Annotated in this window: 40 protein-coding genes; 21 read left to right on the top strand and 19 right to left on the bottom strand. The window is 68.1% G+C overall.

Going from position 1 to position 45,711, the window contains the following annotated elements:
• A partial coding sequence (locus BMZ82_RS36085; protein WP_107487716.1) for an ISAs1 family transposase occupies window positions 1-654 on the top strand: 654 nt, incomplete at its 5' end.
• On the opposite strand, the gene BMZ82_RS36080 is transcribed toward BMZ82_RS36085, so the two are convergent.
• From BMZ82_RS36080 to BMZ82_RS36060, 6 genes are all read right to left on the bottom strand, one after another.
• Window positions 655-969 (bottom strand): hypothetical protein, encoded by a 315-nt coding sequence (locus BMZ82_RS36080; RefSeq protein ID WP_093781622.1) that lies wholly within the window; start codon window positions 967-969, stop codon window positions 655-657.
• Between the two features lie 83 nt (window positions 970-1,052).
• On the bottom strand, window positions 1,053-1,250 hold the full coding sequence (locus BMZ82_RS40440; RefSeq protein ID WP_143098977.1) for a hypothetical protein: 198 nt from the start codon (window positions 1,248-1,250) through the stop codon (window positions 1,053-1,055).
• A 70-nt stretch (window positions 1,251-1,320) separates the two neighbouring features.
• Window positions 1,321-2,526: a cytochrome P450 family protein gene (locus BMZ82_RS36075; protein ID WP_093781621.1), complete on the bottom strand. Its 1,206-nt coding sequence runs from the start codon at window positions 2,524-2,526 to the stop codon at window positions 1,321-1,323.
• Entirely contained in the window at window positions 2,523-3,743 is a 1,221-nt protein-coding gene (locus BMZ82_RS36070; RefSeq protein ID WP_093781620.1) for an MAB_1171c family putative transporter, read from the bottom strand. Before BMZ82_RS36070 ends, BMZ82_RS36075 begins: the two co-directional genes overlap by 4 nt.
• 4 nt (window positions 3,744-3,747) lie before the next feature.
• A complete protein-coding gene (locus tag BMZ82_RS36065; RefSeq protein WP_143098976.1) occupies window positions 3,748-4,284 on the bottom strand; it encodes a hypothetical protein in 537 nt (178 codons plus the stop codon).
• Window positions 4,285-4,476: 192 nt separating this feature from the next.
• Complete coding sequence (locus tag BMZ82_RS36060; protein ID WP_093781618.1) at window positions 4,477-5,298, bottom strand: hypothetical protein; 822 nt, start codon at window positions 5,296-5,298, stop codon at window positions 4,477-4,479.
• 752 nt (window positions 5,299-6,050) lie between these two features.
• Between BMZ82_RS36060 and BMZ82_RS36055 the strand changes: the two genes are divergently transcribed.
• The 13 genes from BMZ82_RS36055 (at window position 6,051) to BMZ82_RS36000 (ending at window position 20,465) form a co-directional block, all read left to right on the top strand.
• Window positions 6,051-6,497, top strand: a complete 447-nt coding sequence (locus tag BMZ82_RS36055) for a GntR family transcriptional regulator (RefSeq protein WP_093781617.1) — start codon at window positions 6,051-6,053, stop codon at window positions 6,495-6,497.
• 311 nt (window positions 6,498-6,808) lie between these two features.
• On the top strand, window positions 6,809-6,928 hold the full coding sequence (locus BMZ82_RS40020) for a keywimysin-related RiPP (protein WP_107487720.1): 120 nt from the start codon (window positions 6,809-6,811) through the stop codon (window positions 6,926-6,928).
• Between the two features lie 4 nt (window positions 6,929-6,932).
• A complete protein-coding gene (locus tag BMZ82_RS36050) occupies window positions 6,933-8,726 on the top strand; it encodes an asparagine synthase-related protein (protein ID WP_093781616.1) in 1,794 nt (597 codons plus the stop codon).
• 14 nt (window positions 8,727-8,740) lie between these two features.
• Complete coding sequence (locus BMZ82_RS36045) at window positions 8,741-8,992, top strand: lasso peptide biosynthesis PqqD family chaperone (protein WP_093781615.1); 252 nt, start codon at window positions 8,741-8,743, stop codon at window positions 8,990-8,992.
• On the top strand, window positions 8,989-9,429 hold the full coding sequence (locus tag BMZ82_RS36040; protein WP_177244825.1) for a lasso peptide biosynthesis B2 protein: 441 nt from the start codon (window positions 8,989-8,991) through the stop codon (window positions 9,427-9,429). Before BMZ82_RS36045 ends, BMZ82_RS36040 begins: the two co-directional genes overlap by 4 nt.
• On the top strand, window positions 9,426-11,246 hold the full coding sequence (locus BMZ82_RS36035; RefSeq protein ID WP_093781614.1) for an ABC transporter ATP-binding protein: 1,821 nt from the start codon (window positions 9,426-9,428) through the stop codon (window positions 11,244-11,246). Before BMZ82_RS36040 ends, BMZ82_RS36035 begins: the two co-directional genes overlap by 4 nt.
• Window positions 11,243-11,554, top strand: coding sequence for a response regulator transcription factor (locus BMZ82_RS36030; protein ID WP_371271349.1), 312 nt, complete (start codon window positions 11,243-11,245; stop codon window positions 11,552-11,554). Before BMZ82_RS36035 ends, BMZ82_RS36030 begins: the two co-directional genes overlap by 4 nt.
• A gap of 132 nt (window positions 11,555-11,686) precedes the next feature.
• Complete coding sequence (locus BMZ82_RS36025) at window positions 11,687-11,875, top strand: FDLD family class I lanthipeptide (RefSeq protein ID WP_093781612.1); 189 nt, start codon at window positions 11,687-11,689, stop codon at window positions 11,873-11,875.
• Window positions 11,876-11,973: 98 nt separating this feature from the next.
• Entirely contained in the window at window positions 11,974-13,311 is a 1,338-nt protein-coding gene (locus tag BMZ82_RS36020) for a lanthionine synthetase C family protein (protein WP_093781611.1), read from the top strand.
• Between the two features lie 5 nt (window positions 13,312-13,316).
• The gene (locus BMZ82_RS36015; protein WP_093781624.1) at window positions 13,317-16,373 is read left to right on the top strand and encodes a lantibiotic dehydratase; all 3,057 of its coding nucleotides are present in this window, start codon (window positions 13,317-13,319) and stop codon (window positions 16,371-16,373) included.
• Window positions 16,370-18,154, top strand: a complete 1,785-nt coding sequence (locus BMZ82_RS36010) for an ABC transporter ATP-binding protein (protein WP_093781610.1) — start codon at window positions 16,370-16,372, stop codon at window positions 18,152-18,154. The genes BMZ82_RS36015 and BMZ82_RS36010 overlap by 4 nt, the downstream gene beginning before the upstream one ends.
• A gap of 58 nt (window positions 18,155-18,212) precedes the next feature.
• Complete coding sequence (locus tag BMZ82_RS36005) at window positions 18,213-19,145, top strand: LLM class flavin-dependent oxidoreductase (RefSeq protein WP_256252290.1); 933 nt, start codon at window positions 18,213-18,215, stop codon at window positions 19,143-19,145.
• A 54-nt stretch (window positions 19,146-19,199) separates the two neighbouring features.
• Window positions 19,200-20,465: an erythromycin esterase family protein gene (locus tag BMZ82_RS36000; RefSeq protein WP_093781608.1), complete on the top strand. Its 1,266-nt coding sequence runs from the start codon at window positions 19,200-19,202 to the stop codon at window positions 20,463-20,465.
• 15 nt (window positions 20,466-20,480) lie between these two features.
• On the opposite strand, the gene BMZ82_RS35995 is transcribed toward BMZ82_RS36000, so the two are convergent.
• Window positions 20,481-21,002 (bottom strand): hypothetical protein, encoded by a 522-nt coding sequence (locus BMZ82_RS35995; protein WP_093781607.1) that lies wholly within the window; start codon window positions 21,000-21,002, stop codon window positions 20,481-20,483.
• A gap of 1,130 nt (window positions 21,003-22,132) precedes the next feature.
• On the bottom strand, window positions 22,133-22,312 hold the full coding sequence (locus BMZ82_RS40435; RefSeq protein WP_143098975.1) for a hypothetical protein: 180 nt from the start codon (window positions 22,310-22,312) through the stop codon (window positions 22,133-22,135).
• Window positions 22,313-22,448: 136 nt separating this feature from the next.
• Here BMZ82_RS40435 and BMZ82_RS35990 point away from each other — a divergent pair, with 136 nt between their 5' ends.
• From BMZ82_RS35990 to BMZ82_RS42345, 7 genes are all read left to right on the top strand, one after another.
• Window positions 22,449-22,781: an SseB family protein gene (locus BMZ82_RS35990; protein ID WP_371271348.1), complete on the top strand. Its 333-nt coding sequence runs from the start codon at window positions 22,449-22,451 to the stop codon at window positions 22,779-22,781.
• Window positions 22,774-23,430: a hypothetical protein gene (locus tag BMZ82_RS35985; protein WP_093781605.1), complete on the top strand. Its 657-nt coding sequence runs from the start codon at window positions 22,774-22,776 to the stop codon at window positions 23,428-23,430. The genes BMZ82_RS35990 and BMZ82_RS35985 overlap by 8 nt, the downstream gene beginning before the upstream one ends.
• A 2-nt stretch (window positions 23,431-23,432) precedes the next feature.
• Window positions 23,433-28,199, top strand: a complete 4,767-nt coding sequence (locus BMZ82_RS35980; protein ID WP_093781604.1) for a putative T7SS-secreted protein — start codon at window positions 23,433-23,435, stop codon at window positions 28,197-28,199.
• 7 nt (window positions 28,200-28,206) lie between these two features.
• Complete coding sequence (locus BMZ82_RS35975) at window positions 28,207-28,965, top strand: hypothetical protein (protein ID WP_256252289.1); 759 nt, start codon at window positions 28,207-28,209, stop codon at window positions 28,963-28,965.
• A gap of 61 nt (window positions 28,966-29,026) precedes the next feature.
• Window positions 29,027-29,380 (top strand): hypothetical protein, encoded by a 354-nt coding sequence (locus BMZ82_RS42355; protein ID WP_256252288.1) that lies wholly within the window; start codon window positions 29,027-29,029, stop codon window positions 29,378-29,380.
• A gap of 63 nt (window positions 29,381-29,443) precedes the next feature.
• Window positions 29,444-29,629: a hypothetical protein gene (locus BMZ82_RS42350; RefSeq protein WP_256252287.1), complete on the top strand. Its 186-nt coding sequence runs from the start codon at window positions 29,444-29,446 to the stop codon at window positions 29,627-29,629.
• 359 nt (window positions 29,630-29,988) lie between these two features.
• Entirely contained in the window at window positions 29,989-30,111 is a 123-nt protein-coding gene (locus tag BMZ82_RS42345; RefSeq protein WP_256252286.1) for a hypothetical protein, read from the top strand.
• 972 nt (window positions 30,112-31,083) lie between these two features.
• Here BMZ82_RS42345 and BMZ82_RS35965 read toward each other — a convergent pair.
• The 11 genes from BMZ82_RS35965 to BMZ82_RS35915 form a co-directional block, all read right to left on the bottom strand.
• Complete coding sequence (locus BMZ82_RS35965; RefSeq protein ID WP_093781603.1) at window positions 31,084-32,103, bottom strand: methyltransferase; 1,020 nt, start codon at window positions 32,101-32,103, stop codon at window positions 31,084-31,086.
• A gap of 47 nt (window positions 32,104-32,150) precedes the next feature.
• The gene (locus BMZ82_RS35960) at window positions 32,151-33,344 is read right to left on the bottom strand and encodes a cytochrome P450 (protein ID WP_093781602.1); all 1,194 of its coding nucleotides are present in this window, start codon (window positions 33,342-33,344) and stop codon (window positions 32,151-32,153) included.
• A gap of 44 nt (window positions 33,345-33,388) precedes the next feature.
• The gene (locus BMZ82_RS35955; protein WP_093781601.1) at window positions 33,389-34,582 is read right to left on the bottom strand and encodes a cytochrome P450; all 1,194 of its coding nucleotides are present in this window, start codon (window positions 34,580-34,582) and stop codon (window positions 33,389-33,391) included.
• Window positions 34,583-34,913: 331 nt separating this feature from the next.
• Complete coding sequence (locus tag BMZ82_RS35950; protein ID WP_093781600.1) at window positions 34,914-35,756, bottom strand: ABC transporter permease; 843 nt, start codon at window positions 35,754-35,756, stop codon at window positions 34,914-34,916.
• Complete coding sequence (locus BMZ82_RS35945) at window positions 35,753-36,643, bottom strand: ABC transporter ATP-binding protein (RefSeq protein WP_305729232.1); 891 nt, start codon at window positions 36,641-36,643, stop codon at window positions 35,753-35,755. The genes BMZ82_RS35950 and BMZ82_RS35945 overlap by 4 nt, the downstream gene beginning before the upstream one ends.
• Before the next feature lie 236 nt (window positions 36,644-36,879).
• Window positions 36,880-37,731 carry a DUF4097 family beta strand repeat-containing protein gene (locus BMZ82_RS35940; protein ID WP_093781598.1) on the bottom strand — a complete coding sequence of 284 codons (852 nt, stop codon included), beginning with the start codon at window positions 37,729-37,731 and terminating at the stop codon, window positions 36,880-36,882.
• Between the two features lie 34 nt (window positions 37,732-37,765).
• Window positions 37,766-38,281 (bottom strand): toxin-antitoxin system HicB family antitoxin, encoded by a 516-nt coding sequence (locus BMZ82_RS35935; RefSeq protein WP_093781597.1) that lies wholly within the window; start codon window positions 38,279-38,281, stop codon window positions 37,766-37,768.
• Between the two features lie 167 nt (window positions 38,282-38,448).
• On the bottom strand, window positions 38,449-39,648 hold the full coding sequence (locus tag BMZ82_RS35930; RefSeq protein WP_093781596.1) for a cytochrome P450: 1,200 nt from the start codon (window positions 39,646-39,648) through the stop codon (window positions 38,449-38,451).
• Between the two features lie 25 nt (window positions 39,649-39,673).
• Window positions 39,674-39,889, bottom strand: coding sequence for an MbtH family protein (locus tag BMZ82_RS35925; RefSeq protein ID WP_093781595.1), 216 nt, complete (start codon window positions 39,887-39,889; stop codon window positions 39,674-39,676).
• Window positions 39,886-41,190: a lysine N(6)-hydroxylase/L-ornithine N(5)-oxygenase family protein gene (locus tag BMZ82_RS35920; protein ID WP_093781594.1), complete on the bottom strand. Its 1,305-nt coding sequence runs from the start codon at window positions 41,188-41,190 to the stop codon at window positions 39,886-39,888. Before BMZ82_RS35920 ends, BMZ82_RS35925 begins: the two co-directional genes overlap by 4 nt.
• A 60-nt stretch (window positions 41,191-41,250) precedes the next feature.
• Window positions 41,251-45,711, bottom strand: a 4,461-nt coding sequence (locus tag BMZ82_RS35915; RefSeq protein WP_093781593.1) for a non-ribosomal peptide synthetase, incomplete at its 5' end; no start/stop codon positions are given.

Below are 45,711 nucleotides of genomic sequence, written 5' to 3'. Positions count from 1 at the left end.
GAGAAGACCAACGAGATCACGCGTTTCCAGCCCCTCCTGGACACGCTGCCCGACCTGTCCGGCATCGTCGTGACCAGCGATGCCATGCACACCCAGTACGACCACGCCACCTATCTGCGTGGGCGGGACGCCCACTACATCGTGATCGTCAAGCGCAACACGAACAGGCTCCGCCAGCAGTTGAAGGTCCTTCCCTGGAAGCAGATACCGCTCCAGGACCGGACACGCACGACTGGTCACGGACGCTCCGAGATCCGCAGGCTGAAGGTCTGCACGGTCAACAGCCTGCTCTTCCCCGGCGCCCGTCAGGCTGTCCAGATCGTCCGGCGCCGTGTCCATCGCACGACTGGGAAGATCAGCCTCAAGACCGTCTACGCGGTCACCAGCCTCGCCGCGGAGCAGGCCCCACCCGCCCGGCTGGCCCAACTGGTCCGCGGGCACTGGACGGTCGAGGCCCTGCACCACGTCAGAGACGTCACCTTCACCGAGGACGCCTCCCAGCTGCGGACCGGGAACGCACCCCGGGCGATGGCGACCTGCAGAAACCTCGCGATCGGAGCCCTCCGCCTCGCCGGCGTCCGCAACATCGCCGCCAGCCTCCGCCGGACAGCCCGGGACCAAACTCGCGCCCTCACCCTTCTCGGCCTCACGTGATCAAAAAAGACGAGGCCCGACTACGCCGAAGCCCTGGCCGGGATCCTCTGCCAGAATCGCGTCTCGAATTACTTCGAAACTGGACTCCGCTTCTGGGTCACGTTCCATCATGCGCTCCCAGTAGTCGCCTGAAATCCATTCCCTCGGCCCGAGGCTCAAACCACCTCGCCGGTTGATCTCCACACTCCACTGGGAAGGGATAACGTCCGACACTTGATCGAAGTACTTCCCACTGTACAGGCCAGCGAGTTCACCCGGCGAGTCCTCGATTCGCAGCGAGGAAGAACCGTCGCTACTCACATGCAGTTCGAGCACGACGTACTCCTGGCCGGGGGTGAGGTGGTACCTGCCGTCAACGGGATTGGGCGGTGAATCCGGAGAGCCCAAATAGCGGACTCTCACTTTCTCGCCCCTCCACCCAGCTTGATCTTGTAGTCGTAGTAGTAGATTTCTTCGGTCACTTCATTCTTGTAGAAATGAACGTCGATCGTTCCCTCTCGGGCCGGAGTGTTGAGCCGCGGAGGGCCGTACTTACCCCACTGCTGCGCACCGCCGTGCGCCTCGAAGTATTTCTGTGGCACTAATTGCCGCCGCATCAGCCTCGTACTCTAGTTGTTGCGCCAACCGGACTCCATTGGCAGTGGTTTAGTACACGAGAAGGGCGAGCTACCAAACGACAGGCAATCTCTGTAAACCGCGCTTATGGAACGATGGCCACCAGTTCAATTGGTCGGCTGGAACAGCCAGTTTCAGGCCCGGGAAGCGGTGAATCAGGCTGGTGATAGCGATCTCGGCTTCAAGGCGTGCAAGCGGCGCCCCGAGGCAATAGTGGATCCCGTGCCCGAAGGCCAGATGTGCAGGTCTACGGGCCGGGTCGAATCGGCGAGGGGACGGGAACTCTCGCTCGTCGCGGTTCGCCGAGGCGATTGAAACCCAGACGCGGCTTCCCGCTGGTATGTCGACTCCCCCGATGTCGAGATCTTCAAGAGCGAATCGTCGTACGCCCAGCGGGAAGGGGGAATTCCATCGCAGAGTCTCCTCGACGAGCGCGTGGACGGAGGTCCTGCCGTCGCGGACGGCGCTGATCTGGTCCGGGTGAAGCAGTAGTCCGAGGATCGCGTTGCCGATGAGGTGGACGGCGTTGTCGTAGCCGGCGAAGAGGATGAGGAAGGCCATCGATACGAGTTCGGACTCGGTGAGGCTGTCACTTTCGTACCGGGCCTGGATCATCGCGGTCAGCAGGTCGTCCGTCGGGTGACTGCGCTTGTCGGCGATGACACCGAGGAGGAAGCGATGCATCCTCCGCATTGCTGCTCGTGAATCCTCGGCTGCACCGGGTTCGGGTGAGAGCAGCGTGTCGGTCCATGCCCGGAAGTCTCGGCGGGCTTCGGCGTGGATCCCGAGCAATTCGCAGATGACGTCCATCGGCAGCGGGTTCGCCAACGCTTGCACGAGGTCGGAGGATGAAGCCCCGGCCACAGCTTCGAGGAGGTCGTCCGTCGTGGCCTGTATTTTCCCACGAAGGATTTCCGTTCGGCGGGGTGTGAAGGCTTTGGAGACGAGGCGGCGTAAGCGTGTGTGGTCGGGCGCATCCAAGTTGAGCAGATGCGCGTCGAGTTCGGGCGGCATGGAGGGCTTGTACGCTCCACTCGTTTGCGCGTTGGCCTTGTTCAGTGACAGTCGGGGGTCGGTGAGGGCCGCCCGGACATCCGGGTAACGGGTGACCAGCCACACTGGCTCACCACTGGGGGTTGAGGTGCGGTGGACGGGCGCAGCAGCGCGCAGCCTCGCATAGCCGGTGTGCGGGTCTGCGACAAGGGTGCTGTCGAACAGGGAGGGCGCGGCGGAGGCGATGTCGCCCTCGTTGCTCATGCGTCGATTGCTTTCCGCTTGAGGCGTTCCAGAACGGCGGGGACAATGGGTGAAGCATGAAAGGCCGTTGCCACCTCGGTGAGCCAGGCCTCCTCGTCTTCGAAACGGCCGTCCGGGCCGTGCGGCTCCTCGTTCCCATCGGCCGGAGCCTCCTGTCCGGATGCGCGGGCCCGCAGGGCGACCGCGATCTGCGTGGCCTCGCTGACCGCCTCGATCGCGTCTTGTGTGTGTCCCCGCGCCGACGCCAGGTCCTGGACGATGTCGGTGATCGTGGGATCGTAGTAGGGCCGCAGCCTCATCGTGCCGTCGAGTATCTCGATCGCTTGCCTGCCGAGGAAGAAATCAAGCTCCTTGGCGAGCCCTTTCTGTGAGGCCGGCGGTGGTTCGAGCACGATTCCCGGAAACTCCCGGGTCACGGCCTCCCATAGGGGGGAGCGGCGACGGAAGGTTCGGTAGCCGGAAACCCATGCCCTGGTTCTGCTGAGCCCAACCCCCCAAGCCGGCATGGTGAATCCGATGGCGAACAGCGAGGCGGCGAGGCTGGCGGACATGGGGGCGACGGCGGTGTTGACGACGTCAAGGGGCGAGGTGCCGACCAGATCCCATATGTGGGAGATGCCCTTGGGCAGGGAGTAGCCCAAGCCGAAGACAGCGCCGACGGTGACGACACGCAGCCCACGGCGCAGCCATGGCTTCCCCACGACCTTGGAGTACTGCCAGCACAAGCGGATGAGACCGATCATGCTGACCGTGAAAAGGAGCTGATAGACAATCAGGAACTGGGAGATGTACGGGGTCTCCGCGTAGTACACGTCGAAGTCGATCGGGTGCTCGGCATCGTCGACGGTGCCCAGGAAGAACAGGACAGCCATGGCAACGATCGTGGCCACCGCGTACCCGACGAGCAGCCGGTGGCGCAGCCGTGTCCGGGATTCGGCGGACGACCAGTTGACGAGGAGCGCGAGAAACGAGCTGGTGCAGATGGCCACAGAGATGTAGATGATCAGCGTGGCGAGGTTGGGGAAACCGAGCAGGGCATCGACGCGTACGTACACCGCCGGCGAGGCGAATCCGAATGGGGCGGCGAACGCGGCGATGGCCAGACACAGCAGCTGGAGCTCTCTGTTGCGCCAGTCCCGGGCGAGGTCCTTGAGCTTGAAGAAGAAGGCGGACCAGGTAATCACCGAGAGTACGCCGTAGACGATGTTGAACAGCATGCGGCTACGCCCTTCGCGGGGCGCCGCGCGCCAACGAGCGCTCCAGGTGGCTGACAAGAGCAGTGACTTCCGAGGGCTTTCGGTCCGCCGACGGCTGGGGCGCCGCGCTTGATGCCTGTAAGGGGATCAGCGACGCGATGAGTTCGGCGGCCCGCTCCTCGTCCCGATCGTATTCGGTACGGCCGAGGACCAGGCGCACGAGTTCGGGATCAAGACTGGGCATGAGGAGCCGTGCGACCTCGTCCTGGTTCGCCGGCGTGGATTCGTGCCCGCACAGCATGTGTCCGATCTCGTGCAGCACGATATGCCGCTGATGCCGCGCAGTGGTGCTCTGGTGGTACAGGACGTAATCGACTTCGCCGGTCGCCACCCATAAACCGCTCGGCCCCCCAGTGGCGTTGAGCGGCACCGGGAGAAGAGAGATCGGCTTCTGGCGCTGTCGCTCAAGCCTGTCGACCAGGACGTTGATGTCGAACGGGTCGGGGACATCGAGCTGGCGAACCACTTCGGCGCAGTAGCGACGCAGCTCTGCTTCGCCCATCCCCACTCCCATCACATGGCAAGCAGACCACTGCCACCGAGCGAAAACCATTCTCCCCGGCCCCTCTCCCTGGTGGTCCGAGCGACGACCTCAGCCAAGGAAGGGGCGGTTCCGGTTCAGCGACACAACGCACCCCAGACCGCTCCCACGGCACATCCAACACCACGCAACGACCACGCGTCCACAGGATCTTCACAAGGGTCGGCGCTCCGCGCCTCCCTCGCCCGTCGAGCCACCCGGCCGACGCTCCGTGGCACGGCCCGACAGCGGCTCGGCAGGCATCCGCTGACGCCTCCCGGCACTCTGCAGATGCTTGACGACGGGGAGGAGAGCGTTGAGCGAAGGCTCGTCCAGGTCGGCCACCATACGCAGGGTCAGCGAGCGCGTCCCTATACCCTGCAACATGCTCAGCATGGCAAGGTCCGCGGCGGTCTGGGGCGGGACCTCCTTGTCGACGAGGTAGGCCACGGGCACGCGAAAGAAGGCGGCGAGCGCGCCGAAGACCTCTTGCCCCACCGGATTACCGGTGCCATGACGGAGTCCTTCGATCTGCTGCTCCGTGACCGCGCCCCCCTGGGCGGTGATGAGGTCGGCCACCTCCTGGTTGCTGTACTCCGCGCGCCCCTTCGGGTGTACCAACCCGAACAGGTGATTGAGTCTCGCGGCTACCTGGGGCGCCGCGAGGCTGGGGGGCTCCGGCGCGGCCGGCTCACCACTTTCGCACCGGGCCACGGACCGTTCCTCGTCCAGGAAGTAACTCACCTTGCACGCGTAGACGTTGGCCAGGGCTCGGAGACTGTTGACGCTGGGGTTGGTCACCCTGCCCGTATGGATGCTGCGCGCGGTCTCGTGGTTCACCGTAGGGGCACCAGGGTGATCGGCAGCGTACTCCCGGCTGCGCTTGGAGATCTCGTGATACGCGGAAGGCCCGCGCCCGCCCGGGTACCGGTTGCGGATCAGCCAGTCCAAGCGCTCTGCGATCGTCCCCTCGCCTGCGGGCGGGTTGTCCAGCATCTATCCGGATCACTACTCCTGCACATGGACCGACGTCACCAAAGTCTAGCTGAGTAGACATTCCGCCATAGCGGGCACATACACCTATCACGCTTGACAGGATTCGGACTATTGGCTTCCATAGGCGAGCACATCGCGTCTACTGAACTAGACGACCGCTCATGGGAGTTACTCACCCTGTGCGCCACGGGGCCAGGGCCGGAACCAACACGCAAGAGGCAGCGCTGCCCGACCGAAGGAGCGGAGATCAGCCATTCCATCAAGTGAGACGTTAGCGGACGCTCGGGCGCAGTGAACCGTTCGATCCGGAGCGACCGTTGAGGCAGCCGCTCGGCGGCCGCAGTCGGAGCAGCGGTACGCCACCGATCCGCCGGGTCGTTCACAGCAGGTGCACGCGGTCCCGACCATCACCATCTCCGTGATCGCCATACCAGTCGACGACGCGCCCACCGATGACTGACACACGCCCGTCCGATTCCGGGCCCTGATCACGTTCGCCCCTCCCTCACTGTTCCGGACGACACGGCGCTCGTACGGACAGGGCCCCATGACAGCGCGTGTCACGACTCCGCGCGCTCCCACAGCCCACCGGTCCATCGAGGACCGCGATACCGCCAGGCAGATTCCGGTCCCGCGCCGACCACGCGGAGACCGGGCCCACGGGACTGCCTCGGTCACGACCGCGCGCCGGTAAGTCGACGATCTGGCGCGCGATTTTTTCGCACATCTGAACCATAGGGGGGAACAGCAGGATGTTATCTGTGTCTGGTGTCGCGAACGTCCACCGGCAGAGCGGAGAGACCACGAAACCGCTCTATGTCCAGATCAAGGTGAGACTCAGCGCAGACATAGCGTCCGGTCTGTATGCCCGGGGAGAGCAACTTCCCCCGGCGGACCGGCTCGGCAAGACATACGGGGCCAACAAGAACACCGTTCTACGGGCACTGCGGATGCTGCGGAGCGAGGGAATCATCGATTTCGGCCGTGGCCGCGGCCCCGTCGTCCTCCATTCCTCACACCCGATGAACATGGACGACATCTCCGTACAACTCCAGCAGGTCGTCAACCTGGCGGATGTCTCCGGGATTTCACGCACCGCCATCATCTCCGCCATCGAGCGGATGCCCCGTGTGGTGGCGCGCCACGGGCGGACGCACCGCGGTCCACTCCGCTCGCCGCAGGCCCGGCCAGCCCTGTGACACCAATGACGGATCAGCGTGGAGCCAATGAAGCTCATACGGAGAGTGAAGAAGAGCCTAGGAAAGCTAGGTCGATCCACTGCGCCGGATGCACCTGCCCCAGGGGGTAACGGCACTTCTTCACGCTGGTGACAGCCGTATCCGTGAACGCCGAGCGGCAGGCCGGCCGCGGCCACCCAAAGTGGTGGGACCGGACTGCTTCTTGATCGGTTCTCGGAGCGGGACGAGGATTCTCTCCGTGGGCGGCACTCGATTTCTCGAAATCGGATGCCGCCCTGTCAAGAATTCCTGTGAGAGAAGGGACAAGGATAATGACCAAGAAGGTCTACGAGGTTCCGGCGCTGTCCAAGGCCGGCGACTTCCGCAAGGACACCGGATTCCTGAAGCGCGGGCCGCACGAGCCCAAGGTCCGTCTGCCTCTGGGCCTGTAGTCCGATGACAGACCACGGCGAGGGATGGTTCACGCTGTTCCCGGACTGTGAGGCCGCCCTCGCCGTGGCCTCCCGCATGGTGACACGTGCTGCTCGAACCATCGCCCACCCCTCCGGAAACCCGTTTATTTTGGGCGACTGGCTCACCTCCGTCCAAGCCCGCAACGGACACGGCCTGTTCGTGGCGCTGATCGGGCACACGCCCGTCGGTCAACGCGAACTCGAAGCCCACATCGCCGACGTGAGGGACATCGACGCACTCGACCGCCTGACTGCGCGCCTGCCCGGCGACTTCCACGCCGTCGTGGAGGCACACGGCGAGATCCACGCCCGCGGCACGGCCGGCGGGCTGCGCCGCCTGTTCCACACCACCGTCGGCGAGGTCACCGTGTCCGCCAACCGCGCCGACACTCTGGCGCGGTTGCTCGACGCACCGCTGGACGAGGAGACGCTCGCCCTTCGTCTCCTGGATTTCGTACCCCATCCGCTGGGTGACGTGCCGCTGTGGCGCGGTGTGCACGCCGTCGTTCCCGGCGACCTCCTCCGGTTCGGCCGGGGCAGGACCGGGACGGTCCGCTGGTGGGAACCCCCTCATACCCATGTCCCGCTCGTCGAAGGTGCCGAGGCGCTGCGCGAGGCACTCGACGACGCCGTACGTTTCCGGGTAGCCGCAGCCGAAACGGTCAGCTGCGACCTGTCCGGCGGCCTGGACTCCACCACTGTCTGCGCCCTCGCCGCCCGAGCGAGCGGCAAGCCGCTGCCCGCACTCACCATGCCCAGCCGGGACATCGGTGACGACGACGTGCACTGGGCCCGGCTGGCCGCGTCCGAGATCGACGGCCTGGAACACATCCTGCTGGACATCGACGAGATCCCGCTGTTCTACAGCGGTCTGCTCGACGTCACCGGCCCCGTCGACGAACCGCTGCCCACGATCATCGACCAGCCCCGCCAACTGGTCGGCCACGACGCGCTCCTCGCCCGTGGCTCGCGGATGCACTTCACCGGCATGGGCGGCGACCACGTCCTGTGGGGGCACCCCGCTCACCACCGGGATCTGCTGACCGCCCGTCCGCTCAAGGCGCTGCGCAGCATCCGGGGTTACCGTGCCCAGAACCGCTGGTCGTTGCGGGAAACGCTGTCGGTGCTCACCGACCGGCGGCCGTACGGCCAGTGGCTGGCGGACGCCGCCGACCAGATCACCGCCCCCCGGCCGGCGCCGCACAGTCCGGACGTCTTCGCCTGGGACATCCCGCCGCGGTTGCCGACGTGGGTCACGCCCGACGCCGCCGACTCCGTACGCAGGAAGCTACGGGAGGCCGCGGCGGCGACCGAGCCTCGTGGCGCCACCCACGCACTGCACAACGAACTCCACACGCTTCACCACGGGACGCGCGCCACCCGCATCCTGCACCAGGTGGCAGAGCACAGCGGACTGCCGCTGGCCAGCCCGTTCCTGGACGACCGAGTCATCACGGCGTGCTGGTCCGTACGTTCCGAGGAACGCGCCACCCCTTGGGAGTTCAAGCCGCTGCTGAAGACCGCGATGCGCGGTCATGTGCCCGACGCCCTGCTGCGGCGTACCACCAAGGGCGAGGCATCGGTCGACGCGGCCAACGGCCTGCGGGAGAACCGGGTGCGGTTGGCCGAACTGTGGCGGGAGTCGCACCTCGCCAAGGCCGGCCTCGTCGATGCCGAACGCCTCGTGGACATCACCCTCCGGCCCTCGTCGCCCGAACTGCGGCACGGCGGCCTCGACGCCACGCTCGCCTGCGAGATCTGGCTCCGCACCATCTGAAGGGGAACATCTCCATGCAATTGCGCGAGGACGTGTCCTTGGTCGACACGGACTACGGCAAGGTCCTGCTGAACGGCGGTACGGGCGAGTACTGGGAACTCAACCCGACCGGTGGTCTGATCCTGGCGGCCCTACTCGAAGGCAGTCCGACCGAGGAGATCATCGGCACACTGTGCGCCGAGTTCGAGGTTGACGAGGACCGCGCGGCGACCGACGTGGCCGCGCTGCTGTCCGCCCTGCGCGAGGCCCGGCTGGTGAGGGCATGAGCTTCCACCCGGTGCCGGAGACGCATACGGGAACGTCGTTCGGGCAACGCGCCCAGGCCCGTGTCGCCGTCGCCGTGGCGCGGCCGCTCCTGCTTCTCCCGCCAGCCCGCCTGGGCCGGCTGCTCCGCCGCATGGCGCGCGGAGCCCGCCCGGCCGGTCACGACAGAGCCCTTCGCGCCCGCCGAGCGGTCACCACCGTCAGCGCGGTGTGCGCCGGACGGGAGGGCTGTCTGCCTCGTTCCGTCGCCACGGCCCTGCTGTGCCGGGCCAGGGGAGAGTGGCCCACCTGGTGCGTCGGCGTCCGCAGCGCGCCGCCGTTCGGCGCCCACGCCTGGGTCGAGGCGGATGGCCGACTGGTGGGCGAGGAGCTGCCCCAGGGCTACTTCCAGGTGCTGATCGGTGTGAGCGCCGGGGCAGGGAAGAGGGGTCGCTCATGAGCGGCGACGTCAAGGCGACCGCTGCCGGGGGCACCGGGGCGGTCCAGGACCAGGCGGGGTCGGCCCAGGAGACCGACGGCCCACGCATCGGCGATCTGCTGCGCCTGCTGCGGGGCAGCGGCCGTACCGTTGTCGCGGCGCTCATGCTGACGGTCACGGGTACGGTGGTCGGCCTGTTCCAGCCGCTGCTGACCATGCGTCTGATCGACCGGGTCTCGGCCCACGAAGCCGTCGCTTCGCTCGTCGTGGCCCTGACCGCTCTCTTCCTCGCCCAGGCGGCGCTGGAGGCCGGCGGTCAGTACCTGCTGGACGTGACCGGCGAAAGCGTGGTCCGGCGGCTGCGGCGCCGGCTCGTCGAGCGACTGATGTTCGTCCGGATCCAGGAACTCGACGGCCGGCGGACCGGCGATCTGCTGTCACGGGTCGGGACCGACACCACCGTGCTGCGCGACATGGTGGCCGGCAGCTTCGTCCAACTCGTCACCGTAGGCGTCACCGGCGTCGGTGCCGCGGGGCTGATGCTCTGGATCGACCCGGTGATGTTTCTCATGGTCGCCGCGACACTTGTGGTCGCCGCCGTCCTCGTCGCCGGTGTGATGGCCGGCATCCGCAGCAGCACCGAGCAGGCCCTCGCCGGCGTCGGAGCGATGACCGCCGACCTCGAACGCGCGCTCGGCGGCATCAGGACAGTCCGTGCCGCCCGTGCCGAGCGCCGGGAGGCCGAACGCATCGGAGCGGACGTCGACACCGCCTACACCGCGGGACTGCGCTCCGCGCGGCTTGGCTCCGTCGTGGGACCGGCCATGGAGATCGCGGTCAACGGTTCGTTCCTCCTCGTCCTGTTGATCGGCGCGGTCCGTGTGTCGAACGGATCGATGAGCGTCAGCGAGCTTGTGGCGTTTCTCCTGTTCGCCACCTACCTCGTCATGCCGCTCGCGGGACTCTTCAACGCGCTCAGCCTCATCCAGCGCGGCCTGGGATCGCTCGGCCGGATCGAGGATGTCCTGGGATTGCCCGTGGAAGAGGTCACGCAGGCGCCGGCGACGCCACCCGCGGCTTCCTCATCGACGCTGCTCGATCTGCGGAACGTCACCTTCTCGTACGGTGAACGGCCCGTGCTGCGCGACGTCTCCTTCACGGTGCCGCGGACCGGCATCGTCGCGCTCGTGGGACGCTCCGGTGCCGGGAAGACCACCATCGTGTCGCTCGTGGAGAAGTTCTACAAGCCCGACGGCGGACACATCGCCTTCGACGGCACGGACATCCGCGATGTCGACCCGCGCGCACACCGTGCCCGGATCGGTCTCGTCGAGCAACACGCGCCCCTGCTGCACGGAACCCTGCGCGACAACCTGGTGTACGCGACTCCGGCGGCGGACGAGGAAATCATTCGCGAAACGCTGCGAATGGTCAACCTCGAAGAACTCGTCGAACGCCTTCCGGACGGGCTGCGGACAGAAGTCGGTGACCGCGGTTTCAATCTCTCCGGCGGAGAACGCCAACGAGTCGCCATTGCTCGCGCATTGCTGGGCCGACCGCATCTCCTACTGCTGGACGAACCCACATCGCAACTCGACCTCATCAACGAACGGGAAATCACCGAGATGTTACGGAAAATATCCCGGAAACACGCTCTGCTGGTGGTGGCCCATCGAATGTCGACGGTACGCGCGGCCGACCGGATCGTCGTCCTGGACGACGGCCGGGTCAGCGCCATGGGCACGCACGAACAATTGCTCACCGACGACCCGTTCTACCGACGGCTGACCACCGACCATTTCAACCCTGACGCGGACAGGAGCATGGCAGCACCGTGAGTGGCACCGGCGCACCCCCTTCCGGCTCCGCATGCGCGGAGCCGCACTGGAGACCGGCCCTGGACCGAGTGGGCCGGCTCACCCCCCGAGAGCAGGAGACCTTTCTTCTACTCGCCGAAGGACTGTCCAACGAGGCGATGGCGCAGCGCCTCCACGTGAGCGAGCGGACCGTACGTGCCCATGTGGCAGCCGTCATGGAGAAACTGGAACTCGATTCCCGCCTGACCGCCTGTCTGGCGTCGTACACATTCTTGACGGAAAGACGATCCGACGCCCGCCCGGGCGAGCTGGATAAATCCAGAAGCTGACTCCGGAAATATTGTCGTCACGGCCAATAGAAACTCCCTGACACGATTCGACATGATTCTTTGCACGCCGGAAAAACACCGGCGCTCCCGGCTGGCCTCACGGCCGGGAAAGGAATCACGAAAGGAAATGAAATGTCGGACCCATTCGACCTCGACGCCCGGATCTCCGCTCCCTCCGCCGGCCCCGCCGGCGAGCAGGCGCCCCCGCCGTCCATCTCGCAGATCGCGACCAAGACGGTCTGCACCAAGAGTGTCTGCCAGGTCACCAGCACCTGCGCCTGCACCTCGGTGTGCACGGTCTTCTGCTCGCCCGGTAAGTGATCTCGGGCTGAACGCCTGACGGGTGCCGCCGTGCCCGCGTCACGGCGGCACCCGTCATACAGAGCCCGAGAGACACGCCGAACAGACAGGGACAGACCATGCAACTCGCCCACCACGGTACGGGGACCAGGATCCGCGCGGCCGACCTCGGACTCGTGCACCGCGCACGGACGGCCGTCCAGCACGTCGTCGCACAGACGTCGACCACGGCTCAGGTCGACGACCTGGCGTTGCTCGCCGCCGAACAGAGTGACACGTCCGGCGGCTGGTACCCGCCCAGTGTCGCCCACGGGCAGGCGGGTACGGCGCTCCTGCACCTCTACGCCGCACGGGCGGGCATGGGCGACCTCGACACGACCTTCGCACACATGCGCGAGGCGGTTCTGTCCACCCAGGTCGAACCCCTCGACCACCATGGTCTGTTCGCCGGCACCAGCGGCCTCGCCCTCGCGCTCGCGGACGTCACCCGCGACGAGCCCCGCTTCCGCCCCAGCCTGGACCGGCTGTACGAACAACTCGCCGACCAGATCCTCGCCGCGCCACCGCGACAGACCGAGCGGGCCGTCAGCGACCTGGACTACGACCTCGTGACCGGAGCGGCCGGCACCCTCGTCCAGCTCAGCTCCCTCACCGAACCAACCGACCGGATCTCCGAGGCCGCCGGCGCACTCGTCGACTACCTGATCTGGCTCAGCCGACCTGCCGAGACCGCAGGCACACCGCACCGCTGGCTCATCACCCCGGCGTACTACCCGCCCGTCGCCGACTACCACGCCAAATACCCGCACGGCTACCTCAACCTGGGCCTGTCGCACGGAGTTCCGGGGGTGGCCGCCGCGCTCGCCGTCGCCTGGGAGGCTGGCCACCGCCGCCCGGGCCACCTGGAGGCCGTCGCCACCTTCATTCGCTGGATCCGGGCCCAGGCCGCCGTCGACGAGCACGGCCCCGTGTGGGGCGACGGCACGCCCGTCGACGAGCACGGTCAGGAGGTCACCTCCGGGTCCGGACACGATCGGGTCGCCTGGTGCTACGGCAGCGTGGGCGTCGCCGGCGCGCTCCTGACCATCGCCACGGCCACCGCGGACGAGGAACTGCACGCCACTGCCGTCGCGGCCTTCGACGCCGCACTGACCCGTGCTCGAGATCTCGCACCGCTGTCACCCACTCTCTGCCACGGCCTCGCCGGACTCGTCATGCTCGCCCTGGAGTTCGCGCCCTGGAGCGCGACCGCCCGCGACCGGCTGCCGGAGCTGGTCGGGCAGTTGCTCGACCGACACGATCCGGACCGCCCGCTCGGCTTCACGGACGTGCCCCGCCCCGGACAGGCCGTCGACGATCCGGGGCTCCTCACCGGGGCCACCGGCGTCGCCCTCACCCTGCTCGCCGCCATCGGCGAGGAGCGACCCCACTGGTTCCGCATCTTCCTCGCCCGGTGACGGCCATGTCCCCGTACGAGCCCGCCGGGTTCTTCCTCCTTCGCTCCCCTGTCCTGCCCGTGGACACCTATCTCGACATCATGGCCGACCCCGCCCGCACCCCGCAGGCCCTGGTCGACTTCGTCGGCCGTCCCGACATCGCCCGCGCTCTGCTCATCGCGAGCGAGGATCTGACCGGCGGTCTCGACCGGCTCGACAGCCTGAGCGAGAAGCGCACCCGGCGGCTGCACTCCCGGCTGCTGCGGTACGCGACGCGCATGGCGACTCGGCCCACGCCCTTCGGCGCGTTTTCCGGCGTGGCGATGGGAACGTTCGGACCCGGCTCGGAAGCCCGGCTCGGCCGGCCCCAGGAGCACCGAGTCCGCGTGCGCGCCGACATGGGCTGGCTGCTCGCCCTGATCGAGCGGCTGGAGACGGACCCCGCCCTACTGCGCCAACTCCACCTCGTCCTCAACCCCATGGCCCATCTCGCCGGCGACCGCGTCGTCCTGCCGCAGGCCGACAAGTACGGCCGACACGACGCGCGCACGGTGCGCGTCCGGGCCACCCCTGCCGTGGACCTGGTCATGCGGACGGCCGCCGTACCTGTCCCCTACGAGCGGCTCACGGCCGAACTGTCGACCGCCTTCCCGGAGGTGTCGCCGGAGTCCGTCGAGAGGCTGGTCCGCCAGCTGTGGGACCTCGGCTTCCTCACCGGCGACCTGCGGCCCCCGCAAACCGCGGAACGCCCTGAGCTGCACGTCCTGAAGAAACTCACCGGCGTCCCGGCCGCCACCGCCGCCGCCGAACAGCTGCGTGCGGTGGCCGACCTGGCCGACCGTGTCCACGACACCGAGTCGCTGCGGCGGCTGTCGGTCGCCCAGCGCGACCTGGTCCCCGAGCACACGGACCGGACCTACCAGGCCGACACCGCACTGGACCTGCGCGATCCGGTCCTGAACGAGTCGATCGCGCAGGAAGTCGCCGAAGCCGTGGGCGTCCTGGTCCGGCTCAGCGCAGCCCACGGCACGCGCACCCATCTGACCCGCTACCGCGAGGAGTTCACCGAGCGCTACGGCGCCGGGACACGCGTACCGGTCCTCAGCCTGCTCAGTCCCGACACCGGGCTGGACGCGCCGCCCACCTACACCAATCCGCCCCGCGGCATCGCGTTGCCTCCCGCGCCCGCCGAGGACACCTCCCGGCTGGACGGCGCGCTCGTCGAGTTCGCCCAGCAGGCGTGGTGGGACCGGGCCGTCGAGGTCGAGCTGACCGACGCCTGGCTGGACCGGCTCGCCCCGGCCCGCCCCGGGCCGGGGGACCCGCCACCCGCGCTAGAGGCGTACGTCCAGATCGATGCCTCGGACCGCAAGGCCCTGGACCGGGGCGAGTGGCGGGCGGTCCTGCGATCCGACAGCCTCGCCTACGGCGGACGCACCTTCGGACGCTTCGGCGACCTGCTCGGTGAGGCCGCCGGGGACCGGCTGCGCGACTATGCGCGGCGCGAGGAGGCACTCTTCCCCGATGTCGCCTACGCGGACCTGGCGTTCCTGCCGCCGTACGGCCGGGCGGCCAATGTGACACTGCGCCCCGCCATCCGGCCGTACGAGATTCCCGTCAACACGACGCCGTCGGTGGCCCCGGACCGGGTCGTCCCGCTGGACGACATCCTCGTGGGTGTCGCCGACGACCGGTTCCACCTCTGGTCCCGGCGACTGGACCGGGAGATCGTGGTCGCCCAGCACCACATGCTCAGCCCGACCCTCGCGCCGAATGTCGCGCGCTTCCTCATCGAAGTGTCTCAGGACGGCTGCATCCAGCCGACCGGATTCCACTGGGGGCCGGCCGAGGCGGCTCCGTTCCTGCCACGGGTGACCCGCGGCAGGGTGGTTCTGCGCCCCGCGCAATGGAGGCTCACCGCAGGCACCGCCGACGACCTCGACGGCTGGCGGGAGCGGTGGCGCGTACCCCGCCACGTCTACCTCGTCGAAGCCGACCAGCGGCTGTTGCTGGACCTCGACCACCCCGCCTGCCGAGTCGAACTCCGCGAGGAACTGGACAAGCAGCGCACCCTCGTCCTCCACGAGATGCTGCCGTCGTTCGACGGCATGTGGCTCCAGGACACCGTCGGCGACCGCTACGCGGCCGAGGTCGTCGTACCGGTCGTGCTCCGGGACGCAGTGCGCGCCACCCGCCGCTCCCTGCCGCGCGGCAGGCGGGAAGTCCCCGTGGAACGCCATCTACCGGGCGGCGAGTGGACCTTCCTCAAGGTCTACGCGGCACCCGAGCGGCAGGACGAGATCATCGCCGGCCCACTGCGCGACCTCGTCGCCGAACTGCGGCGACAGGGCCTGCTCGACCGCTGGTTCTACATCCGTTACGCCGACCCCTTTCCCCACCTGCGACTGCGGGTACGGGGGACGGACGCCGCCCGCGCTCTGACCCTCGTAACGACATGGGGCCGGAGCCTGGTCGGTCAGGGGCTTGCCAGGGACATCGAACTGGCCGGCTACGCACCGGAGATCGCCCGCTACGGGGGCCCGGAGGTCTTCGACGCCGCTGAGCTGATGTTCCAGGCCAGCAGCGAGACCACGGCGTCGCTGCTGGCTCGACGGCTCGACATCAGACCGAAGTTCCTCGCCGTCGCCGCCCTGGACACGCTGTACACGCAGTGGGGTGGCCGACCGTCCCTGCGCACTGGGCACATCATCGACCAGGACGATGTCCAGGTACGTGACACCCGGCAGCTGTTCCACGCGCACCGCGCCTACCTGTGCGAGCTTCTCAGCCCCTGGGATCGCGCCCCGCACGAGGAGGGCAGGAGCCACCGGCTGCTGCTCCATGAGATTTTCGCGGACCAGGCGTCCTCCGCCGGGCGGATGGCCGAGGCCGTACGCCAGGCGGAGCGGGACGAGGTGCTCGTCGGATCGGAGGACGGGATCCTTGCGAGCCTGGCCCATATGCAGATCAACCGCCTGTTGCCCATAGACCTGGACCGGGAGGCTCGCAGCCATGCCCTGTGGGCGCACGTACTGCGCGCGATCCGCGGCCGCGCCGCCGCGGCGGCCAGGGAGGAACGATGATCTGGCTCCGCGTCACCGTCCTGTTCTGGGGACTCAGCCCTCTGCGGGTATCGGGCTTCGCGGCCGTGTCCATATTTCTCGCCCTCGTCCCGGCCGCCCAGATCGGGCTCGTCGCTTCCGCGGTGCAGAGCGTGGCCGACGCCGTCGCCGGTGATGCCGACGCTGGGCGGTCTGCCCTCCTCTCGGGTGGCCTCCTGATGGCGGTGAGCCTCGCCAGCCACCTGCTGGGCACCTGCCTCCAATACCTCGACTCGCTCCTGCGGCTCGAACTCACCGCCCGCGTGGGCGAGTGGGTGATGCGCAAGGGCACGATGCTCGATCTGCAGCAGTATGAGGACGCGGCGGTCTACGACAACATGCAGCGCGCCTTCCAGGAGAGCAGCGGCGGCCGTGTCTATCAGGTGTTCACCCAACTCCTTGAGGTTGCACGGGAGTTGGTCACTCTGGTGACCGTCAGCGTGGTGCTGTTCTCCTGGAGTCCCTGGATCGCCCTGGCGATCCTGTTCTCGCCCGTCCCGTCGGTGATCTCATACATGTTCTTCAGCCACAAGGGCTACGAGATCGAGTATGAGCGGGCCTCCGACCGACGCCGCCTTTACTACTACCAGCACCTCACGACCAGCGACCATTCGTACAAGGAGATACGGCTCTTCCAACTGGGCCCGCACCTCCTGGACCTCTACACCCGCCTCGTGCGGACCTTCTTCGACACTGACCGGCGTCTGGCCCGTCGCCAGTCCCTGCTCGGTGGCGCCCTCGGCTTTCTCAGCGTCGCCGCCTCGTCGGGTGCCGTGTTGTGGGCCATCCACACCACCATCGACGCCGGCCGGATAGGGCAGCTCGCGGGCTACCTCCAGGCCGTCGGATCGATCCAGGTGTCCGCGCATGCCATGCTGCTCGGCATCGCCGCCCTGTACAAGGACAGCCTGTTCCTCGGCAACCTCTTCGATTTCTTCGCGCTGCCCGAACGGCAGCTCAAGGGCGGCACCAGGGCCTTCCCCGACAAGCTCCGCAAGGGCATCGAGTTCCGCGACGTACGCTTCGTCTACCCCGGAACCGATCGCGTCGTCCTGGACGGTGTCAGTTTCACCATCCCCGCAGGCCGGTGCGTTGCTCTGGTGGGGCAGAACGGCGCTGGCAAAACCACGCTCGTCAAACTCCTCACTCGCCTGTACGAGCCGAGCGGCGGGCGGATCCTCGTCGACGACGTGCCCATCGAGGAGTACGACATCGACGACCTGCAACGTCACATGGGCGTCATTTTCCAGGACTTCATCCGCTACGAGCTGCCGGTGCGCGACAACATCGGCTTCGGCCGGGTGGAGGCTCGTCAGGACACGGAGCGAGTCGCCGAGGCGGCACGTGCGGCCGGGGCCGAGGGCATCGTCGAGTCGTTGCCGCAGAAGTACGACACCATGCTCGGACGCCACTTCGAGGACGGTCACCAGCTCTCCGGCGGGCAGTGGCAGAAGATGGCGCTGAGCCGGGCGTTCATGCGACGCGCACCGGTCGTCGTTCTGGACGAGCCGACGGCCGCCATCGACGCCGAAGCGGAAGCGGAGATCTTCACCCGGTTGAAGGAAATCGCCCGCGGCGCCACGTCCCTGGTCATAGCCCACCGTTTCTCCACGGTCCGGATGGCGGATCACATCGTCGTGGTGGAGAACGGCAAGGTGATCGAGCACGGCGTGCACCAGGACCTCGTCCGGGCCGACGGTGTCTACGCCCGTCTCTTCCGTCTCCAGGCTTCGGGCTACCTGACCGAAGCCGTGTCCCCCTAGAGGTCGAGCGATGCGTGTGTCCGTCCTGTACCCCGTCATGCCGACGGATCCTCGATCGGTGGTTCCTTTCGCCGAGTTCGTTCGTGACGGGTGGGCCGCCCGTTTGTGGCAGGGCCAGTCCCTGAGCGCGGACACCCACCAGGTGTTCGCCTACCTCGCCGGAATGGGATATCGCGTACCGGTCGGGACCAGCGTCGTCCTGATGCCGCTTCGCCACCCCATGGACGCCGCGATCCAGTCCCGCTCCCTGGCCATGCTCACCGGACACCGCATGGTCCTGGGCCTAGGAGCGGCGACGCCGGACTTCGTCACCGGACTACACGGGAAGCCGTACGACAGCCCGCGTGACGCCTGCGCCGCCTACCTCGGTGAGGTCCGCCGTCTGCTGGACACCGAGCAGACACGGCCGACCAGTGACGACGGTGGTGCCGTCAGCCTGCCCGGCATGCCGCACCCGTACGTGGAGACCGGGCTCGGCGTACTCCGGCCCGCCCTCGCGCGCGCCGCCGGCCGCGTGGCTGACACAGCGATCAGTTGGATGACTCCGCCCGGTTACGTGCGCGACACGCTGCTGCCCGCCATGGCGAAAGGGGCGGCCGAGGCCAGTCGGCCGGTGCCGCGCATGGTCACGGTCGTGCACGCCGCCGTCGACCGCCCCCACCGCAACGCGTATCGGCTCGCCTACACGGCGGCCCGCGCCCACCTCGCCGGCCCGCACTACACCGACATGCTGCGCCGGGCAGGCCTGCGCGTGCACCACAGCCGACCGAACCTCGGCGCCCGTGCCCTGGTCGACTCGGGCACCTTCGTGCACGGCACGCCCGAGGAAATCGCCGTACAACTGGCCGAATACGGCCGGGCCGGCGTGGACGAAGTTGTCCTCAACCTCGCCGGCGTGTATTCCGAACATGGCCAACCGGACGCCGTGCAAGACCTCCAGGACATCCTCACCTCGTGCCGGGGCCTGGAGAACGGTCACCCGATCCGGTAGGGCATCCCGGACCCGCCATGCGCCGCTCAGCCGCCCGACGAGAAGAGACACCAAGTGCCCGACGACATCGCGCGCTGGCTGACCGAGCACGCCAGACCGCTCAGCACGCTGACACCGGGCGCTCCCGCCGACGACCTTGAACCGCTCGGCGACATCCTGCGCGGTGTGCGGATTGTCGGTCTCGGTGAATCCACCCACGGCACCAGCGAGTTCTTCCGGCTGAAGCACCGGATCATCGAGTTCCTGGTGCGGGAGGCGGGATTCGGCGTCCTCGCCATGGAGGCCAGCGAGTCAGCCGCCCACGCCCTGGACACGTACGTGCGGCACGGCACCGGCGACCCCGCACGGCTCGTCGCCAGGCTGGGATTCTGGACCTGGCGCACACAGGAGATGCTCGACCTCGTCGAGTGGCTGCGCAAGCACAACCGCGCTCTCCCCGAGGAACGGCGGGTCCGTTTCGTCGGCACGGACCCCCAGCGCAGCACCGACTCGGTCGAGGCGGTCGCCGCCTTCCTCCAGCGGGTCGCTCCCGAGCGGACGGAGGAGATACGTGAACTCGATGTACTGAAGCAAGCTCGACCGGCGTCCCAGCCCGACCCGCGACAAACGCTCATGCGCAGCGCCGAAGCACTCGCCGACTTCCTGGAGAGCCTCCGCGAGAAGTTGTCCCGGCACACCGCGGACGAGACGTCGGAACCGGCGGACGGCATCGACGAAGCCCTGGAACACGCACGGATCCTCGTGCGTGCCGCCGATCTGGTGACCCGCTCCCCGGACCCGCACTCCGGCACAGACAGCGTATTCGCCGTACGCGACCGCTACATGGCCGAGGCCGTGGCACGGCTCGTGGACGACAACCCCAAGGCGCGGGTCATGCTCTGGGCGCACAACGGACACATCGCGAAGAGCACATACGGCAAAAACGTGCCCGCGCTCGGCAGCGGGCTCCGCGAACGCTACGGCGACGCCTACTACGCGCTGGCCCTGCTCTTCGGTAAGGGCTCCTTCCTCGCACGACGCGGTGACGATTTCCAGGGCTCGCCGGTTCAGCATCACATCGGCACGGGATTCCGGTCCATTGAGGCACAGCTCGCCGACAGCGTCCTCGGTGACTACTACACCGACCTGCGAGTCGGCGGTACCTCACCCGAGGCCGCACAGTGGCTGTACGCCCCACATGCCCAGCGCGGTTTCGGTGCCAATGTGCCGCGATTCTTCTACCGCTTCCATGTGGCGCCGCTGGTGCCAGTGCAGGACTACGACGGCATCGCCTTCGTCGCCCGCTCAACCTGCTCGCACCTGCTGCCGCCGGAGGTGTGAGCAACGCCTTCACTCCTATGGCCACATGGCGAGCACGGCTTCAAGAGTCAACTTCCACATCGGCTCGGCTCCGGTGCCGAAGGCCGCAGCGAGCGCGTATCCGATGGCCGCGTCGCGGGGCTCCGGGGCGGCGTCCGGCTCCCATTCGGCCGTCACCTCCCCGTCTCCGGTCGACGTGAAGGCACCGATGACCACGCCGTCCCGTGACAGGCGGCTGCTGCCAAGGGAATCGGGCACCAACCGGTGCCCGGATCCCGTCTCCTCGGACCCGACGTCCACGCGGTAGGACCGGCGGGTCAGGAAACCCTTGGCAGGGCGCAGGGTCACGGCCGTGTCGTCGACCGTCATGATCAGGCACTGCGGGTCGCGCGTACCGATCGGCACATGGCTCTCCAGCGGTGTACCGGCGGCCCGCGTCATCTCGGCCCGCGGAAGACCACCGCCATCGACAACCAAAGCCCCGTTCTCATGGTCCAGTTCGATGCCGATCGAACCGAAGAGCGGATCGTCGGCGCACACTTGTGTGAACGAGTACATCAACAACTCCTTGCTTCGTGATCACCCTGTTGATCAATGTTCAGGCCAGCTTCCGGCAAGTCGTCGGACGTTGGGTGATTTTCCAGTCGGCAGGCCCTCGCCATGGGGAGCTGCCGCAGTGCGGCCAGTTTGTCTCTCTGCTCCGTCAACCGTCAGCTGCATGCCTCTCGACGACGCACGACCTCCGGCCAGCGCCGTCAGGGCCGCCGCACCCCTACAGGAGAGCGCCGTCCGGCTTGTAGTGGCATTTCCTGTGGAAGCTGGAGGCCTGAGGCGGAAGTACCCACCCATGCTGCGCTGGTTCCGCGCCGGTCCATGCTGAACGCGTACTCGCCAGGAACGCTGTGCCACAAGGGAACAACAGGCAGCAGTGCGGCCCACCAGCCGATCCTGACCCTGTGCCCCGATCGGCTACTGAGTGGGTTCACAGCTTGATCAACTCCAGGACCCGAGCTGGACGTGAGACCTATCGGCATCGGACAGTCCCACCGCTCGCGATCGCCCCATCGAAGACGATCGCACTTCACCCGTCGGTCCCGGGCCAGCGACAGCCCCCTGATGGAACGTCACGCACGCCTGTCCACCGGTTGTCCACCGAAACCGACCGCGTATGCCTGACCCGCCCCTCCTAAATGAGCAAAAGCCCAGCTCAGAGGCTCAAGCCGTCTACACGGTCACGGAAACCAAACCCCCGACCCACGCATTACGATGCACAGACCCCAGAGGCGCAACTTGGGTCGATTTCAAGGTCATCCGAAACAAGAAACCCCAGGTCAAAGGCTTGACCTGGGGTTCACCATGGAGCCGCCTTCGGGATTCGAACCCGAGACCTACGCATTACGAGACCATGAGCGATCGTGTTGCGTGGAGCCTCATCGTGCTACGTGGTGGCGTTTTTCCTGATCGGAGCAGGTGCAACAGGTTGACCCGTGTGGCATCGTGCTGCACCGTCCAAAGGCGTCTGCCCACGGGCTGTCCACCGGTGGGCCTGTCACCGGCCCACCAGCGAGACCGCCGCTGGGCTGCCAGCGGTGCTGCCGACCGGCCGGAGAGACGAGCCGAGGTCACTGTCGGACCTCTACAAGCCATCCGCCAGTGGGTTCCTCCACGGATGCCTGCCTGGTAGCACCTCAACCCCAGCCGCTACCTGCCCGGCCCTGGCGCGGATGTGTTCCGCCGGGGTTGCCGTCGGGGTGCTGGTTGATCCAGCCCAGGCCGCCGATGTCGAGTCGGTGCCGGGCGCGGGTGACGGCGACGTAGGCGAGCCGGGCTTCGGCGACATCGACCTTCACGAGAACCGACCCTGTCATGCCGCACGTCTTGATCTACGGTGCCATCAGTCACCCACGACGGGGAGGGCCCGTGGAGCAGACAAGTACAGCGCTCGCCGAGCGAATTGCCGAGCGGAGAAGGGGAGTCGGTGACCCTCGGGCGCTGGTCGGTGAGATGCGGCGTTCGGTCCTTCTGGTGCCGGTGGCCGCCGGAGGTCTGTGGTCGGCGTGGTCGGGCGGGGTGCGGTGGATCTGCGGGTTCACCGACGAGGCCGCGCTGGCCCGGTTCGCCCTGCATCACGGATCCGGTGATCAGCCCATGGACTACGCGGCGCTGCTGGGCGCGCGCATCGTCGACGAGGTCGTGCCGTCCCTGGACGAGCCCGCCGGTCTCGCCGTGGACATCGCCACCGAGGACGGGTCGATGTTCTTCCCGCCGGTCGTCGGTGTCGTTCCGGAGGCGGTCGCCGTCGACGCCGGTGCGAGGGAGGGACACGGTCATGGGTGATGAAGGAAAGGACCTTCAGTTCGGCAGGGAAGCCGTCGCCAAATTCACCCAGGGCGTGGGCGCGACCATCGACGAGCTCGGTGAACTCGGCGGCGCCACCGGGTCGGTGATGGGAAAGGGCTTCTCGGGGCTGTCCATGACAGGGATGGAGGCCGGGCACCACGGCCTCTCGGTCGACTTCGAGGACTTCAGCGAGCGCTGGGAGTGGGGTGTGCGGGCCCTGGTGAGCGACGCCAGCGCGCTCGCGAACCTCCTGGGCCTGGCGGCGGGCACCCAGTGGGAGCACGACCAGTACGTGGCGGGCTCACTGAAGGTGGGCGTCAACTCCCTGATGGGCGGCAATCCGCACGCCACCGAGGAGGAGATCGCCCGGCAGGACTGGGGCGACGTCTTCACGCCGGACTACCTGAACCCCGACTGGAGCGCCGAGTCGTTCGACGAGGCCGGTCAGGACATCGAGCAGACGTGGAAGGACACAGGCCGCACGGTCCTCACCGAGGGCCAGGGCGGCCAGCGGTCGCAGATACTCAACGACGCGCTCGGTATCTCCGACGACCAGTGGAACCAGGCGCTGGACGAGACCTTCGGCCCGTCGCCGGAGGAGCGCGCCCAGCAGGCCCAGCAGCAGGGTGACTCCGGGGGGAACTGACCATGGGCATCGGCGACTTCATCAGTGACATCACGCCCGACTCGGTCGAGGACGCGGTCGAGGGCGGCGTCGAGTGGGTCGGCAACCGGGTCGAGGACGCGGGCAATTGGACCGCCGACCGGCTGGATGACGTCGGCTGGGAGTCGGGCGCGGACTGGGTGCGCGAGCAGTCCCGTTCGGTCGCCAACCGGATGGGCGCCGAGGTCGACGAGATGGACCTCGGGCAGACCGAGGACAAGACCAAGCTGATCTACGGCAGCCCGGGCAAGCTCGACGCCACCGCCACGAAACTGCGGGCGTTCCAAACGGCGTTCGACAACGCCGGCGTGGGCCTGAAGGGCCTGGACTCCTCCCGGCTCAAGGGCGAGACGGCCGAGGCGCTGCGGACAGCCGTGGGCACCCAGCCGCCCAAGTGGTTCACCGGGGCGGACGCCTGCGAGAACGCGGCCGCCGCGCTGGAGGCGTTCGCCGACACCGTCACCTGGGCGCAAGGGCAGGCGCAGACGGCGATCGACAAGTGGAAGGAAGGCACCAAAGCCTCCGAGGACGCCGCCGACGCCCACCGCAAGAAAGTCGACGACTACAACAGCGCCGTCGACCGCTACAACGCCCAGCCCGCCGACAAACGCGATCCTTCCGCACTGCCATCCAAGCCGGCGGCGACGTTCGAGGACCCCGGCACCAAGCTGATGCAAGAGGCCCAGAACATCCTCGCCGATGCCCGCACGCAGCGGAACACGGCAGCGGAGACAGCGCGCACGGCGGTCCGCGCCGCCCGCGACATGGCCCCGGAGAAGCCGTCGTACGCCGACCAGTTGAGCGACGGGGTGCAGGAACTGCAGATCATGGGTGACCACGTCGGCGGCGGCCTCATCAAGGGCACGGCCGGCATCCTGAACTTCGTCCGCTCGGTCAACCCCATGGACCCGTACAACCTCACCCACCCGGCCGAGTACGCCATGTCCCTCAACAGCCTGGCCGCGGGGCTGGTGGTGGCCGCCAACGACCCGGTGGGCACCGGCAAGCAGATGGTCGGCGACTTCATGAAGGACCCGTCGGAGGGGTTCGGCCGGCTGCTGCCCGACATCGCGCTGACCGTGGCCACCGGCGGGGGCGGCGCCGCGGTGAAGGGCGTACGCATCGCCGAGGAGGCGTCCGACCTCGCAAAAGCGCGCCGGCTGCTCGACGACGCCCCGGACGGCACCCACAGCCGGCCGGACGGCGAGCGCCCCGCCGACGGCACCGACCCGGTGGACCTGGCCACGGGCCGGATGTACCTGCCCCAGACCGACGTCGAACTCCCCGGCATCCTGCCGCTGGTCTTCACCCGCCGCACCGAGTCCGGCTGCGCGGTCGGCCGCTTCCTGGGACCCGCCTGGACCTCCACCGTCGACGAGCGTCTGCAGATCGACGCCATCGGGGTCGTCCACGTCACCGCCGACGGACTCCTGATCCCGTACCCGCACCCGGTCCCCGGCGCGCCCACCACGCCGGAAACGGGCAGGGCCCGCACCCTGCTGGCCCGCGACGCCGACGGCGACTACACGCTCACCGCCCCCGACAGCGGCCTGACCTTCCGCTTCACCGCCCCCTCCGGCAGCGAACCGGGCGGAGACGGCACGGCCTGGCTGTCGGGCATCACCGAACGCAACGGCCACACCATCACCGTCGACCGCGCCGAGGACGGCCTGCCGCAGGCCCTGGTCCACTCGGCGGGCCATCAGGTGAAGCTGTCCCTCGCCGACGGCCTGGTCACCGCCCTGTCCCTGGCCGGCGCGGGCGAAGGAGGCGCGGACCTGCCCCTGATGAGCTACGGCTACCAGGACGGCGACCTCACCACGGTCACCAAGCCGTCCGGCGCCACCACCACCTTCGTCTACGACGACCGCCGCCGCGTCATCGCCTGGATCGACTCCAACGCAAGCCGCTACGACTACGTCTACGACGACCACGACCGCGTCGTCTCCGAGGGTGGCGAGGCCGGCCACGTCCAGATCACCCTCGCCTACACCGAACCTGCCCCCGAGACGGGCCACCGCACCACCACGCTCACCACCGCCGACGGGCACACGACGCGCCACCTGTTCGGCCCCGGCTGCCGTCTCCTGGCCGTCACCGACCCCCTCGGCCACACCACCCGATTCACCTACGACCCACGCGGCAACCTCCGCACCCGCACCGACCCCCTGGGCCTCACCACCGCCTTCTCCTACGACGAGGACGACCGGCTCGTCTCCGCCACCCGCCCCGACGGAAGCGAACTGCACACCGTACGCGGCCCGTTCGGCCTGCCGGTGGAGGTCGTCGGGCCGGACGGCGCCCGCATGGTCCACGAGTACGACGAACGCGGCAACCGCACTGCGGCCACCGACCAGGCCGGCTCCACCACCCGCTACACCTACGACCACGCAGGCCGGCTCGCCTCGGTCACCGACGCCCTCGGGGCCACGACACACGTGGCGTGCGACGCGGCGGGGCTGCCCATGGAGGTGACCGACCAGGCCGGCTCCACGACCCGCACCGAGCGGGACGCTCTCGGCAGGCCGGTCCGCGTCACCGATCCGGTGGGCGGCGTCACCCGCCTTCAGTGGCACGCCGACGGGCAGCTCGCCCACCGCACCGGCCCCGACGGAACCACGGAATCGTGGGGCTACGACGGCGAGGGCAACCTGCTCACCCACACCGACGCGTCCGGCGGCGCCACCCGCTTCGAGTACACCCACTTCGACCTGCCGGCCGCCCGCACCCGCCCCGACGGCGCCCGCTACGAGTTCGAGCACGACGCCGAGCTGCGCCTCACCCGCGTCACCAACCCGCAAGGGCTGACCTGGACGTACGAGTACGACGCCGCCGGCAACGTCCTCTCCGAGACCGACTTCGACGGCCGCACCCTCAGCTACCGGGTGGACGCCGCGGGCCGGCTCGCCGCCCGCGTCGACGCGCTCGGCGGGACCATCTCGTTCGAGCGTGACCAGCTCGGCCAGGTGGTCCGCAAGGACGTGGACGGCCGCGTGACGACCTACGGCTACGACCGGGCCGGACACCTGCTGGAGGCCGCCGGGCCGGGCGGCGAACTCCGCTACCAGTACGACCGCCGTGGGAAGGTCAAGACCGAGCTGGTGGACGGCCGTCCCGTCTCCTACTCCTACGACGCCCTGGGCCGCCGCACGAAACGCACCACACCTACCGGTCACGTCACCTCCTACGCCTACGGCGCCGACGGACTCCCCTCACGGCTGACCACGGGCGGCCGGCGGGTCGACTTCGCCCACGACGCCGCCGGCCGCGAGCTCACCCGCGTCTTCGGCGACGCGATCACCATGACCTCCGCCTGGGACGAGGCCGGACGGCTCGCCGGACAGCACATCACCGCCGGAACACGCGCCGTCAACAGCCGCGCCTACACCTACCGCGCCGACGGTCACCTGATCTCCCTCGCCGACCGGCTGTCGGGCACCCGCACCTTCGACCTCGACCGCGCGGGCCGCGTCACCGCCGTCCACGCCCAGGACTGGACGGAGACGTACGCCTACGACGACGCCGGCAACCAGACCTCGGCATCCTGGCCGTCCCGCCACCCGGGCCACGAGGCCACCGGACCGCGCTCCTACACCGGCACCACCATCACCCGGGCCGGAGACATCCGCTTCGAACACGACGCACTCGGCCGGGTCGTCCTGCGGCAGAAGACCCGTCTCTCCCGCAAGCCCGACACCTGGCGCTACGAGTGGGACACGGAGAACCGCCTCACGTCCGTCACCACCCCCGACGGGACACGATGGAGGTACCGCTACGACCCCCTGGGCCGCCGCAGCGCGAAACAGCGCCTGACGGCCGACGGCGAGAGCGTGGCGGAGGAGATCCGCTTCACCTGGGACGGCCTCACCCTGTGCGAACAGACCAGCCACCAGCCGGACGCCCCGAACACGGTCGCCCTCACCTGGGACCACCGGGACGTCGTCCCCCTGGCCCAGACCGAGCGCATCCTCACGGCCGACGACCGCCAGGAGGAGATCGACCGCCGGTTCTTCGCCATCGCCACCGACCTCGTCGGCACCCCCACCGAACTCATCGACGAGACCGGCGACATCGCGTGGCGCACCCGGACCACGCTCTGGGGCACCACCGCCTGGTCCCGGGACAGCAGCGCCTACACCCCACTCCGTTTCCCCGGCCAGTACTACGACCCCGAGACCGGCCTCCACTACAACTACTTTCGCCACTACGACCCGGAGACCGGCCGCTACACCTCCCCCGACCCCCTGGGCCTCGCTCCTGCCCCGAACCCCGTCGCGTACGTGGACAACCCGCACAGCGGGTGTGACCCGCTGGGCCTCATGCCCAATTACACGAAGGAGGAGAAGGCCAAGAAACGGCTCGACAAGATCGTGGACGGAATCGTCGAGAGAGCACAGGACGGCGGGTTCAAGAAGCGCCACGACTACCACGGGGACACGATGCACGGTATGAGCGACGAACGGGTTCTGGACATCCTGAAGAACCCGGACGCGGTGTACCAGTCGACGGGCACGTCCGGAAGACTCACGTTCCGGCAGGGCGAGGACATCGTCGTGACTGATGGGCCCGGGAACACGCAGGGCCAGGCCATCACGGCGTACGGACCGTCGGGCATCAAGGGCGATTCCGGGGTTGAGGCACTCGGCGGCAAACCCACGGACCCCGGTGCACCGGTGACCCACGAGGACATCGTGGAGGGCAGGATTCCTGCCAAGGGCGGCTATCTGGCCCCAGCAGTGCAGATCAGATGAGGCGGGAATGACCATGAAACTGTCCTTCGACGGCGACTGGCGCGCAACAGTGACGGACGATCCGCTGCACGTCACCCCCCGCTTCGCGGGCAACTCCGTGTACGTCGCGGACTATGCGAACGTGAAGGAACGTGAGCGCTTCCTTGTGGCCACCTTCGGCAGCAAGGAGTGGCTGTGGGACGCCCCTGACACCCTCCGGTTCGCCCCGGACAGCCGGAAGCTGGTCGGGGCCGAACTCCGGATGCCGTACGTCTCCGCGTACCACGAGACGTCCGTTCGCGTTCCCGTCATGCCCGCACTACGCCAGGGCGGGCTCCGCGCCGACGAGGTGCGGGACTTCCGGCATGAGATGTGCACGGTGCTGTGCCGCGCTCCCGGGGACGCCGTGTTGACCTGTCTGCGCGACCTCGACGTCCTCGACGAGCCGCTGGAGGCCTGTATCGGCATCGCCCCAGACGTGGCGCTCCTCGTCCAGCACGGAACTGTCGTCGGCTGGAATCTGACCGACCCGGTCCGGTACCTGACGACTGGGTTCGCCGCCCCGGATCCCGCCCCGCCGTCCGACACCACGCGTCGGCTGCTCAACGAGTGCCTGGACCTGATCACCACGCCGGTGGTCGACGACCTGGTGGACGGAGAACCGGCCGCCCTGGCCCGCCTTCGGGCCGCCGACGAAGCCCTGCGTAACCAACAACAGGACCGGCACCGGGCCGACGCCCTGCTCGACCTCATCGCCACCATGGTCGAGGACTACGGAAACTGGTGACCGAGGTCGACACTGGGCGTTTCCGTGCTGTGAAGGCGCTGGGGATGAGGTCGCATGCACCATGAGAATCACCATCGCCGACAACTGGACCGCGACGGTGACGGGCGATCCGCTGCGCATCAGCCCACGTTTCGATTTTCGGGACTTCAGTCTGCGCATCGCCAGGTTCGCAAACGTCGAGGAACGCGGGCAGTTCCTTCTGGACACCTTTGGCAGTCAGCCGTGGCTGTGGGACACGCCTGACGAGCTCCGGTTCGATCAGGCGGGCCGGGAACTGGTCGGCGCCGAGTTTCAGATCGCCGGTGAGGCCGCCGATGCCGCAGACGCAGACTCTGCCCGCCTTCCCGCCACACCCCCCGGCCGCCCGGGCGGCCTTCTCGCGGACGAGGCGCCCAGGACTTCCGCCTGGAAGTGACCACGGAGCTCTGCCGCGCCCCCCGCAGACACCGTGCTCACCTGCCTACGCGACCTCGACGTCTTGGACGAGCCGCTGGAGGCCCGCATCGGCATCGCCTCAGACGTGGCGCTCCTCGTCCAGCACGGCACCGTCGTGGGCTGGAGCCTCAGCGACCCCGCGCGGTACCTGACCACCGGATTCGCCGCCCCCGCCCTGACTCCCCCGCGCAGGCCACCCGGCTCCTGCTCACCGAATGCCTGGACCTGATCACCACGCCGCTGCTCGACGAGGTACGGGACCGGGCTCCAGCCGCCCTGGACCGGCTCCGGGCAATGGCCCAAGCCCTGCGCGACCAGCGCGAGGACCGGCACCGCGTCGACGCCCTGCTCTCGCTCATCAGTGACCTGGTCGAGAACTACGCCGACCGGCCGACCGGGCAGAAGCCGTGAACCACCGGCCTGCCCCGCCCAGGGCAACGACCCGGCCGGGCGACACGACGCTACCCGGTTCCCGTGCCGTACGCGCACGGGAACCTACTCCTGAAAACCCTTGGCGCCCAGCTGACGGACACTCCGCCCGGGCTTCCCCCACACGCCTCGCTCCCAACATCTCCGAGGTGCTGGTCGGTGACATCACGGACCGGGCCGGATTCGCGGCAGTTGCCCGGTCCCTTCGGAAACGAGCAGTGGCTGTGGTCGGACGACGACCTTCTGCTCGACAAGGAGAGCCGGGGGCTGAGTACGCAGTGATGATGCCCGCCTGCCGCTCGTCGCCCCGCACAATGACGGACCGCACGACTTGGGCGCCAGAGCCTGAAGAGCTGGTCTCGCCCTGAACTGGGACGACGCTCCCGCATGCACCGACGCAGCCGCTCCTTCGAGGTTCTTGCCCCCGATCGGCTACTGCGTGCGCTCACGGCCCGTCATCGCCAGGGCCTGAGCCGGACGTGAGATCTGTCCGCAGCGGACAGCCCCGACGACTCCTACCGTCCCATCGGAGACCAGTCGATTTCACCCATCGACCCAGGGCACCAAGAGTCCCCTGATGGAGAGTCACGCACACTTGTCCATCGGTTGTCCACCGAGGCTCTTCGCGCAAGCATGATCCACCCTCTGCGAGCAAGTAAATGACCAGGTCAGAGCGTTGGATCGTCGATCTCGTCACAGAACCCGAACCTCCGACCTACGCATTACGATGCAAAGACGGACGGTGCCCGATTTGCCGAGATTCCAAGGTCGCCCGAAACAAGAAACCCCAGGTCAAAGGCCTGACCTGGGGTTCACCTGGGAGCCGCCTTCGGGATTCGAACCCGAGACCTACGCATTACGAGACCATGAGCCATCATGTTGCGTGGTGCCTCATCGTGCTGTCCAGTGACGTTCTGCCTGATCAGAGCACGTGCGACTGGTTGCCCCGTGCTACCACGTGATGCACGGTCCAAAGGCGTCTGTCCACCGGCTGTCCACCGGTGGAGCTGCTGCAGAGCCGCCAGAGAGACCGCCCGAGCGCACAAGCGCAGCTATTCAGAGAACCAGCAGGACAACCAGGATGCCTTGTCGGGCCCACACAAACTGCGGTTGCCCGAGGATTCGCCCCAGAGGCGACACGTGCGCCTGAACCGTGCCAACTCGTGCTGAAAACATCAGCAGAAGGCCTGTCCCCTACACACGGAGGCAGAGCCGGCGGCTGGCGGCGGCTCTGCCTCGGGTGTGTGACGGTCGTCAGGTGGGGGTGCCTTCGATCACGTGATAGTCCGGCATGCCCGTGGGGACCGGCACGGCCACGGTCGCCGAGAGGGCGAAGCCTGCCGCGTCGAGCAGGTCAGCGTACTCGTCCCGGGTGCGCTCCCGCCCGCCGGTGAAGACCAGGTTGTTGAGGTCCGTGAGCCCGTACGCGGCGGACTCGTCCGGAGTCAGGACCGGTGGCATGAGCGTCTCCACCAGGAGCAGCCGGCTTGTCGGGGTCATTCCCGCACGGCAGTTGCGCAGCAGCGCGGTCGCCTTCTCGTCGCCCCAGTCGCGGACGACGTTGTTCAGGACGAAGGCGTCGGCTCCGGCCGCTACCGGCTTCGTGAGGTCGCCGACCACGACCTCGCACCGGTCCGCGACGCCCGCCGCGCCCAGTACGGCTGTCGCCCGCTCCAGTGCGTCCGGCTGGTCGTAGAACACCCCCCGCAGGTCCGGCACCGCGCCGAGGACCGCCGCGATCAAGGTGCCCTCGTCACCACCGAAGTCGGCGACCGTGCGGAACTGCGAGAAGTCGTATGCGCCGACGACCCCGGACGCGAACTCACGGGCCGCCTGCGCCATGCCCGCGCGCAGCTTCGCCGACAGTTCCGGGTGCCGCAGCATCGCCTCGTGGGCCGTCAGGCCGGTGCCGGGATCCCGGGCGGGCTCTCCGCTCCGCACGACAGCCGACAGCTCGCCCCAGGCCCGCCACAGCTCCGGGGCGGCGGAGATCACGATGTCGTCCCGCTCGGAGACCGGCACGTCGGCCCTCAGCCGGTTGCCGAGCTCCGTGAGGGAGAAGCGCTCGGTGTCGTGCTGGGTGACCACGCCCAGTCCGGCGAGTGCCCTGAGCAGTCTGCGCAGGGCTGCCGGGTCCGTGCCCGTCTCCTTGGCGACGCTCTGGTAGGCACGCGGACCGTCTCCGAGCACGTCGGCGACGCCCAGTTCCGCGGCGGCGTAGAGCACTTGCGCGGGCACGTAGCCGAGCGTCATCTGGGTCAGCGACTGTTCCATGGGGGCGGATTCCGCTTCCCCTCCGTTGGCGGACAAGCCTTTTCCTCTCAAGAGGTGCGCAGAGTGAGCGTGTTGACCCCGATCATGTCGGGAGTCGGGAAGAACGTGGGCGGGGTGGCCGGGTCGGCCTTGAGCACCGGGAAGCGGTCGAACAGGGCGTTCAGCGCGATACGGCCCTCGAGCCGGGCCAGCCCGGCTCCGATGCAGAAGTGGATACCGCGGCCGAAGCCGAAGTGCGGGTTGGGATCCCGCGCGGGGTTGTACGTCTCGGGGTCGTCGAACTGGCGGGGATCACGGTTCCCCGCACCCAGCCAGAGCATGACGATCTGATCCTTGGGAATGAGCTGCCCGGCGATCTCCACATCTGCGCTGGTTCCCCGGGCGAGCGCCGCCGACGGGGACAGCAGCCGCAGCGCCTCCTCGATGGCGCCCGGCACCAGTGACCTGTCCGCACGGACCTTCGCGGCCACCTCCGGGTAGGCGTCCAGGCACAGTGCCGTGTTGCCGAGCAGCATGGTGGTGGTGATGTGGCCCGTTACGAGCAGAATGTTCGCGACGTTCACGATCTCGTTGTCGGTGAGGCGTTCACCGTCGACCTCGGCCGAGGCCAGATGCGTGAGCAGGTCCTCGCGAGGGTTGCGCCGGCGCTCGGTGACATGCCCGGCCATGTAGTCCAGCAGCGGCCGCAGTCGGTCCGTGGCATCGCGAACGTCCTTCTCGCCCTGCTCGCTGTCGTCGAGGAACGAGAACCCGCTGAAGCCCTCGATGATGTCGTCTGCCCACTTCTTGAACAGATCGCGGTCACTGGCCGGGACGCCGAGCAGCTCGGCGATGACGATGACCGGCAGCGGGTATGCGAGATCGGCGGCGATCTCGATCTCGGGCTTGCCGTCCACCGCGTCGAGCAGTTCGCCAGTGATCGTGGCGATCCGCGATTCCATGGCAGCGACGAGCTTGGGGGTGAACGCCCGGCTGACGAGTTGCCGGTACTTGCGGTGGATGGGCGGGTCCATCTGCGACATGTCGCCCTCGAGTAGCGGGGCGTCGACAGAGACGGGAAGGAGATGCGCCAGGTTGGACGTGAACGTCCCGTGGTTGTTGAGTATTTCCAGCGCCTCGGGATATCCGTAGACGTTCCACACGCCCTGGGCCTCGTCGAACTCCACTGGAGACGGGGGCCGTTGTCCGCGCAGCCAGAGATGGTCGGGGTGAATGTTCCACCGGTCGACGACAGTCGTCATCACGTTTCTCCTTATTGAAGTCCTACGGATTGCTGCGTGACGACCTACTGGGTGACGACGGGGAGTGTGGCCACGCCGCTGGCATCCACCACCTGCAGGAACGACGGCGGGTTCGCCGGGTCGGTCCGCAGAGTGGGCAAGCGGTCCAGCAGGATTTCCACTGCCGCCTTGCTTTCCATTCGGGCCAACTGCCGGCCCACGCAGAAATGGATGCCGCGCCCCAGACCGAGGTGCGCGTTGGGGGATCGCCCCGCGTCGAACATGTCCGGGTTCTCGAATTGCCGCTCGTCGCGGTTGGCCGCTCCGGTCCACACGATGAGCAACTGGTCCTTGGGGATGACCTGTCCGGCCACTTCCACATCGGTGTTGGTCGCCCGGCCGACACCGCAGATCGGGCTCATGTACCGCATGGATTCCTCGAGCAGCGGCGGCACCAGCGAACGGTCCGCCCGCACACGCGCCCCCTGATCGGGGAAGGCGTCCATGCACAGCACGGTGTTGGCAATCAGCATGGCCGTGGTGAGGTGACCGTTGACCAGCAGCCGGTTGGCGATGTTTGAGATCTGACTGTCATTCAGCCGCTCACCGTCCACCTCCGCGTGCACGAGCTGGCTGATCAGATCCTCACGGGGACGCTTCCTGCTCTCGGCGGCCCGCTCGTGCCAGTAATCGCGCATCTCCCAGAGCAGCTCCAGCTCCTTCTCGAGCTCCTGCTCCTGCTCCAGGACGGTCTCGGGCGACTCGAACTTCTCGGAGCCGTCGAGCATCTTGTCCATCCACTGCCGGAACAGGGCCCGGTCACTCGCCGGGACGCCCAGCAGATCGGAGATCATGATCAGCGGCAGCGGCGCCGCGAACTCCGCCACCAGATCGAACTGGCTCTTCCCCTCGATGTCATCGAGCAGTTCGTGGACGATCCCGTGCACCTGGGACTCGAGCTTGGCCACGAGACCCGGGGTGAACGCGTGATCGACAAGTCCGCGCAGCTTGCGGTGCTTCGGCGGGTCCGTGTGACTGAAGTCGCCCTCGACTATCGACTCGTCGAGCTTGATGGGGTCCAGCCGCATGGTGTCGCTGGAAAAGGTCTTGGGGTTGCCGAGTATCGCAGCCGACTCGGGATAACCGTAAACATTCCACAGCTGCAACTCTTCGTCATAGTCAACAATTTTTTCCGGCCGCTTTCCACGCAGCCAGAAATGGCCGGGATGGAACTCCCACTGGTCGACGGGCGGGGTCACAGGTGTGTCCTTCCGTGAAAGAGTCATGAATGCCGAGCCACTCCTGCAGCTGGCCCTTGCGCTGCATGCGGTGCCTATAGGCCGAATGCGACCGAGAGCGCTACGAGCGGTCGGGGCGTGAGGATGGGCGCCGAATTCAGCATGCTGCTCCAGTGTTCAAGCGCTTCCTGGCCGGTGTCAAGGTTCACTTGAGTTCTCCACGGCTCTTTCCTGTCCTGGCGACGGGACACGGTTCAGGGTGTGCGCGTGTTTGCTCCCGGAGGCGCAACTTGCCTTTATCACAGGGAAATTCCACTGTCGCGCCATCGCGCCGCACAGGACGTGGAATGGGTCAGCCGACCCGCTGCAGGGCCTTCTCCCGGCGCTCGGCCATGGTCGACCCGGACTCACGCCGGGCCATGCGGCGCAGCACGATGGGCGCGAGGACGAGACCGATGGCGGCCCAGGCTCCCAGCACGCCGACGGTCTCCAGATGGCGCCAGGAATCGGCGATCTCGACGGTGACCGCACTGTCGGGCAGCAATGCCGAACGCATGCCGAGTCCGAGCCAGTAGATCGGGAAGACCTGGGCGATCCATTGCACCCATTCCGGCATGGAGGTAACCGGGTAGAAGATCCCGGAGGTTCCGATCATCGCGAGGATCGGAAGCGTGAGCAGCCCCTGGCTGCGGGCACTGCTGAACACCGATCCCAGCACCGCGCCGATCGGCAGGGTGGCCACCAGGCCCAGAACCAGCACCCAGACCAGTGTGAGCCAGGAACTCAGGCTACCGATCGTGAGTCCGGGAATGATGAACAGGCCGGGTACGAGGAAGATCGCAAGGTCGACGATGACGCCGCCCGCCACCGAGATGATCTTGCCGATCAGATAGGCCGGCATCCCGTTCGGCGTCGCCTTGGCGCGCAGCAGGGTCCCGTCCTCCCGCTCTGCGGTGAGCAGCTGACTCATGGACACCATGGCCATCGCGGCGTTCATACCGAGGATGCCGGGCAGCACCAGGGTGCCGAGTTCGAATCCGGTGCTGCCGAAGGACACGTCCCGCAGGAAGAACGTCACGATCAGCATCAGCACGGGCCAGAAGAAGTGGTTGAACAGGTCCCCACCGTTGGTGAACGACTGGCGCAGTTCGATCAGGCCGCGGGACCAGCCCGCTCGCAGTGCTGTCTCGTTCATCGGGTCACGTCCCCTGGCTCACTCACGGCGTCTGTGTCTGCTGCGTGTTCACCGGCCGGCTGTCCTACCAGTGAGAGATAGGTGTCCTCGAGCGTCGCCTTCCGGACTTCGAGGTCCGTGATGTCCTCGCCGTACTGCCGGAACAACTCGAAGGCGAACTTGGTGGATTCGCCGGTCGAGCGCACGAAGTCGCGGCCGTCACGGGACCAGCGCACGGTGTCCTCGCCGACGATCCGCTCGGCGAGCTCCTGAACCGTACCGTCGGCGATGATCTGCCCGCCGTTGAGGATCATGATGCGGTCGGCGAGCTTCTGGGCCTCGTGCAGATCGTGGGTGGTCAGCACGATCGTTGTGTCCTGCTCATCGGCGAGACGGTCGACGAGGTCGTGGAACTCGCGCCGGGCCACGGGGTCGAGGCCGGCGGTGGGCTCGTCGAGGAAGAGCAGTTCGGGACGGCCCACGATGCCGACCGCGACGTCCAGCCTGCGGCGCTGACCGCCGGAGAGCATCCGGACCTTCTTGTCCGCCTGCGCGGTCAGCCCGACTGCGGCGACGAGCTCGTCCGGGTCCCACGGCCGCTTGATCTCCTCGGTGGAGTAGCGGGCGTAGTACATGCCGAGATGCGCCAGCAGCTCGCGCACCCGCCATCTGCCGTGGTCCCGCCACGACTGGAGCACCACACCGACCCGGGCCCGCCAGTGCTCGTCGCCGTGCGCCGGATCGGTGCCCAGCACCTCGACCCGGCCGGCCGACCGCATACGGAACCCCTCGAGGATCTCGAGCGTGGTGGTCTTGCCCGCCCCGTTCGGTCCGAGCAGGCACACCACCTCACCGTGGTGCACCCGGAGATTCACGTCCTTCAGGACCTCGGTCGTGCCGTAGCGCATGCGCAAGCCATCGACATCCAGCACGACCCTCTCGCGCGTTGTCATAATTGATCCCTCATCTTCACGCGTGTCTCTCCGGGTGGGGGCCTGGTTCGGGTAGCGGCCCGGGAACCGCGGGGGATGTCGGTCCCCGGGCCGCCGGGGCCGCCGGCGGGATGTTGGTCATGCGTCCGCCGGGGCCCTGTCTCGTTGCGGCAGTGGCCGGTGAGCCGTCCGCTGCCGCGTTCGCGGAATCGTCAGGAGCGGCGGATGACGATGTCGCCGCTGTAGGTGCGGACGCGCACTTCGACGATCTCGTCGGACTTCGCGGGGCCGTCGACGACCTTCAGGGAGTTGCGGACCGCGCCGGACAGCGTGCTCACGTCCAGCTTCGCCGCGGTGCCTTCCTTGATGCCGATCTCGATCTCGGCGGACGAGGCCGTCACCACGACCGAGCCGCGGATGACCTCGCCGATCCGGATGCTGCCATGGGCGGTCTTGGCCTCGACGCTTCCGTGCGCCCGCTCGACATGGAAGTCGCCGTTCATCCCGGTCAGGCGCAGGTTTCCGGTGACGTCGCCGATTCTGGCCTCACCCTGGTCGTTGCCGATCAGAGCCGCTCCGTCGATCTCTTCGACGCGGACGCCTCCGGAGCCGTTGACGACCTTGGCGTTGCCGACGACCCGGGTCACATGGATCTCGCCCCGGGACGTGGTGAGCCGGAGCGGTCCGGTCTCCTGCAGGCGGATGTCACTCTGCGCGGCCTCGAACCGGCACTCGCCGAGGCGGCCTTCGCCGCGCAGCGTCACCCAGGACGAACTGCCGCGCACATGGGACCCCTCGGGCAGCTCGATCACGACGTCGACGGAGCCGGCGCGGCGCGACATGCCGGGCCAGAGGAGCATCTGCGCCGACGCCTTGATCTGCAACTTGCCCTGCGCGTAGTCGATCTTCGCCCCTTCCGCGGCCTTGACGTCGGCGGCATTGGAGCTGTCCGTCGGGCGGACGTCGACGACCGTGTCGGTCCGTCGGCTCGCCGTGATGGCGATATCGCCCGTGGAGATCTCGATCCTGGCGGAGATCGGTTCGGGGGTGTCGAAAGTGGGCATGTCAGCCTTCCGTGGTGAGCCGCTTGCGTGTGCGCTACCGCACCCAGCCGACGTTGTACTGGTCCCCCGGTGGCGCTCGCCGCTCGGAGCGGCCGGCGCGGTTGAGGGTCGCGGTGACGGCCCGGACGAGCCAGGCATTGACCGAGATCCCTTCCCGGCCGGCGGCTTCTTCGATCCGCGCCTTGAGGTGCTCGGGCAGGCGGAAGTTGATACGCGCCGGGGCGCCCTCCTCCTCAGCCGTCGGGATCACGATGCCGTTTCCGGAGGATGGGTCGCCGGTCAAAAAGTCCTCGATACCGAGGCCGGATGTCGGCGGCGTCATCACGAAGGTCGGTTCCACGCCACGCAGACGAAGGTCGACCGCCCCGGGCGCGAGATCACGGGAGATCTCGTCCGCGGCGGTCGACAGGGCGTCCAGCAGGGTGAGCCGGACGGACGCGTCCAGCGGGGGCACAAGGCGCTCCGCCACCCCGAGGCTCTCCTCGCCGATGGCCTCCGCCGCGAGCAGGAACTCGCGACGGAGGTGGTCGACGTATGGCGTCAAATTCATAACGCCATAGTGGCACACAAGTGGCGCCACACACAAGCGATTGCCGCCACGGACAGCCAGGGGCAGACAATCTGCGCAGCATCTGCCTCATTTTCGATGGCAACCAGGCTGCGCCACGATGGCGTCACCCTGGCCGCTTCTGACCGGCTCGGCCCGACCGACCGTGACTACGACGACGAGGTCCGCAGCGGGAGTGTGCTGACGCCGGTCGTGTCGAAGCCCGGCATGAACGTCGGCGGCTTGTCCGGGTCGGTGAGCAGCTCCGGGAACCGGTCGAAGAGAAGGTTGAGCGCAACCCTCCCCTCCATCCTGGCCAGCGGACCGCCGAGGCAGAAGTGGATGCCCCTGCCGAACCCGAGGTGCGGGTTGGGCCCACGCGTCATGTCGAACACGTCCGGTTCGGCGAACTGGCGGACGTCACGGTTCGCCGCCCCGTACCAGACCATGACCATCTGGTCGGCCGAGAGCCGCTGCCCGGCGATCTCCACCTCCCTGGTGGTGGCCCGGTACGTGGCCGCCACCGGGCTCAGAAACCGCATCGACTCCTCGAGCAGACCCGGCACGAGCGAGCGGTCCTCCCGGACGCGCGCGGCCTGGTCGGGATAACTGTCCAGGCACAGAACCGTGTTGCCGATCAGCATCGTGGTCGTCAGGTACCCCGCGATCAGCAGCATCTTCGCGAAGTTGATGATGTGGTTGTCGGTCAGCCGCCCGCCGTTGAGATCCGCCTGGATGAGCCTGCCCAGCAGATCGTCCTGCGGCCGCCGCCGGCACTCAGCCGTGTGCTCGCGAAGGTACTCGAGCATCTTGCGCATCGGCGCCATGCTGGCCTCGAAGATGCGCTCCTGGTCCTCGGCATCGTCCTCCATCGACACATCACCGAGGCTGTGGACCATCTCCGTCATCCACCGCTCGAACAGATGGCGGTCGCTGCTCGGAATGGTCAGCAGCTCGGTCACCACGGTCACGGGGAGCGGGTACGCCAGACTGCTCATCAGGTCGAACTCGTCCTGGTCGGCCACCGCGTCGAGCAACTCGTGGGTGAGAGCGGTGATCCGCGGTTCGAGGTCGGCCACGACCTTCGGGGTGAAGGCGTGGCTCACCAGCTTGCGCAGCTCACGGTGGTCCGGCGGATCCGTCTGCAGCAGATCGCCTTCCGTGAACGACTCGTCTGCGCCCATGGGGAGCAGACGGGCCATGTGGGACGAGAACGTCCCCGGGTCACCGAGGACGTCGATCGCCTCGGGATAGCCGTAGACGTTCCACGCGTTCATCTTCTCGTCGAACTCAACCGGCTGCTCCGGTCGGCGCCCGTACAGCCAGAAGTGCTCGGGGTGGATACCCCATCGCTCGGCCGGAGTTGTCATGGGAATTCTCCTTCAACGCGTTCTGTCAGTCCCCGGCCATGGCCTCACGCAGGCTCCTCGGCCGCATGTCGACCCAGTTCGCCTCCACGTATGCGAGGCATTCCTTCCGGCTGCTCTCGCCGAAGGCAATCCGCCAGCCGTCCGGCACCGGGGCGAAGGACGGCCACAGCGAATGCTGGTCCTCGTCGTTCACCAGCACGTGGAACCGGCCGTTGTCGTCGTCGAACGGGTTGGTGCTCATTCGTTGATTCCTTTCTCATGGGCGCCGGATCGCCGGGCAGCGATCGAGTGCGCGATCTCGCCGCTGCGGACGGCTATGTTCGAGAGGAGCGACGACGCGAGCCCGTGCGTGTGCTCCGTCCCGCCCTGCAGATAGATCCCGCAGTCGAGTTCCGGGGTCGTGACCAGCCGGTAGTCGCGGCAGACGCGGTGCCGGCCCTGGGTGTCGTGGACGCAGTAGGCGTCGAGCTCGCCGAGGATCTCGGCCGGGTCCATCGGGTCGTAGCCGGTGGCGCAGACCAGGACGTCGACGTCCAGGTCGTAGGACTCCTCGCTGACCAGCGAGTGCACAGTGATGCGGGTTTCGCTGCCGACTCGCTTGACGTCGACCACCCGGGCCAGGTTGAGGAACTCCAGCCGGTCACCCTTGCTGAAATCCTCCTCGTAGGCCCGCTCGTACAGGCCCCGGATCACCTCGTCGTCGACCACCGAGTAATTCGTGTTCTTGTGGTAGTGCCATACGGCGTCCTTGGACCTTTGCGAGCCGTGGTAGTAGCTGTCCACGGCACCGGGGTCGAACACCTGGTTCGCGAACGGGGTGTCGTCGGCGATGGAGTAGCCGTAGGACGGGACGATCGCGGACACCTTGGCGTCCGGCAGGCTGTCGTAGAGGAACCTGACGATCTCGGCGGCACTCTGGCCGCCTCCGACGACCGCCACCCGTTTCAGCTCACCGCTGTTCCGCCGACGGAAGTTGTGCAGGAACTGTGAGCTGTGCCAGACGAATTCGTCGGGTTCCAGACCGACAGGCATCCTGGGGACCAGCCCGGTGGAGATGACGACGTTCCGCGCGTCGACCTGACGCGAGTCGCCGGCCGCGTCGCGCACCGTGACCCGTACGCGGTCGGCGGCCCCCGGTCCGGCAGCCGGTGCCGGTCCGATCGCGGTCACCTCCGAGTTGTAGGTGACCGGCTGCGTCAGCTTCGACTCGGCCCACTCGAGGTAGTCGTGGAACTCCCGCCGGGTGGGGAAGAAGTCCTGGTTGTTGACGAACCTCGTGAGCCGCCCCACGTCGTGCAGATAGGAGATGAAGCTGAAATTCGACGCCGGATTGCGGAACGTGGCCAGGTCCTTCAGGAAGGAGACCTGCATCTTTGCCGACGGCAGCAGCATTCCGCGATGCCAGCCGAGAGACGGCTGGCGTTCGAAGAACGCGGATGTGACGGGATCCGGGCTCTCTTCCAGGGCCACGGCGAGCGACAGGTTGGACGGTCCGAACCCGACGCCCACGACGTCGAGGATTTCTGGTTCACGCGATTCCATTGCTGTGTCCCCTCAGTGAAAAGCCGAACTGACCTGGCCCCGCCCGCGCGGTCGCCCCCCTCAGTCCCCGGCGAGTTCTTGGCTGATGATCTTGCAGATCTCGGCTGCCGGTCCCGGCAGGTACAGGTCCTCATGGGCACTGTGGATATCGTGCTGGTGCAGGGCACCGAGGATGTACGGACGCCACAGATCCGCGTACGAACCTTCCGGTTTCGGCACCGCGTTGAAGAGCAGGGCGTCACCGCGGTAGGTGGGCACGGCGAACTCGGGTAAGAGGGCGGTGTAGTTGACGCCGATCGCCACCGCGTTGTCCACGAACGACTCGTAGTCGTCCGCGCCCGCCAGGCTTGTCAGGTGTTCCGCGAAGTAGTCGCGGAACTCGGTCTCGGTGGGCAGCGGCCGGCCGGCCAAGTAGCTGCTGGGAACGCTGTCCAGCAGGGCCAGCAGGGCCACTTCGTGCCCGCGCCGCTGGAGTTCGGCGGCCATCGCGTGCGCGAGCGTGCCGCCGCTGGAGAGCCCCATGAGGTGGAACGGGCCCTCGGGCTGGACGGCCAGCACCTCTGCCACGTAGTCGGCGATCATCGCCTCGATCGACTCGGGCAGCGCTGCCGTCCCGTCGAAGCCCTTCGCCTGTATGCCGTGGACCGGTCGGTCCTCGGGGAGCAAGGTGGCGAAGCCCAGATACGGCCAGCTCAGTCCGCCACCGGGGTGGATCCACCACAGCGGCTCTCTGTGCCCGTCGCTCTTGAGGGTCAGCACCGGAGCGAACGGATCCGCGCCCTCGGCCAGTCCGTTGCCCGATTCCAGATACGCGGCCAGCTCCGCGACGGTGGGCGACTGGAAGACGACGCGTATCGGCATCTCGGCACCCAGCACCGCGCGGATGCGGGTGATGAGCCGGTTGACCAGCAGAGAGTGACCGCCGAGGGCGAAGAAGCTGTCGGTGACACCCACCTGGTCGAGGCCCAGTACCTCGGCGAACAGACCGCACAGGATGGCTTCCCGCGTGGTCCGCGGTGCCTGGCCGGTCGAGGTGCCCGCGTAGTCCGGAGCCGGCAGCGCACGCCGGTCCAGTTTCTTGCTGGCGGTCAACGGCACCTCGTCGATGATCATGATCGCGGACGGCACCATGTGCTTCGGCAGCCGTTCGTGCAGACGGCTGCGCAGCTCGGCCGGGTCGGCACCGTCCGCACCCGGCACCACGTACCCGGCCAGCCGCCGGTCGCCCGGCCGGTCGTCGACCACGACGACGGCCTCCTCGACCTGCGGGAGCGCGCGCAGCGCCGATTCGATCTCGCCGAGTTCGATCCGGAAGCCGCGGATCTTCACCTGCTCGTCCGTCCGGCCCCGGAAGACCAGGTCCCCGTCCGGCGTCCAGGCGACCACGTCACCAGTCCGGTACATCCGCTCGCCGGACCTGCCGAACGGGCAAGCCACGAACCGTCCGGCCGTCAGATCCGGCCGGCCGACGTAGGCACGCGCCACGCCCGGCCCCGCGATGTACAGCTCTCCGGCTACCCCGGGCAGTACCGGCCGGAGGGCGTCGTCGAGTACGTACACCCGGGTGTTGGCGATAGGGCGGCCGATCGGGCGGGCACCGCCGTCCCCCACGAGCGGCATGCTCATGGTGGCGCAGACCGTGATCTCCGTCGGCCCGTAGACGTTCACCATGCGTCGGCCGGAGGACCAGGCGGCGACCAGCTCCGGCGGGGCCATCTCGCCGCCGATCACCAGGCAGGTCACGGTGGAGAACGATGCGACGGGCATCGCCGCGAGCATCGTGGGCGTGATCTGCACGTGCGTCACCCGGTGCGCGTCCACCGTTTCAGCCAAGGGCTTCCCGGGCACGAGCCGCTCGGCGTCGGCCAGCACCACGCTCGCTCCTGACAGCAGTGCGGTGAACACCTCGCACAGCGACACGTCGAAGCTCGGTGAGACGAGCTGGAGCATGCGGCTGTCCGCGGTCATCTCGAGCCTGTCCACGTGCGAGGCCACCAGGGACGCCATTCCGCGGTGCGTGACGGCGACTCCCTTGGGCCTGCCCGTCGAGCCGGACGTGTAGATGACGTAGGCGGTGTTGTCGACAACAGCGGTGCTCTTGACGGCGCTGCCGTCGGCGCGTGGCAGCGGCTCGTCCACCCGCAGTCCGGGCACCGGCAGTTCGGACAGAGCTGCCTCGGTCGTCGCGTCCACGAGGGAGAGGCAGGCCCCGGAGTCCGACACCATGAGCGCGATCCGGTCCGCCGGAACGGCGGAGTCGACGGGCAGGTACGCGCCGCCGGCCTTCAGTACGGCCAGCAACGCGACCACCAGGTCCGGCGATCGCCGGACCGACACCGCCACCACCGACTCCTGCCCCACACCGCGCCGGATCAGTTCATGGGCCAGCTCGTTCGACCGGGTGTCGACCTCCTCGTAGGTCAGCGCTGTGTCCTCGAAGAACACCGCGACCGCGTCCGGTGTCGCGGTGACCTGGCGGGCGAACTGTTCCGTGACGGTTCCCTCGGACACGGGCACAGCGGTGTCGTTGGCCTCGATCAGCAACCGGTTCCGTTCGGCGGGCAGCAGCCCATCGACCAGCCCGAGCGGTACGTCCGGGTCCGCCGCGACATGGCCCAGGATCCGCGCAAAGCGTTCGGCGATGCCCTCGGCGGTGTCCTGGTCGAACAGGGACCGCTGGTACTGCATGGCCACCCGCAAATAAGGATCGGCCGTGGCCGCGATGCCGAGCGGGTAGTGGGTGCCGTTCGCCGCGCTGACCCGCGTGACGGAGATACCGGCAGCCGTGTTCGCCTCCGTGATGGCGGTGCGGTCGACGGGGAAGGACTCGAAGACGACGACGCTGTCGAACAGGACGGGCAGGCCGGTCGCGCGCTGGATGTCGGCCAGCCCGTGGTGGTGATGGTCCAGGAGCGCGGCCTGCCGGCTCTGCAGCGTGTTGAGCATCCGGCCCAGCGTGTCCCAGGGGGACAGCCGGACGCGTACCGGCAAGGTGTTGATGAACAGGCCGACCATCGAGTCCGCGTCCGGCACGGCCGGCGGCCTTCCCGACACGGTCGTGCCGAACACCACGTCCCGCTGTCCGGTCAGACCGGCGAGCACCATCGCCCAGGCACCCTGCAGCAGGGTATTCAGGGTGACGCCCAACTCGGCGGCCCGTCGCGACAGTTCCTGGGAGACCTCCGGGGACAGCGGGACCTCCAGGTGCCCGGCGCCGCCCTGATCGGCCTCGGCCGGGGTGTCCGGGGCGAGGAGCGTGGGTTCGTCGACCCCGTCGAGCTCGGCGGCCCACGCCCGCTCGGAGGCTGCACGGTCCTGCCGCGAAAGCCAGGTCAGGAAGTCCCGGTACCCACGCACCCGCGGCAGTACGGAGGCATCGCCGCCCGAGCCGTAGAGGCGCAGCAGGTCCTGGGTTAGCAGCGGCAGCGACCATCCGTCGAACAGCACATGGTGTGCGGTGAAGACCAGTTCGGCCTCCGCCGGGCCGGTCAGTACCAGCGACATGCGCAGCAACGGCGGTGCGGCCGGGTCGAAGTGGGCGGCCTGGTCGTCGGCCAGGAGCCGCTGGAACGCCGCGTCCTGCTGTTCCTCGTCCAGACCACGCAGATCGAACTCATGCCACGGCAGCTCGACACCGTCCCGCAGGAGCTGCACTCGGTCGCCGGCCAGATCGCTGACGAACGCCGTGCGCAGATTGGCGTGCCTGTCGAGCAGGGCCTGCCCTGCCGCGCGCAGCCGGGCCGGGTCCACCTCGCCGGTCAGATGGTGCACGAGCTGTACGTGGTAGGGGTCGCAGCCGGAATCGGCGAGCTGGGACTCGAACAGCAGTCCGGACTGCAGATCCGTGAGCGGCCAGATGTCGCTCAGCCCCGGGTACTGCTTCTCCCAGGCCTCGATCTCGCTCTGGCGCACCGACACCAGCGGTACGTCGGACGGGGTCAGCCCGCCCGCTCCCGGCGTCGCGACATGACGGGCCAGACCCTCCAGTCCGCCGCTCCACAGGTCCGCCAGCTCCTGCACCTCTTCGTGAGTGAGCAGGCCGGTGGGGAAGTCGAACCGGGCCTCCAGCTCCGGGCCCTGCGCCCAGTCGGTGACGAACGCGTTGATGTCCACCGTCGCCATGGCGGGCATGCCGGGATCGGACGCCGTGACGAGTCCGGCCGCGTCGGCGGCCTCCGTCCAGCCGAGGCCCTGGAGGTGCTCGGGCATGTCGGAGGAGGAGAAGCGGCCGAGGTAGTTGAAGGCGATCTGGCCGGTCGAGTGGGGCGCGAGGACCGCGCCGGTCTCGTCGTTGAGATACCTCAGCAGCCCATAGCCCAGGCCCTTGTCCGGGATGGCGAGCAGCTGCTCCTTGACCGCCTTGATCACCGTGCCCGCGGCGGGCCCGCCCGCGAACGCCTCGTCGAGATCCGCACCCCCGACATCGAGGCGTACGGGGAACATGCTCGTGAACCAGCCGACCGTACGAGACAGATCGGCGCCCGGTACGACGTCCTCCTCGCGGCCGTGCCCCTCCAGCCG

It is taken from the genome of Streptomyces sp. yr375, assembly GCF_900110755.1.
Lineage (GTDB): Bacteria > Actinomycetota > Actinomycetes > Streptomycetales > Streptomycetaceae > Streptomyces.
Note: the sequence above shows the minus strand (reverse complement) of the source record. Positions and strands in the feature narration are given on the sequence as shown.

Excerpts from the sequence above, each read along its gene's own strand:
- BMZ82_RS35990 (WP_371271348.1), top strand. The coding sequence starts at position 22,449 with ATGCGGCGTTCGGTCCTTCTGGTGCCGGTGGCCGCCGGAGGTCTGTGG.
- BMZ82_RS36020 (WP_093781611.1), top strand. The coding sequence starts at position 11,974 with ATGCAACTCGCCCACCACGGTACGGGGACCAGGATCCGCGCGGCCGAC.
- BMZ82_RS36065 (WP_143098976.1), bottom strand. The coding sequence starts at position 4,284 with ATGGGCGAAGCAGAGCTGCGTCGCTACTGCGCCGAAGTGGTTCGCCAG.
- BMZ82_RS36060 (WP_093781618.1), bottom strand. The coding sequence starts at position 5,298 with ATGCTGGACAACCCGCCCGCAGGCGAGGGGACGATCGCAGAGCGCTTG.
- BMZ82_RS40020 (WP_107487720.1), top strand. The coding sequence starts at position 6,809 with ATGACCAAGAAGGTCTACGAGGTTCCGGCGCTGTCCAAGGCCGGCGAC.
- BMZ82_RS35975 (WP_256252289.1), top strand. The coding sequence starts at position 28,207 with ATGACCATGAAACTGTCCTTCGACGGCGACTGGCGCGCAACAGTGACG.
- BMZ82_RS35945 (WP_305729232.1), bottom strand. The coding sequence starts at position 36,643 with ATGCGCTACGGCACGACCGAGGTCCTGAAGGACGTGAATCTCCGGGTG.
- BMZ82_RS40440 (WP_143098977.1), bottom strand. The coding sequence starts at position 1,250 with ATGCGGCGGCAATTAGTGCCACAGAAATACTTCGAGGCGCACGGCGGT.
- BMZ82_RS35920 (WP_093781594.1), bottom strand. The coding sequence starts at position 41,190 with ATGGAATCGCGTGAACCAGAAATCCTCGACGTCGTGGGCGTCGGGTTC.
- BMZ82_RS36070 (WP_093781620.1), bottom strand. The coding sequence starts at position 3,743 with ATGCTGTTCAACATCGTCTACGGCGTACTCTCGGTGATTACCTGGTCC.
- BMZ82_RS35950 (WP_093781600.1), bottom strand. The coding sequence starts at position 35,756 with ATGAACGAGACAGCACTGCGAGCGGGCTGGTCCCGCGGCCTGATCGAA.
- BMZ82_RS36015 (WP_093781624.1), top strand. The coding sequence starts at position 13,317 with ATGTCCCCGTACGAGCCCGCCGGGTTCTTCCTCCTTCGCTCCCCTGTC.
- BMZ82_RS35960 (WP_093781602.1), bottom strand. The coding sequence starts at position 33,344 with ATGACGACTGTCGTCGACCGGTGGAACATTCACCCCGACCATCTCTGG.
- BMZ82_RS35965 (WP_093781603.1), bottom strand. The coding sequence starts at position 32,103 with ATGGAACAGTCGCTGACCCAGATGACGCTCGGCTACGTGCCCGCGCAA.
- BMZ82_RS35980 (WP_093781604.1), top strand. The coding sequence starts at position 23,433 with ATGGGCATCGGCGACTTCATCAGTGACATCACGCCCGACTCGGTCGAG.
- BMZ82_RS35930 (WP_093781596.1), bottom strand. The coding sequence starts at position 39,648 with ATGACAACTCCGGCCGAGCGATGGGGTATCCACCCCGAGCACTTCTGG.
- BMZ82_RS40435 (WP_143098975.1), bottom strand. The coding sequence starts at position 22,312 with ATGACAGGGTCGGTTCTCGTGAAGGTCGATGTCGCCGAAGCCCGGCTC.
- BMZ82_RS35940 (WP_093781598.1), bottom strand. The coding sequence starts at position 37,731 with ATGCCCACTTTCGACACCCCCGAACCGATCTCCGCCAGGATCGAGATC.
- BMZ82_RS35995 (WP_093781607.1), bottom strand. The coding sequence starts at position 21,002 with ATGTACTCGTTCACACAAGTGTGCGCCGACGATCCGCTCTTCGGTTCG.
- BMZ82_RS35935 (WP_093781597.1), bottom strand. The coding sequence starts at position 38,281 with ATGAATTTGACGCCATACGTCGACCACCTCCGTCGCGAGTTCCTGCTC.
- BMZ82_RS35925 (WP_093781595.1), bottom strand. The coding sequence starts at position 39,889 with ATGAGCACCAACCCGTTCGACGACGACAACGGCCGGTTCCACGTGCTG.
- BMZ82_RS36010 (WP_093781610.1), top strand. The coding sequence starts at position 16,370 with ATGATCTGGCTCCGCGTCACCGTCCTGTTCTGGGGACTCAGCCCTCTG.
- BMZ82_RS36055 (WP_093781617.1), top strand. The coding sequence starts at position 6,051 with ATGTTATCTGTGTCTGGTGTCGCGAACGTCCACCGGCAGAGCGGAGAG.
- BMZ82_RS42355 (WP_256252288.1), top strand. The coding sequence starts at position 29,027 with ATGAGAATCACCATCGCCGACAACTGGACCGCGACGGTGACGGGCGAT.
- BMZ82_RS36045 (WP_093781615.1), top strand. The coding sequence starts at position 8,741 with ATGCAATTGCGCGAGGACGTGTCCTTGGTCGACACGGACTACGGCAAG.
- BMZ82_RS36075 (WP_093781621.1), bottom strand. The coding sequence starts at position 2,526 with ATGAGCAACGAGGGCGACATCGCCTCCGCCGCGCCCTCCCTGTTCGAC.
- BMZ82_RS36040 (WP_177244825.1), top strand. The coding sequence starts at position 8,989 with ATGAGCTTCCACCCGGTGCCGGAGACGCATACGGGAACGTCGTTCGGG.
- BMZ82_RS36025 (WP_093781612.1), top strand. The coding sequence starts at position 11,687 with ATGTCGGACCCATTCGACCTCGACGCCCGGATCTCCGCTCCCTCCGCC.
- BMZ82_RS36050 (WP_093781616.1), top strand. The coding sequence starts at position 6,933 with ATGACAGACCACGGCGAGGGATGGTTCACGCTGTTCCCGGACTGTGAG.
- BMZ82_RS36035 (WP_093781614.1), top strand. The coding sequence starts at position 9,426 with ATGAGCGGCGACGTCAAGGCGACCGCTGCCGGGGGCACCGGGGCGGTC.
- BMZ82_RS35985 (WP_093781605.1), top strand. The coding sequence starts at position 22,774 with ATGGGTGATGAAGGAAAGGACCTTCAGTTCGGCAGGGAAGCCGTCGCC.